At 55.2% G+C, this 57671-nt stretch carries 40 protein-coding genes (1 of these 40 cut by a window edge); 18 read left to right on the top strand and 22 right to left on the bottom strand.

Translation table 11 applies throughout. The features are described 5' to 3' along the window. Nucleotides 1–67: 67 nt before the first annotated feature. From ABV298_RS26655 to ABV298_RS26645, 3 genes are read right to left on the bottom strand one after another with little or no spacing between them, the layout of a single operon-like run. Nucleotides 68–601, bottom strand: a complete 534-nt coding sequence (locus ABV298_RS26655) for a DinB family protein (RefSeq protein WP_353719180.1) — start codon at nt 599–601, stop codon at nt 68–70. A 52-nt stretch (nt 602–653) separates the two neighbouring features. Next, nucleotides 654–914, bottom strand: a complete 261-nt coding sequence (locus ABV298_RS26650; protein ID WP_353719179.1) for a hypothetical protein — start codon at nt 912–914, stop codon at nt 654–656. Beyond that, complete coding sequence (locus ABV298_RS26645; protein WP_353719178.1) at nt 829–1788, bottom strand: alkene reductase; 960 nt, start codon at nt 1786–1788, stop codon at nt 829–831. Before ABV298_RS26645 ends, ABV298_RS26650 begins: the two co-directional genes overlap by 86 nt. Before the next feature lie 85 nt (nt 1789–1873). Here ABV298_RS26645 and ABV298_RS26640 point away from each other — a divergent pair, with 85 nt between their 5' ends. Continuing rightward, nucleotides 1874–2737 carry an AraC family transcriptional regulator gene (locus tag ABV298_RS26640; RefSeq protein WP_353719177.1) on the top strand — a complete coding sequence of 288 codons (864 nt, stop codon included), beginning with the start codon at nt 1874–1876 and terminating at the stop codon, nt 2735–2737. Here ABV298_RS26640 and ABV298_RS26635 read toward each other — a convergent pair. Together ABV298_RS26635 and ABV298_RS26630 are read right to left on the bottom strand one after the other, a co-directional pair. Beyond that, a complete protein-coding gene (locus ABV298_RS26635) occupies nt 2734–3954 on the bottom strand; it encodes an ATP-binding protein (RefSeq protein WP_353719176.1) in 1221 nt (406 codons plus the stop codon). The genes ABV298_RS26640 and ABV298_RS26635 overlap by 4 nt on opposite strands. Continuing rightward, the gene (locus ABV298_RS26630) at nt 3884–6712 is read right to left on the bottom strand and encodes a two-component regulator propeller domain-containing protein (protein ID WP_353719175.1); all 2829 of its coding nucleotides are present in this window, start codon (nt 6710–6712) and stop codon (nt 3884–3886) included. Before ABV298_RS26630 ends, ABV298_RS26635 begins: the two co-directional genes overlap by 71 nt. Nucleotides 6713–7201: 489 nt before the next feature. Here ABV298_RS26630 and ABV298_RS26625 point away from each other — a divergent pair, with 489 nt between their 5' ends. From ABV298_RS26625 to ABV298_RS26605, 5 genes are all read left to right on the top strand, one after another. Further along, entirely contained in the window at nt 7202–8863 is a 1662-nt protein-coding gene (locus ABV298_RS26625) for a right-handed parallel beta-helix repeat-containing protein (protein WP_353719174.1), read from the top strand. Further along, nucleotides 8808–10496 carry a T9SS type A sorting domain-containing protein gene (locus ABV298_RS26620; protein ID WP_353719173.1) on the top strand — a complete coding sequence of 563 codons (1689 nt, stop codon included), beginning with the start codon at nt 8808–8810 and terminating at the stop codon, nt 10494–10496. Before ABV298_RS26625 ends, ABV298_RS26620 begins: the two co-directional genes overlap by 56 nt. A 122-nt stretch (nt 10497–10618) precedes the next feature. Then, nucleotides 10619–11254 (top strand): NUDIX hydrolase, encoded by a 636-nt coding sequence (locus ABV298_RS26615; protein WP_353719172.1) that lies wholly within the window; start codon nt 10619–10621, stop codon nt 11252–11254. Nucleotides 11255–11416: 162 nt separating this feature from the next. Next, the gene (locus ABV298_RS26610) at nt 11417–12007 is read left to right on the top strand and encodes a hypothetical protein (protein WP_353719171.1); all 591 of its coding nucleotides are present in this window, start codon (nt 11417–11419) and stop codon (nt 12005–12007) included. Nucleotides 12008–12169: 162 nt separating this feature from the next. After that, nucleotides 12170–13900 (top strand): alpha-L-fucosidase, encoded by a 1731-nt coding sequence (locus ABV298_RS26605; RefSeq protein ID WP_353719170.1) that lies wholly within the window; start codon nt 12170–12172, stop codon nt 13898–13900. A gap of 97 nt (nt 13901–13997) precedes the next feature. On the opposite strand, the gene ABV298_RS26600 is transcribed toward ABV298_RS26605, so the two are convergent. The 12 genes from ABV298_RS26600 to ABV298_RS26545 form a co-directional block, all read right to left on the bottom strand. Continuing rightward, a complete protein-coding gene (locus ABV298_RS26600) occupies nt 13998–15440 on the bottom strand; it encodes a PKD domain-containing protein (RefSeq protein WP_353719169.1) in 1443 nt (480 codons plus the stop codon). Next, on the bottom strand, nt 15430–16869 hold the full coding sequence (locus ABV298_RS26595; protein WP_353719168.1) for a PQQ-dependent sugar dehydrogenase: 1440 nt from the start codon (nt 16867–16869) through the stop codon (nt 15430–15432). Before ABV298_RS26595 ends, ABV298_RS26600 begins: the two co-directional genes overlap by 11 nt. 685 nt (nt 16870–17554) lie before the next feature. Further along, nucleotides 17555–18157 (bottom strand): DinB family protein, encoded by a 603-nt coding sequence (locus ABV298_RS26590; protein ID WP_353719167.1) that lies wholly within the window; start codon nt 18155–18157, stop codon nt 17555–17557. A 189-nt stretch (nt 18158–18346) separates the two neighbouring features. Beyond that, complete coding sequence (locus ABV298_RS26585; protein WP_353719166.1) at nt 18347–19657, bottom strand: hypothetical protein; 1311 nt, start codon at nt 19655–19657, stop codon at nt 18347–18349. A 168-nt stretch (nt 19658–19825) separates the two neighbouring features. Continuing rightward, complete coding sequence (locus ABV298_RS26580; RefSeq protein WP_353719165.1) at nt 19826–21379, bottom strand: glycoside hydrolase; 1554 nt, start codon at nt 21377–21379, stop codon at nt 19826–19828. Between the two features lie 75 nt (nt 21380–21454). Then, on the bottom strand, nt 21455–23134 hold the full coding sequence (locus tag ABV298_RS26575; protein ID WP_353719164.1) for a RagB/SusD family nutrient uptake outer membrane protein: 1680 nt from the start codon (nt 23132–23134) through the stop codon (nt 21455–21457). A gap of 17 nt (nt 23135–23151) precedes the next feature. Continuing rightward, entirely contained in the window at nt 23152–26331 is a 3180-nt protein-coding gene (locus ABV298_RS26570) for a TonB-dependent receptor (RefSeq protein WP_353719163.1), read from the bottom strand. Between the two features lie 258 nt (nt 26332–26589). Beyond that, a complete protein-coding gene (locus tag ABV298_RS26565) occupies nt 26590–30795 on the bottom strand; it encodes a two-component regulator propeller domain-containing protein (RefSeq protein ID WP_353719162.1) in 4206 nt (1401 codons plus the stop codon). A gap of 216 nt (nt 30796–31011) precedes the next feature. Further along, on the bottom strand, nt 31012–32844 hold the full coding sequence (gene treZ, locus ABV298_RS26560) for a malto-oligosyltrehalose trehalohydrolase (protein WP_353719161.1): 1833 nt from the start codon (nt 32842–32844) through the stop codon (nt 31012–31014). Nucleotides 32845–32964: 120 nt separating this feature from the next. Continuing rightward, nucleotides 32965–34728: an FAD-dependent oxidoreductase gene (locus tag ABV298_RS26555; RefSeq protein ID WP_353719160.1), complete on the bottom strand. Its 1764-nt coding sequence runs from the start codon at nt 34726–34728 to the stop codon at nt 32965–32967. A gap of 10 nt (nt 34729–34738) precedes the next feature. Then, a complete protein-coding gene (locus ABV298_RS26550; RefSeq protein WP_353719159.1) occupies nt 34739–35923 on the bottom strand; it encodes an FAD-dependent oxidoreductase in 1185 nt (394 codons plus the stop codon). A gap of 36 nt (nt 35924–35959) precedes the next feature. Beyond that, nucleotides 35960–36805: a heme-binding protein gene (locus ABV298_RS26545; RefSeq protein ID WP_353719158.1), complete on the bottom strand. Its 846-nt coding sequence runs from the start codon at nt 36803–36805 to the stop codon at nt 35960–35962. Between the two features lie 307 nt (nt 36806–37112). Here ABV298_RS26545 and ABV298_RS26540 point away from each other — a divergent pair, with 307 nt between their 5' ends. The 5 genes from ABV298_RS26540 (at nt 37113) to ABV298_RS26520 (ending at nt 43793) form a co-directional block, all read left to right on the top strand. Beyond that, complete coding sequence (locus ABV298_RS26540; protein WP_353719157.1) at nt 37113–37811, top strand: GntR family transcriptional regulator; 699 nt, start codon at nt 37113–37115, stop codon at nt 37809–37811. Between the two features lie 158 nt (nt 37812–37969). Continuing rightward, nucleotides 37970–39166, top strand: a complete 1197-nt coding sequence (locus ABV298_RS26535; RefSeq protein WP_353719156.1) for a sialidase family protein — start codon at nt 37970–37972, stop codon at nt 39164–39166. Nucleotides 39167–39187: 21 nt separating this feature from the next. After that, on the top strand, nt 39188–40123 hold the full coding sequence (locus ABV298_RS26530) for a dihydrodipicolinate synthase family protein (RefSeq protein ID WP_353719155.1): 936 nt from the start codon (nt 39188–39190) through the stop codon (nt 40121–40123). A 99-nt stretch (nt 40124–40222) separates the two neighbouring features. Beyond that, nucleotides 40223–42700, top strand: coding sequence for a sodium/solute symporter (locus ABV298_RS26525; RefSeq protein WP_353719154.1), 2478 nt, complete (start codon nt 40223–40225; stop codon nt 42698–42700). Nucleotides 42701–42821: 121 nt separating this feature from the next. Further along, nucleotides 42822–43793 (top strand): c-type cytochrome, encoded by a 972-nt coding sequence (locus tag ABV298_RS26520; RefSeq protein ID WP_353719153.1) that lies wholly within the window; start codon nt 42822–42824, stop codon nt 43791–43793. Nucleotides 43794–43960: 167 nt separating this feature from the next. Here ABV298_RS26520 and ABV298_RS26515 read toward each other — a convergent pair whose 3' ends face one another. From ABV298_RS26515 to ABV298_RS26505, 3 genes are all read right to left on the bottom strand, one after another. Further along, nucleotides 43961–44320 carry a hypothetical protein gene (locus ABV298_RS26515; protein ID WP_353719152.1) on the bottom strand — a complete coding sequence of 120 codons (360 nt, stop codon included), beginning with the start codon at nt 44318–44320 and terminating at the stop codon, nt 43961–43963. A gap of 15 nt (nt 44321–44335) precedes the next feature. Further along, nucleotides 44336–44905, bottom strand: coding sequence for a Crp/Fnr family transcriptional regulator (locus ABV298_RS26510; protein ID WP_353719151.1), 570 nt, complete (start codon nt 44903–44905; stop codon nt 44336–44338). A 72-nt stretch (nt 44906–44977) separates the two neighbouring features. After that, complete coding sequence (locus tag ABV298_RS26505; RefSeq protein ID WP_353719150.1) at nt 44978–46282, bottom strand: Gfo/Idh/MocA family oxidoreductase; 1305 nt, start codon at nt 46280–46282, stop codon at nt 44978–44980. 345 nt (nt 46283–46627) lie between these two features. On the opposite strand from ABV298_RS26505, the gene ABV298_RS26500 reads away from it, so the two are divergent. The 7 genes from ABV298_RS26500 (at nt 46628) to ABV298_RS26470 (ending at nt 56946) form a co-directional block, all read left to right on the top strand. Further along, nucleotides 46628–47170: an RNA polymerase sigma-70 factor gene (locus ABV298_RS26500; RefSeq protein ID WP_353719149.1), complete on the top strand. Its 543-nt coding sequence runs from the start codon at nt 46628–46630 to the stop codon at nt 47168–47170. Between the two features lie 294 nt (nt 47171–47464). Continuing rightward, the gene (locus ABV298_RS26495) at nt 47465–48505 is read left to right on the top strand and encodes a FecR family protein (RefSeq protein WP_353719148.1); all 1041 of its coding nucleotides are present in this window, start codon (nt 47465–47467) and stop codon (nt 48503–48505) included. 132 nt (nt 48506–48637) lie between these two features. Continuing rightward, nucleotides 48638–49981, top strand: coding sequence for a TonB-dependent receptor plug domain-containing protein (locus ABV298_RS26490; protein ID WP_353719147.1), 1344 nt, complete (start codon nt 48638–48640; stop codon nt 49979–49981). After that, the gene (locus ABV298_RS26485; RefSeq protein WP_353723256.1) at nt 49875–51944 is read left to right on the top strand and encodes a SusC/RagA family TonB-linked outer membrane protein; all 2070 of its coding nucleotides are present in this window, start codon (nt 49875–49877) and stop codon (nt 51942–51944) included. The genes ABV298_RS26490 and ABV298_RS26485 overlap by 107 nt, the downstream gene beginning before the upstream one ends. Nucleotides 51945–51965: 21 nt before the next feature. Continuing rightward, nucleotides 51966–53612 (top strand): RagB/SusD family nutrient uptake outer membrane protein, encoded by a 1647-nt coding sequence (locus tag ABV298_RS26480; protein ID WP_353719146.1) that lies wholly within the window; start codon nt 51966–51968, stop codon nt 53610–53612. Between the two features lie 9 nt (nt 53613–53621). Then, the gene (locus tag ABV298_RS26475; RefSeq protein WP_353719145.1) at nt 53622–55307 is read left to right on the top strand and encodes a glycoside hydrolase family 28 protein; all 1686 of its coding nucleotides are present in this window, start codon (nt 53622–53624) and stop codon (nt 55305–55307) included. Then, complete coding sequence (locus ABV298_RS26470) at nt 55294–56946, top strand: glycoside hydrolase 43 family protein (protein ID WP_353719144.1); 1653 nt, start codon at nt 55294–55296, stop codon at nt 56944–56946. The genes ABV298_RS26475 and ABV298_RS26470 overlap by 14 nt, the downstream gene beginning before the upstream one ends. Before the next feature lie 13 nt (nt 56947–56959). On the opposite strand, the gene ABV298_RS26465 is transcribed toward ABV298_RS26470, so the two are convergent. Both ABV298_RS26465 and ABV298_RS26460 read right to left on the bottom strand, forming a co-directional pair. Then, nucleotides 56960–57376 (bottom strand): hypothetical protein, encoded by a 417-nt coding sequence (locus ABV298_RS26465; RefSeq protein ID WP_353719143.1) that lies wholly within the window; start codon nt 57374–57376, stop codon nt 56960–56962. 76 nt (nt 57377–57452) lie between these two features. Beyond that, nucleotides 57453–57671 carry the 3' portion of a LytTR family DNA-binding domain-containing protein gene (locus tag ABV298_RS26460; protein WP_353719142.1) on the bottom strand. The gene runs 546 nt beyond the window's last position, so only the last 219 of its 765 coding nucleotides appear in the window; the start codon falls outside the window, past its right edge — the gene reads right to left on this strand; it ends in the stop codon at nt 57453–57455.

Genomic DNA, 57671 nt, shown 5'->3' with positions numbered 1-57671 from the left:
TTCCGGGTTGTAGGAGCTTGCCGCATTCGCATGAATACGGCCGGTGACCCTTAATTCCTGTTCCAAATCAGCTTTCCGGCCCGCACTTGCCGAAGGTACGTTCCAGAAACGCCTCTATCCTCGCCTTTTGCCGTAAATGATGCCTGAAATGCATTTCCGAAAACTGAAACCATTCCTCGGCGCTCAGGTAATACAGGCCGGGATGCTTCGCTTTCCCGTGGAAAAGGCTCGTCGCGATCAGGCGGTCGGTTTCGGTAACGAGCGCTTTCAGGTGCAGAAGGCGGTCCACGAGCAATTGTTTGCTGGTCGGCTGGCGGACGTGCGCATTCGACGGCGGGCCTTCGAGGATCGCGTCGGGAAACGCGTTATTGTGCAGCATCGCCCTGGCCTCGGAAGTACAATCCTCCATCGCATGGTCGTTCGACGCCAGGCAAATTTTGATCTGGTTAAAATAAAACTCCGCCTCGTCGAGAATGTGCATATACACCTGGCCGAGTGACCACGCGCCCGGTGCGGGCTGGGCAAGCAACCTGGCTATATCGTATCCTTCCAATGCCCGAAGCCAGATGTCGATGGTGTCCTGATAATCCTTGACCCTCATATCGCATTTTTCCTACAAACCTAACGCGATGGCAGGTGAAAATTCGCGGGGTTTAACGACAATCAACGGTGGTATTTGCGCCAAATGTGCTGCCGCATGCGGGTCCGGCCGCCGGGTAGTCGATATATCCCTCGTCTCCGCCCTGGTAATATGTTTCGGGATCGCCATTTGCCAAAGGAATGTTCAACCTGAACCGCTCGGTCAGATCGGGGTTGGCAATGTATGGTTTACCGAACGCTATGAGATCGGCCAGGCCGGTTTGCAAAGCCATTTCGGCCGTTTCGGCGGTATAGCCGCCCGCCAGGATGACCAACCCGTCGAAACGCCGGCGAAGGTCGCGGATATAAGCCTCGGGTATCCTGCCCTTTCCAACCGGGCCCTGATCGGATAAATGAATATACAAAACCCCCCAGTTCCCGAAGGGTATCGACCAGATAGCGGTGGGTTTCGACCTCCTCCGCATAATCGGGCAGGTCGTTCAGTTTCACAAACGGCGAAAGTCGTATGCCCGTACGCTCCTTCCCGATCGCCGCCGCCACGCCCTCCATAATTTCGAGCAGGAAACGGCTGCGGTTGGCGATGTTTCCGCCATAAATATCGGTACGGCGGTTGGTGTGCGGATGCAGGAATTGCTCGGGCAAAAAGCCATGCGCCCCATGGATTTCGACCCCGTCGAAACCAGCGTCCATCGCACGGACAGCCGCCTGAATGTGTTCATCAATCAGTCTGCGGATATCCGCAACCGTGGCCTCAACCGGCTCGCTCATAGGTAAATGGATATCCCCTTTCGTCCTGACGAACCCCTCCGCCCTCACCGCCGAAGGGGCGATCAGCGGCATTTGCGCCTCGTTATTGGCGTAATGCCCGATACGCCCCGCGTGCACCAGCTGCATAAAGATCCGGCCGCCGCGGGCGTGCACCGCCCCGGCAACGTTTTTCCAGCCGTCGGCCTGTGCCTGGTTGTAAATTCCCGGGGTGCCGGCGTACCCGATACCGTTCGGCGCCACGGCTGTATTGTCCGTGATGATCAGTCCGGCACCGGCCCTCTGGCCGTAGTAAATGCCCGCCGACTCGCCCGGCACGCCGTTAAATGCCCTCCGGCGGTTCATAGGGGCCATTACGACACGGTTGGCCAATCTCAGATTGTTCGTCAGCAATGGCCTCAGCAATTTTTTCTCTGTATTCATAACCTCTTTTTTGAACACAAAACTACCCGCCGGGCCGGCCGCCGGACAGTGAGATTGCGTGGTTTTTTCGGTATTTTTACAGGTTATGAAACCAAAGACATTGCATCAGCCCTTCGAAGTGCACGTAGCTGATATGGACTGCTGGAACGAGCGGCCGTTAATCTACCACTTTTTCGAGATCGTCCGGATCATGGATGGAACCGGCACACGGGAAACCAACCGGAACCGCTTTCCCTACCGTCCGGGAAGCATATTCCTTTTCACGCCGCTGGATTGCCGCGGGTTTCATGCCGAGACGCCCACGCGGTTCTGTTCGATCAGGTTTTCCGAGGTGTTTTTGTCCGAATTTAAAAGCGAACAGGACAAGGAGCGAATCACCAACTGGTTGAAACAGCTGGAAACGATATTTGCACATCATAACCGTTTCGAAGAGCTGTTGATCCGCAACGAAAACGACTGCCGGATGATTGCGTCGCTGATCCAGCACCTGATCACCGAATACGAGCAGCGGCAAGCCCATCATAAAGAGAACCTGCGGCACCTGGTAACCCTGATGCTCAACGTGATCGCACGTAATGTGGAGGTCGGCGGCCCGGCGGAAAGCAACGGGACCCGGGAAGGGCTGATCAACCGGGTATTGCTGCACATTCAGCGAAACCTCGCCAATCCGGAAAAGCTCCGCGTCGAATACCTGGCCCGGCACTTTCATATATCTCCCAGTTATGTGGGCGAGTATTTCCGGAAATATACCGGGGAAAGCCTGCAAAGCTACATTGCCACGTCGCGGATCAGACTGGTGGCCCAAAGGCTTACGCAAAGCAACCTCACCGTCGGTGAAATAGCCGCTGAACTCGGCTACACAGACGAGAGCCATCTCAGCCGCCAGTTCCGCAAGCATCACGGCACCAGCCCTATGGCATTCCGAAAAGGTCTTGCGCAAGTGGCTTAATGAATGCCGCTCGCCGCAAATTCGCGGGGCGTCATATTATACAAGTCACGGAAGCATTTGGCGAAATAGGACAGGTTATCAAATCCCACGGCATAGGCCGCCTCCGAGACCTGAACACCACCGGCAAGCAGCGCCGAAGCCTTTTTCAGCCGGTAGTTTCGGATCACCTCCACGGCCGAAAGGCCGGTCAGCGTTTTGAGTTTCCGGTTCAAACCGCTGTTGCTCATGCCCATTTCGCGGGTTAGCTCTGTCACGCCGAAATCGGGGCTTTCGAGCCGGGCGTCGAGAACGTCGTACAGCCTGGTCATAAAGGGGTCTGTTATTTCGCCCGGTTCCGGTGGTAATGCGGCCGTTGTCCCGAACTCCGCCCGCAGACGCTCGTACATGTGCGCCTGCCTGTCGAGCAGATTACGGATGCGCAGGCGCAGCTCGGGCATGTGAAAAGGTTTGGTAATGTAGTCGTCGGCGCCGAGTTCCAGGCCCTCCACCCGGCTTTCCAGCGCCGACTTCGCCGTAAGTAACACCACCGGGATGTGGCTCGTTTCCAGGCCGGATTTAATCTTTTTGCAAAAAGTATAACCGTCCATGACCGGCATCATCACATCGCTGATGATCATGTCGGGCATAAGTTCGGCGGCGAGGCGGAGTCCTTCCTCCCCGTTGGCCGCCTTGTAAAACCGGTAACTCGCTTCGAGGCTGTCCGAGATAAAACCGGCCAATCCTTCGTTATCTTCTACGAGCAAAATCTTAGGCAAATGTTCCGAAACCGGTTCGGAATACCCGTTTCCGGCGACGGCATTCGTTTCGCCGGCAGATGGATCTTTACCCTGAACCTCTCCCCGGCGGTAAGGCAGCAGCACGGTAAAGACGGTGTCGTAGCCGTCCACACCGCTTGCAACCGAAACGCTTCCGCCCTGCAATTCCACCAGCTCTTTCACAATCGCCAGGCCGATACCCGTACCTTCCTGATAGCCGGCCGGCTTTCCAGCCTGGTAGAAACGGTCGAAAATGCGATCAAGCTGCATTTCGGGAATCCGTTCGCCGGTATTGGAGATCGTAATCGATACGCCCTCCTGCTCTCCGGGTTTTAGAGCAACCAGTATCCGCCCCCCTGTGTTTGCGTACTTCACGGCATTGGAAAGTAGGTTACCGACTATCCGTTCCAGTTGTTCGTGGTCGAACCAGTAAGGGTTTTTTCCAAGATAATTTTGAAACACGAGCCTCAGTTCCCGCGCTTCCGCCGCAAGCTGGAATGACTGGGCGAGCGTTGCTACAAAATCGGCGGGGTCCCCCCCAAGCCGCGTCCACCCGGGCGGTACCGGCTTCCAATTTCGACAGATCGAGCAGCTGATTAATCAGTCCCAGCAATTGCCGGGCATTGCGCCGGATCAGCGAGAGGCGCCTGGTATCCATCTCCTCCCTCCGCTCTTCCAGCATTTGGTCGGCCGGGCCCAGGATCAGCGTAAGAGGCGTCCTGAACTCGTGGGTGATGTTGGAAAAAAAACGGGTTTTCATTTCGTCCAGCTCCCGCAACTGTTGTGCCTCCTGCACTTTCAAATCGACTTCCTTTTGTTTAAAAAGAATAGATTGCTGCATTCTGACGCGATGCACATACATTCGGAGCAAACCATACACCACGCCTGCCGAGAGGAGCGAATACACCACGTAAGCCCACCAGGTTTGCCACCAGGGCGGACGTATCCGAATATGCAGCTGCCGGATATTGGTGCTCCACACACCGAGGGTATTCGACGCATTCAGCCACAGCAGATAGTTTCCCGGCCTCAGGTCGGTGTATTTGGTGACGGGTGTTTCCGTTTCAATCCAGTGTCCGTCCACACCTTCAAGCTGGTAACGGTAGCGGATCTTGTCGCTGCGGTTGTATTGCATGGCAGCGAATTCAATCGTGAGAAAGTTCTGCCAATGGGCGAGGTTCAGGTTTTGCATGGCGGCCACCGGCGGCTCGCCTGCGGAAAGCCTGGGCTCCACGGGGGTATTGTTGATGGATATACCGGTAATATGCACCGGCGGCTGATAGCGGTCCTCGTTCGGCAGCCGCGAGTCGAACGAGGTGATGCCCTCCATTCCGCCCAGGAAAATGCGGCCGTCAGGCAGCGCCAGCGCGTGGAAACGGTTGAACTCGTCGGCCATAAGGCCGTCCTCGCGCGTGTAGGTGCGCGCGTGCAATGTTTTTCGGTCTACTTGGCTCAATCCCTGGTTGGTAGCTACCCATACATAGCCGTTCCCGTCGGGGATGGCGGCGTAAACGACATCGTTGGGAAGGCCGTTCCGCTTCGAAAGCTGACGGCAATGCCCCGTGCGTTTGTCGAAACGGCAAAGTCCTCCGCCAAATGTACCTACCCACAGCAGGTTTTCGTCCAGCGGATCGGCGAAAAGGCAGTACAGGTTGTCCGCGCTCAGCGAACCGGCGGGCTCACCCTTCCCGAACCGCCGGATTTGTCCCGAAAACTTGTCTATCCGGTACAACCCGCGCAGCGTGGTGGCAACCCAGATAAACCGCCGGTCGGCCACGATCTGATGAATACCCGATTCTACGGCAGGGCGTAGGGGATGCGGGAAACGTGCCCAGGTGCCGTTTTTGTAAGAGAATAACAGGCTGTCGTGCATCGCCCACATGCGCCCGTCGGGGTCCCGGGCTAGGCTGATGGACATATCCGAGCGCCGGATATCCCTGATTTCAACCGGAAAGGGGATGTTCTTTATCGCGCGTGAGGTAAGGTCCAGTTCAAAAACCGGCGTCCGTCCGGCACTGAACCACATTTTCTGCGGGCTTTCGAATGCATAGCGGAAATTATAGGAAAACAGATCGGCAGGCAGCTTGTCGATTTCTTTTTGCGGCACATTCAGGAAATGCCTCAGCAAATCGGCAATGAAGCCGTTCACATAAGGCTTTGTATTAAAATAGCCTGCCCGAAGGTTATATTTCCGGATTCCCTGTCCATTGGTACCGGCCCAGAGCACATCGGAACGGTCTATATAAAGGCTTTTGAACTCCTGCACATCCGCCGCGACGGGGAATACGGTGAGGCTGTCATTTGTACCATACCGGTAAAAGCCGTTCATTCTGAAAAAGTATGCGTTGCCCTTGCTGTCGGTCACGATGGGGTGCCGGTATTGGGCTTTGGTGTCGAAAATCAGCGGGTGCTGAATGCAGTTGCCCGACGCCGGGTCGAGCAATGCCATACCGGTGTCGAAAAGCAGCAGCAACTTGCCGTTTTTCAGCTGTTCCAATGCGCGCACCCTGGTGTCGATCGCCGCAAAGGCCGGTGAGGCCGACTGGTATTTGACGAAATCCGCGGCGTTTCGCCGCAGCACAAAAATGCCCTGGTTGGTCCCGGCCCAGATGTTCCCGGCCCGGTCTTCGCTCACAAACCGGACATGGGTCCGGCGTATGCCGCTTGAATTGCCCCCCGCGGAGCCATAGTGCCGGATTACCGCCTCGCCGGGCCGGATACAAGCCAGTCCAGGGTCATCGGACATCAGCCAGAGTCGCCGCTGGCTGTCCGCGAACATGTCGCGCAGGAAACGGTTGCCAAAATGCTTCCGGTAGAACGCCTGCTTCGAAAAGTTGAAGAATGTTTCACCGAGCGGGTCGAAAAGATCAATTTGCCCCTGGTCGGTGGTAATCCAGATTTTCCCGTCCGCAGCCAGTTGCAGATTTTCAAGGCCCAGGGAGGAAAGCGATATTCCAGGCTTGTCCGACGGTTGGAATACCCTGAAATGCCGGCCGTCGTAGCGACACAGTCCGTCGCGGGTAGCAAGCCACATAAAACCCCTTGCATCCTGGACAATGGCCGGCACAAAACCCTGGGGAAGCCCCTGTTTGGCAGCGATCGTTTCGGGCACCGGAAATCCTGCCGACTGTGCGTGCGCGGCGCTACACAGCCACGTACCGGCAACCAGCCAATGCAGGATGAACAGGATTACCGGGCGGTTCATGTAGAATTTCTTCAAATGGCTGTGGTTTTAAGCTAATTTACGACAAAACCGCTTTTGGTGACGAAAATTGAACAGTATCTGGTTAAAAATTGACAATCTCAGGCCCGCCCGGCGTCCATATTGCAGGTCTTATCCGAAAACTCATCATTCCGGCCTGAGCTATGAACACCAAACTTTTACGATCCCTTTTCACACTGTTTTGCGCACTGCTGGTTGCAACAGCCGCCCGCTCGGCGGTGATTTACAGCCATAATTTCAATAACCGGAATTTCGCCGCACCGACTGCCATCAACTCCAATATGACAGCCGTGTGGAGCGGGATCGGGGATCAACCCTACTCCCGCGACCAGGAAGGCCCGGGCATTGCGCTCTTCGCCCGTAACCATGTTTACGTGCTGACCATCACCGTGAAGGAACGCTTCCAGGCAGAGATCACCAGCATTACTTTCAGGCATTTCTCCGGCGAGACCTCCACAATGCAAATCAAGGTCAACGACGTCAATTATGGCAATTCATTCGGTTCAGGACTTCCAGATGGTGTCCGTCAACCGAACGAAAACCGTATCCAACCTGCGCAATACGTTCGTCGTCAAAGTGGCCGTTTCCAATTCGGGAACAGTCAACAGCTATTCGCAGCTCGACGATTTCGTGATCAACGGAAACGTCACCAGCTACGACCCCGCCACGGAGGCGCAGCCCGACGGGAATGGTATCCTGTACGTCGACGTCGATGCGAATGCGGGCGGCGACGGGAGCAGCTGGGACCATGCGCTCAACAAACTGCATTATGCAACACGCGCCGCCACAATGAAACCCGCCATTAAGCAGGTATGGGTTGCCGACGGCACCTACGAGCCGGAAGCCGCCGGGACGCCATTTCAGTTGACCGACGGCGTAGCCTATTATGGCGGTTTCGAGGGTTATGAAAGCGATCAGCGCGAACGGGTGCCGGGTTATAGCCCGACCTTGCTCAAAGGAATAGGCGGTAATGTGCTGTCGGCTTCGGACGTCGGGGCCACCACCCGGTTTGACGGCTTTACGGTCGTCGGCGGAACGGGCCTTACCGTTAGCGGCGAACAACGGGGCGGGGCTTTTTACCTGAACAATTCTACCCCGGTGATCGTCAATTGCATTTTCAATGAAAACCAGACCGACGCCTCCGCGGCTACCGGCAAAGGTGGCGCCATTTACCTGCTGAATTCGGGCCCGACCATTTTACAATGCCTTTTCACAGGCAATTCGGCCAAAGGCACATCCTCGGGCCTGGGCGGGGCCATTTACATCGACAACGCTTCTCCCGCCATCCGGAATTGCACATTTGCCGCGAACGCGGTCGGGGGTGGTTCCGCGCCGGGTAACGGGGGCGCAATTTACGTAGCCGGCGGATCTTCGCCTGTCATCGAGAACTGCATTGTCTGGAACAACGCCGACCCGGCATCGCCCGGCGCTGTCAGCGCCATCAACGGGCCCGGGACGCCGGTTGTATCCTATTCGCTCATTCAGGGAGGTTTTACCGGCGGGACCAACATCCTCGACGCCGACCCGCAATTCGTGGAACCGGAGGCGGGCAATTTCCGCCAGCGCAAAGGCAGCCCCGCCACCGACGCCGGCAATCCGGCCACCGACCTCTCCCTCCTCCCTCAAAACACCGACAACACGCCCCTGACGCTAGACGGTGCCCGCCGGCTCACAAGCGTGAGCATCGACCTCGGGCCATTTGAGGTAACGCCGAGCTCGATCTGGTATGTCAATGCCGCAAACACCGCGCCCGCACCCACCGGCGCGAGTTGGGAGAATGCGTTTTCCGATATCAACGACGCATTGACGCTGGCGTCGGAAGGTGACCAGGTATGGGTGGCACGCGGGCTGTACGAAATCAGTGGTTCTTACACAATGGTTCATGGCGTGAAGTACTACGGCAGTTTTGCGGGAACCGAAACGTCGCCCGACCAACGCCCGTTCCCTATCGGGCATGGCGATCCCGCTACCTCTTCTGTTCTGATAGGCTCGTCATCTCCGATCATCGACAATAATGCCAATGGGCTGACGCGCGAGGACGTGTTCGACGGCTTCCAGTGTCGGAGGTGCGTACGGAAGCGAGGGCGGGGCCATGCGCAATATCCAGGTTTCTCCCACCATCGCCAATTGTGCATTCCTCTTCAATGAAGTATTCGAAACCGGGGGTGCAATGTACAACTACGAAGCGTCCCCGCTGATTATCAACACGATTTTCAGGGAAAACAGTGTATCGTTCGGGGCCGGAGGGGCAATCAGCAACCGGTCCAACTCCAGTACAGTACTGGTCAACTGCCTGCTGGCGGGAAACACCTCGGACCAGCTCGCCGGCGCGATATATAACGAAAACGCGCAAATTACGCTTCTCAACTGCACAATATCCGGCAATACACAGCAATCACAGGGCACAATCGATACCCACGGGGGATCGGTCACCATCCGAAACACCATCATTTACGGTAACAATGGCGGCATTACCAGCGAGGATGCCGACGTCGCCGTCACATACAGCCTGGTGGAGGGCCGCACCGCAAGCGATACCGACCACAACCTGGACGGCACTACCAACCCGCAATTCACCGGGGACGAAAACTGGACGCTCCTGCCCTGCTCCCCGGCCGTCAACCGGGGGGCCAGCGAAGCCCTGCCGGATATTCCCGCGATCGCCACCGACCTCGCCGCCAACCCGCGTATCTATAATGTCCAAACCGATATGGGTGCTTATGAAATGCAGGCAGTCCCCGGTCCGGGCACATTACCTTCCGGCGGCGAATCGGCCACGTTGCCTGTATACGCAGGCGCGACGTCCATTACCGACAACTGCAAAACATTCGCCCTCATAGAACCCACCGGTGCCCCCGGCGCATTAGGCAATGTGACCGTAAAAACGTTTCTGGCGGCGGGAAACACGGTTTCGGAAGGTCAAAAAGTATTTGTGAAAAGACACTACGACATCACGCCCACCGGCACCGATGGTCCGGCCAAAGTGACTTTGTATTTTTCAAAACAGGACTTCGAGGACTATAATCAGGCCTATGGCAATGCCAACAATGCCTCTCTTCCCGCCAATCTGAAAGTGGTGCAATATCACGGAACCAGCCCGTACGGGTTCCCCGGCACCTACTCGGGGCCGACGCAGCTGATCACGAACGTAACGGTGACTGAAAGTGCGGACCACAATTCGTACGAGGTTTCATTCCAGGTGAGCGGGTTCAGCGGATTCTTTATTTCAGGACAGTCGGAAGCCGCCTTGCCGGTTACGCTCGTTTCTTTCAGGGCTGAGAAACGCGAGCATCAGGCTTATCTGCAATGGCAAACCAGCTCGGAAATCAACAGCCGCGGGTTCGAAATCGAGCGCAGCGGCGATGGCAGGCGATGGCATCATCTGGGCGATGTAATGGCCAAAGGCGGCGAATCCGTCGTGACCGATTACTCCTACACCGACCCTTCGCCCGTAACCGGTACGAACATGTACCGGCTCAAAATGACCGATGCGGACGGATCGTTCGCTTACAGCCGCATTGCCGTGCTGGATTTCAGGGACGAAACAGCCGCTTTGTACCCGAATCCCGCTGTCGGCACATCTGAAGTGCATCTGAAGGGTATTCCCGAAAACGAAATATCGAAAGTGGCCCTGTTCAATGCATCCGGCCAAATGCTGGCGAACCCGGTATGGAGGCGAGGTACAATGGACGTATCGCGGCTCACAGCCGGCACCTACATGGTGGAGATAGCCCGCACGAATGGTGATAAGATGCGTTTCAGGTTTGTTGTTGTGAAATAGCGCTCCCAAAAAAGTCGGCCTGCTCCCGGCGGATTTCGCGGGCCGGCTGCTATCTTTCGGCGGGAGACCGGCGGCATGGCATCCATTTCGCGGCTCCCGCTCACTTTATTTACTATTCCCGCATGTCTCCCAATCCCTGGCTTGCTGCCGTCAAACGCATTCTGGCCCTGTCACAAACCGGCCTTGCATTTCAACCGGGTGATTACGACCGCGAACGGTACGAAGAAATCCGGCGGATATGCCTGGACCTGCTGGCCGATATGAGCCACGCGCCGGTTGAACAAATTATCGAACTTTTGCCGCACGAAGTCGGCTACGTGACGCCCAAAGTGGATATCCGTGCCGTGATTTTCCGCGGAACGGACGAAATCCTGATGGTCCGAGAAAAGATGGACCACGACCGCTGGACACTTCCCGGCGGCTGGGCCGACGTGGGATATACGCCCCTCGAAGTAGCGGTAAAGGAAACCTTCGAAGAAACCGGTCTGAACGTGGAAGCGGTGCGCCTGCTGGCCGTTTTCGACAAACGCAAGCACGACCATCCCGAGGAACCGTGGTATGTCTACAAATTCTTCATTCTCTGCCGGGTTACAGGCGGCGAAATCCTGGCGCACACCACCGAAACCTCGGGTATCGGCTGGGTGAAATTTGAAGAGCTCCCTGCCCTGGATCTCTCGGTGAACCGGGTTACCTATTCGCAACTCAGCCGGTTGCTGCCATTCGCCGCCGATGCTACACTGCCCGTTTTGTGTGATTAAAGACGCATCAGTGCCGAAGTGCGCCGGTTACCGAATCCGGGTTAGCCCGGTGCCGCTGCTTTTATAGACATCCGCTGTGAAAAGGTACCGGCATTCAAATGGCGGTGTAACAGATAAATGCTATTTTGCCGCCCATTTAAACACATATTTACCATAACCACTATGAAACGTTTCCTCTTTTCTCTTGCAGCCACACTGTTTCTATTCGCGGGCGCATCCAACACCTATGCACAGGGCCTTTCGGTTGAAAGCCTGCTCGACAAGGCCGTATCATTGACACAAAAAGGGGACAAATCCGGTACCGCCGATGCACTCACCCAGGGAGCTTCGGCATTGGAAAAAGAGGCAAAGAGCTCGAACGGCAGCCTGAAAGACAAACTATTGGGTAAAGCGGGCGACCTGAAAGCGCTCATCCTGCTGGCGTCGTCGGGTAAGCTGTCGGGCGGCACGCTGGGCAAGGTGGTTAACGCCGTAAAAATGCTGATCGGCGCCAACCGTATCAGCGGTTTGCTCGGAAAAGGCGAATCCGGCTTGCTGGGCAACGCTTCCAGCCTGACGAGCAGCCTGGGATTGATCAAGGCCGGAAGCTCGGTTCTCGGCAGTTCCAACCAGTCGAAACTGAACGGGTTGCTCGGGGAGGCCACCAAAACTGTTTCAGGCCTCGATAAAAAAGGTCCGGCCGCCAAACTGGCCGCTGCCGCGTCGTCGAAGCAACTCGGGGGCATCGTCAGTCTGGTAAGCTCGGCATTGTAATCTTTCCGCCAGTCAAAAGAAGCGTGGGCCAGATTTGCCCCACGCTTCTTTTTTTGCCAATATAGCGCCGGAACGCCCGGTTGTCGCAGGGAGGATTTCGACTTACAAGACAACACTTACGGGCACGATGCAGGTTTAAAGTATAAGTTGAACGGGATAAAAATGAAGAAAACAATACTCGCATTACTCCTTGCCGCCGTCGCCATACCCGGGTTTTCCCAAACTGAAATACCGAAAGCCCGGCGCCTGAAATGGTGGCAGGATGCCAAAATGGGCCTTTTCATTCACTGGGGACCGGTTTCGCGCATCGGCAGGGAAATCAGCTGGTCGCGGGAAGGGTACGGGAAATCGCGATACGACTCCCTGTACCTGGGCTTCAACCCTACCCGCTTCGACGCCAGGGAATGGGTCGCGCTCGCGAAAGCTTCTGGGATGAAGTACATGGTGCTAACTGCCAAGCATCACGACGGTTTCTCACTTTTTGACACTAAAACCAACGATTACAGCATCATGCACACGCCATTCGGCCGCGATGTGTGCAAAGAGCTCGCGCAGGCCGCGCATGAGGCCGATATGCCCATCGGCTGGTACTTTTCAGTTGCCGACTGGAAGGATCCCGACTGCCGCAATCCCCGAACAAACGGTATTTTCGCTGAACGCGTACTGGAACAGGTGCGCGAATTGCTGACGAATTATGGCAAAATCAGCCTGCTCTGGATCGATTACGAAGGCTGGCCTACGCCGGTCGCACCTAAAAAGGTATACGACCTGGCACGCAATCTTCAACCCGAAATCATCATCAATAACCGCCTCGAACCGTTTACGCCCGACGAGTCGCACGCATATGTGGGTAAATACGCCGACTATGCCACGCCAGAAGGCTTCGTGGCGGGATACGGAAAAGTCCCCTGGGAAACCTGCACCAATATGGGGCATCAATGGGCCTGGAAATTCGGCGACGAACCGCGCAGCCTGAAAGAATCGGTGCATACGCTGCTGCGCTGTGTGGGCGGAAACGGCAATTTGCTTTTCAATATCGGCCCCGACAGTACCGGCGTCTTCCCGGCGGATTTCGCGGCAAGGGCGCGCGAAATGGGGAAATGGATCGCGCGGAACCAGGCCGCCATCTACAATACCAAAGGTGGCGTTTTCTCCCCCTCCGTCGATTATGTGAGTTCCTACCGCGGCAAACAGGTGTTCGTACATTTGCTCGATGCCGAAAAAAACACGCTCGCATTGCCCGCGATACCCGCCAAAATTAAAAGCGCCAGGCTGTCCGACGGCACGCCGGTTCGGTTTACCCAAAGCAGCAAAGGCATTACTCTTACATTCCCCGCAGACAAAATCGACCCGATCGCCACCATCGCCGTGCTGACGCTGGATAAGAACGCGGCCGGTATCCCGCCGGCTGTTCCGCTCCCGCGCAGCGGCTCGCTCGCCTACGCACGCAAGGCTACGGCTTCCAGTGCGGTTGGCCAGTTCTATCATGACGCGGCGGCGGCTTTCGACGACAATCCGAGAACGGCATGGAAGATCGGACGCCGGAAAGACGTCGACTTCTCCGAATATTACGGCAAAAACCTTCATTACCAGTCACCCGAGATCATGGCATTGTACGAGCCCACGGGCTGGCTGGAAGTGGACCTGGGTAAGCCGGCGACGGTGGGACGCATCAAACTCGGCGAATCGAGGTACGGGCAATCGGAAATCAGAAAGTTCGAAGTACTTTATCAGAAAGGAGACCAGTGGGTTTCGCTGGCGCAGGATACGGCGATGGGCGATTGGGAAAAGATCGTCACGCCTGTGAAAGCGCAGAAATTCAGACTGGCCATCCAGGATTACCACGGCTATTTCGGTGTGAACGAGTTTCAGCTGTTCCCTCCCGCCCCATAGCCCTGCCACTTTCCCGCTGCTGCGATTTACGAAAACCGGGTACCCGCGCGTTCGGGGAAATCGCCCCTGCTTATATTTCTGTTCGATGTTCTAAGGATTAAGGTTTGTTTTTAAACTTGATTCTGGAAAACGACATCAGCGGTTCGATGGGTTTGGCCTCCATATTTCTGAATACGAAATAAACGTCCTGTTTGCCGCTTGCGGGTTGCAGGGCAATGCGGACGGCCGGTTGTGCGAAGCGGCTGCGCGGCGCCGGTTTTGCCGTTTGCGCAGCAGGGGCTGACCCCGGTCCGGCCGCCTCCTTTTTGGCGCCATTTTCCAGTTCTGCCATCATTTTGGTAACATCCACCGGCTTGGCAACGGACAGTTTTTGCTGCCCTATCAAGATGCCGTCGGGTGAACCGAGGCGGATTTCGATGGTTCCCCCAACGCTGCCTTCACGCTGTTGAGCCGCTGCATTCAGTTCGACGGAATCGATACCGGTGAGGTCGATGGACGGGAACGCGATGTAGCTGTTCCCGAATGCAACTACCGCAAAACCTTGTCCGGCTACGCCCAATGCCTTGGTTTCAACACCTTTGGTAATGGGTGCTTCGGCGGCGTTGAGTTCGGGGCTGCGGAGGACAATCATTTCCTCGGTGGTTTGCGCCGGTACCGGCCTGGCAATACCCACCGGACGGTCGGTATAGGCGGCGCGGATAATCACGGAGCCTTTGCCATTATCCGCTTTCGGGATTTGCGGAGTATATTTCCCTTTCAAAGGCAGTGTAGAGAGCGTCTTTTCGGTGCTGTTCAGGATGTATTTAACAATTACCTCCACATCGGCGACGGGGAGCGCCGGGTGCGCCGCCATTGCCACTTCGCCCCAAACGCCCGAGCCGCCTTCGCGTACTTTCTTCACAAGTTTGTCCAGGGCACCCGGATCGGCCCTGTATTTGTTGGAAATATCCGCAAACGAAGGCCCTACCGATTTGGTATTCGGCTGGTGGCACACTTTACAATCGCTTTTGCTCATCAACACCTGTGCAACCGCAAATTGTGTGGTCGCATCGACGCTGCGCTGGCTCTGAGCCACTTCTGCATAATCGAAGCCTTCTGCGGTATAGTCGATGCTCACGGCAACCTGGCTGGCCTTGATTTTACCGTCGGCGGTGGTGCCGTCCTCCTTATCGGAAACGCCTACCGCGTAGCCGACAGGCTTATTTGGAAAGAAAAACGTGCTGTTACCGTCCAGTTCGATCGCGACTTTCGGCGGCTCGTTGCCCGCGATGATCCGTACCGACCGGCTATTGCTCGCACCTTTGGAATCGGTCACCGTGAGTGTGGCCGTGTATACCCCAGGTTTGTCGAATTTCACCTTCGGATTTTCGGTGGTAAATACCTTCGGAGCAATGCCGGGGCTGGTCACTTTCCAGTTGTATTTCAATGCGTCATTATCGAAATCCTTCGTTCCCCTGGAAGACAAAACGGCTTCGAACGGCACAGTACCGCCTTTCTTCTCTGCGGATACCGCCACCACCGGTTTGCGGTTACCCCCCATTGTATTCGATGCGCACGAGCCGCGAGTTGTCGCTTTTCCGGAACCAGTTACTTCCGTATTCGAGGATATATAAATCGCCGTCCGGCCCGAATTTGATATCGATCGGCTGCACGGGGTGATAGCCGGGCAGGACACGTTCCATCGACTCGTAATCGCCCTGCGCATTCATGGTAATAGCCATAATCCAGCCACGCGAAAAATCGGCGGCGATCCATTTGCCTTCGTAGTACGCCGGCCATGGACGTTTGGGCGCCTTAAAATCGGAACGGTGGTAAATGGGGCCTCCCGTGGCGCTGCGCGAACCCGAGCCTACGAGAGGGAATTTTTCAGACACGCCGTAGGGATAATAAATGAAGCTCGGTGCGGTGGGGGGAAGCTCCCGTAAACCCGTATTGTTAGGCGAGGTGTTGATCAGGTTTTTCGGATCCTTTTTTTCGCCGGGTTTATTATTGGCGTAGTCGAAAACCGGAAATGCCTGATCGTCCCCCACAAACCACGGCCAGCCGAAATTGCCCGGCTTGCGGGCCTGGTTCAGCTCGTCATAACCACGCGGCCCGATCTCGGAATCCTCGTTGGCGTCCGGCCCTACTTCGCCCCAATAAACGTAGTCTGTCTTGCTGTCGACCGAAATGCGCCACGGGTTGCGGTGGCCCATCGAGTATATTTCCGGGCGGGTTTTGGCGGTGCCTTTCGGGAAGAGGTTGCCTTCCGGAATGGTGTATGTCCCGTCCGGTTCCGGATGGATGCGAAGGATTTTACCTCTCAAATCATTGGTATTACCCGCATGCCCCTGGTCGTCCCAGCTCTCGCGCCCCGGACGCTCGTCGGTTTGCGCGGCTTTATCGTTGCCGGTATTGTTGCCGACCGTCAGAAAGAGATTACCGTTTTTATCCCAGGTCATACCGCCACCGGTGTGGCAGCATACTTCACGCTGGGTGGTCACTTCCAGGACTATCTTTTTCGAACTTTCCACAAGCTGATCGTCCACCAGGTCCCACCGCGCGAGAATATGCTTTTTCTCGGTAGGATGGGCATAATAGAGGTATATCCAATGGTTTTTGGCAAAATTCGGGTCGAGGGTAATGCCCATTAAACCTTCTTCCGCTTCCCGCGAGATGCCCTCCTTGCTGACATACTTCGTGTTAACCGGAATGGTCGCTATCAGCGCGGTCGTTCTGGTCGACGGGTTATACTTTTTCAAAGCACCCTTTCGCTCGATGATGTAGGACGAGCCGTCGGGCAGCACTTCGAATGCCATGGGTTCATCGAGATTATCGGCCAGGACTACCGGGGTAAAGCGACTTTCATCCGGTTTGGTAACAGTGTCCTGCATGGTAAATGCAGCCAGGGCGGCAACCGTGACCAGTTGGGCAGACCATCGCATCGACGAGACCAGTTTTTTGCGCGGGTTCGGAAAAGATTTAGGCATAGATATAAACACCAAAGTGAACCATTTATATATTATTTCATTTGACTGTTTTAAGGTTGGATTTTAACAAAACAATCCGCATTGCCTTTCTTTGACAGACAGTATTTGCGTCGAAAAACCACCGCCTGCGTACCGTTCGTCAGTCGGACCACCTGCTGCCTGGCGAAATATTTACCTACTCCAAAGGCTCCTTGCCGAAACCAGGCAATTACACCCGCAATAAAGCAATAATATTGCCACAAAATTCACCCCTGCCCGATCGCCGATAAGACAAAAGCCGCAATTTTCGTCCAAATATCGCATACCAACGCTTTCGAAGCGGCACCGCCGGCCCCCCCGGCAACACCCGGCTCATTGACTATCGATGACTCGAACAGCTCCACCCTCCCTTTCATCCTAAGGGACGATAACGAAGTCAGTGGATCGTCTTTACTTGTAGCTGATGCCAATCGCGTAGCGATGTAATATTTGATAGCGAGGTAATAGGGAGGCATTAAAATCCCGTCAGGGATGTAACGACAACAATGAGAGAAATGCCGTCCGTTGTCGTTACATGCCCAGAGGCATTAGCAGGGGGAAAGGGCACAAGACTGCTACCGATATTTCATGCCTAACGGCATTGCACGCTATATACCTTTCTTCCTTTCCCGTTCATCCTTCCTCCCCTTTTTCCCTTTCCTCCCTTTCACCGCGGATACGACGGACGACTTTTTACTTTTAAGATCTGCCGCAAATGCCGGTCCGTGTGCCCCCAATGGTAGATGAGCACCTGATGCATATTTCGTGGTTCCGGTGTGCCGGTGAGTTCGAAAATAGCCCGCATATCGGCGTCGCTATTGCGCACGAACGTCAGATTTTGCTCCCTTCCGCGCAGGAAGAACGTCAGGTTGTCCTTTCCTTTGATAAAACCTGTCGGTGCCGCGATTTCCGCTGCTTTGTGAGGGTTTGGCTCCATGATGAATTCCTGGTAATAGCTGTCGGGACGCGTGGTTTTGAGTAATTCCGGTTGCGGTTTGTTTCTTGCTCCGATACTGAGCTCCCTGGACCAAACGATTTCCCAGAGCGCCAGGTGCTCGACAATTTCAGCAATGGACCAACGGTCGGGCGCTTCGCGGAATGACCATTGCTCGGGTGTGAGATTTTCTGTTTCCCGTACCACCGCGTCGCGTGTGCGGATTAACTGGCCGATGGTCGACTGCTTGTCCGCCGCAGTCCAGAGCTTTTCCTGGCCGAAGCATCGTAAGGCCGCACAGAGCCAAACTACCGTAAAAAATGTAATGATTTTCATAGCCTTTGTTTTGTGAATAATCTGTGCCGGAACGCTGAACGTCATTTTTTTGGAGAGCACTCGTCCATTGCCCGGATTTCGGCTGCAATTGTATTCCATTTTGCCTGATTCGGCAATTATGATTATCCAAAGGTGAAAATCAGGACATATTATATAGCTTCAATTATTTAACGGAGTCAACGAAAAACGCTACCGGCTCAGGTGAGGCGGCAGGATATTCCTCAGCGTCGGATTATCGAGAAGGCCGCGCAAACGGACCGAATCGGGATACGGTATTTCAAACCGGGGTTGCACGAGCACGGACGCGTCGCCGGTTTTGAGGTATTTGCGCACGTTCGATTCCTGTTTCAACGAAAGTTCATAACTGCGGTAAACAGCGCGCATGTCGTTGCTCAGACGGATAACGTGCCCCATCATCAATAAGAAGAAAAATACCATTCCCAACCAGGCGATGCGCCGGGTCATGATGTTTATCTGGATAAACCGCGCCGCAAACCACGCATTGCCGATCAGACCCGGCGTGAATAATTCGGTGTAACGGGACGATACGCCATTCATTTCCTGCCCCCGCCCGTACGCGATCGCGATCGCCTGTACAAGTGACCACATCACGCAGCCGGCCATGAACATGTCGGCGGGTGTAAGGCGGCGCACACGCAAGAGCCAGGGCACCATTCCCAATGCGGGAATCCACAATGCCGCGGCGGCGGCCCAGCTCTTCGAAAAAGGCCACGCGAGGATATATTGCATTGCCCTCCACATTTCCGGAATGCTGCGTGAACGGTAAATCTGGTTAGCCTCGATTTGCGGCATGATCGAATACCCCACCACCGAAAGGCCCGCGAGCAAAACGGCCAGGACCATATGCCGGCGGTCGACCCGACGCCGCTGTATTCCCTGCAACGCATACACCCCCGCGGCGGCAAGCGGTGTGAGAATGCCGGAAGCCATCGTAAGCACGCTCAACCACGACAATACCAGCACACCTGCCATGGCAAAGAGACTGCCGGGATAGACAACCGCCAGAATGATGGCGAAAACGGTAAAAATGATCAAAAAGTAAAACTGGCTCTGGAAACCGACCAGCAGGTTTTCATAGGCAAACGGAAGCGAAAACTGCGCTATTATGACGACCAGCACCAGCCAGCGCGGACCGTACATTGCCTTTTGCCGCATTAAAAACAGCAGGATAACGAGCGGGATGCAGGCCGCTACCAGAATATTCACCCGTGCCTCGACGAGATTGTCCCAAATACCGGTGAAGTTAAAAACCACGAGGGACAGCAGCCGGGTAGGAAAAATCCGGTGCTCGTTATGCGGCTGCCATAGGTTGTGCGGTTCGAGTCGGCCTTCGATCCACGGCCGGAGCAGGAAGTCGCCCTCGGCATCCCACTGGTCCCAGTATGGCAGCGGAATGGCGAAGGTTTCCACAAAATATAAACGCGCCGCTGCGATAATCAGCAGCGTTGCAAGCAAGGCAAGGATATTTCTAAGAGACATAAAAAGTTTCACGGACCGGTTGCTATACTGGAAAATCCGTGCCAGCAACGCCACGAGAGCCAGTTATCTGGCGGTCGTGATTTTCCGGCCCGCGGACGTACCGTCGGCATTCCGGACGTCAATATGGTAAACTCCCGGCATAAGTTCATCCACAGCGATACGGTTACGCTATATTTTGTGAACGAAGGTAACGATGCTTCGTCCCTTTACCGGAAACCTGCCACCTGCGGCGCCCGCCTTCACGGGCGCAAGGTCGCTCTGCGCGGAGGTTTCATAAGCCCTTGCCGCACCCGTTTTCAGCCCCGATGCGAGCGAAAATTGCACCTCCCGGTCCTGGTTATCGCTGTTCACGATCACGGTCACCAGTTCGTTGTTTGTATTTCGATAGGAAGAAACCAGCAGCGCATCGGTACCCAGGCTGCTCGAAGCCTCTACGCGCCTGGCGCCGGGGCGCACGAAGCGGCTGAAATTACCGAATGCCCAGAGCATTTTGGAAGACCGAAAATTACCATCGGTTTTATTTTTATCGATGTAAACCAGTCCGTCTTTGTACTCATAGGGCGAAACCGACAGCCACCAATGCCAGGCCGACGCATTCGCATTCACGAGATCGTTATGAATCACCCTGGCGACGTACAGCCCCGAATTGATACCCAAATCCCGGCCTTCCCCCTTTATTTCACCCTCATTATCACCCAGAATGCAGTATTCCGACTGCCAGTATTCAAGCCCCGGCACGGCCGCCAGCGTGCCGGCAAGCTGCCTGCGTTTCTCGACGGCGGTTTTATAGGGAGAAGTCGTGAAATAGCTGTGCCCGGAAATCGCCGGAAGCACATTGGGCAGGTTGCCGACGTAATCGGGGCTGTTTTTATCGAAGAACGCGGTAATCTGACTGGCGCGTCCCGGGCGGTTGTGCTCCGAGTAGAGATATTCGATTTGCCCGGCTTCCGCTATATTGATCAGGGTCGGAAGGTTCTTTTTTAAAAGCGAAGCGCTGAGCGAGCGGGTAATTGCGGCGATCTGGTTATTGAAATAAGGCGTCCCCTCCTGTCCGCCATCGCTCCAGTCCCATTGCGGCTCGTTTACCGGGCTTACGTACCGAAACGTAATGCCGGTCTTCTTACGCACCCCGTCGATCACATCGGCCAGGTAGCCGGTAAACTTATCGATCTGCCGCGAGGCAAGGTTAGGTTGGCCGTTGGTAGTGAAGCCTTTTCCGTTGGTCGTGAACTGCACCGGAGGGGTATTCGGAAAAATCAGGAACTCGTCGACGCCCCGTTCTTTGGCCGCATTCAGAAACCACATCTGGCCCGCCTGCTTATTCCAGTCGTAGCCGCCATCCTGCGCGAAAAAGGATTCGGCACGCCGCCATTCGTCGCGAATACCGCTGGCATCGCCCTGTTCGGCGGTGCCGCCACCGGCATTGAACCGCCAGAGGGAGAGGCCGATGCCCTCCGGGCGACCGTCGGCAAGGGTATCCCGGCTGAAAAGCAGGTCGGCGATGGCGTTCTTTTTGGCCAGCGGCCAGTTGCCTGCAAACTGGCAGGCCCAGGCATCGGAGCCGCCGAAATGGCGGATCGTCTGGTAAGTTCTGGATGGATCGATACGGATAGTTACCACTTCGGCCGCCTGGCCGGCAGCAGGTTCGCTGCCATGGCAGCCTATGGATGCAGCCATGAGGAGTCCAAGAAACAGCGTCCCCGGGTTTTGAGAAATTTGCATGGAACAGGTAGGTCGGAGAATAGATAAAAAACAACTCCCGGTGATGGTGGCACCGGGAGCGAAAAAGGAATTTGGTCAATAGCCCGGGTTTTGTTCGAGCTGGTTGTTCGAGGCCTGGATCTCGGTACGCGGGATCGGCAGCCAGTATTGCTTGTCGGCGAAGCTGCGGCCCGTCAGCGCCTCTTTCCGGGTGTAGGTGAACGTGTTGCCGCTCTTCCCTACTTCCACGCCGTAAGCGGGCACATTTTCAGTCGTATTCGCGATTTTCCAGCGGCGTACATCATAAAAACGATGCTCCTCGAAAGCCAGCTCGATACGGCGCTCGTTGCGGATACGTTCTCGCATCTGCGCTTGTGTGAGCCCTGCGGGCAATGCGGGCATGTTCACGCCTGTGCGCTGGCGAACCGCGTTCACCGCGGCATAAACGCCCGCATCGGGCCCGGCCGCTTCATTTTGCGCCTCCGCGTAATTCAGCAGGATTTCGGCGTAGCGGAAATAAATCCAGGTTTGCGTACCGGCCACGTCCCACGGGTTGTCGATCGGCAGATTGTCGTTCATGAATTTTTTCAGGTAATAGCCTGTCTTCGACGTATTCCAGTTCGAAGGGCCGTCTTTACTGTCCTTGCCACCCGGTGTGAACGTTTCCACAGTGCTTCCACGGTAAGAGGCGCCATTGTAGAGGATAGTGGCATAAAAACGCGGGTCACGGTTTTTGTACGGGTTTTTCGGATCGTAACTGGTATTGGTGTCGGTAATGCGGGTGCCGTCCATCATTTCGTAATCGTCCACCAGGTTCTGCACCGGCACGTTACCGCCCCATGCATTATAGCCATTGGGCCCGTTCGCTATTTCAAGGCATACGTGGCGTGCGCCTACCGCGTACAGGCGACTGAAAATCACTTCCGGATTATCGGTAGTCGTGAAAAGGTTGCCGTAACCGCCGGTATAGAGACTGTATTTGTTCAGGTCCATCACGGCTTTGGCCGCCGCGGCCGCTTGCTGCCACGTCCCTGCGTTGTAAAGCGGGCTTGCCGCGTAAAGAGCGAGCCGCGATTTCAACGCCAGTGCCGCACCTTTCGTTGCCCGGCCGAGTTTCCACGTGTTGTTGTCGTTCGAGGCCGGCAGCAACGCCGCCGCTTCGTCGAGCTGTGCTATGGTATAGTCAAGTCCGGCTTTGATATCCGTCCGCCGGAAGAGTTCCGGGTTGGTCAGATCGTCGTTGATTTGGTATACTTTATCGCCCAGCAATACCACCCTGCCATAATTGCGGATCAGATCGTGGTAGCGGAATGCGCGGATGAACTGCAATTCGCCCTTCAGACGGCTTCTGCGGCCGGCGCTCATCGGCACCTGATCGATATTGGCCAGCGCGTAATTGATTTCGCGGATGCTGCGGTAGCTCCGGCCCCAGAATGTACCCGCGATGCCGGTGTTCTCCGGTGCGATCTGCCCGCGCTGGATGAGCCAGGTATTATCGTCGTTATTATAAATCGATTCATCGGTCACCGACGACCACATCGCGTATTCGAAGCCGCGGCCGAAGCCGGGCAGGGTACCCTCCGCTTCCTTGTCGGCCAGTCGCACGCCCATGTAGCGGTTCGTTACATAGGCTTCAAAAAGTACCGAGTCGGAGAGAATGGACGCATCGGAAACACGGTCCGTCGGCACCACGTCCAGGAAATTCTGGTCACAGGCAAACAGCGAGAACAGCATCGCCGTTGCCAGAACGGGTAGTTTTAAGCTTTTTATATTCATGTCGATCATGATTTCAATTAAAATTTGAGATTGAGGCCGAGGTTCAGAATACGCTGCTGCGGATAAAACTGGCCGCTCGTACTGTTACCTTCCGGGTCATAGTCCTTCACGCCGGTAATGGTGAACAGGTTGAACGCGCTCGCATAAATGCGCAGCGACGAAATTTTAAGCTTCGCCAATGCGTCTTTTGGCAGCGTATAACCCAGCTCCACGTTTTTCAACCGGAGGAACGACGAGTTGTTCAGCCAGAAGTTATTGGCGTACAAGCCGCCGTTGATCGACGAGGAAGCGCGGGTGTCGACACGCGGGAATGTGCCCTCCGGGTTTGAAGGACTCCAGCGGTTATCGGCCCAGCTGCTGTAAAAGTTCCCTACCTGCCCCGATTCCGGCAGCACGTACTGGCTCACCATACCTTGCCCGGCAAATACCACGGCAAGGTCGAATGCGTCGTAACCCGCATTGAACGTCAGGCCGTAGGTCAGCAACGGCACATTGCCATATTTGCTGCGCACCTGATCGTCGGCGGTGATTTTGCCGTCCTTGTTGTAATCTTCGAGGATCAGATCACCCGGCTGCGCGCCTTGTACGTGCGGGTAGGCGTCCAGATCGGCCTGCGTACGGAAGATCCCGAGGGTATTGTAAAGCAGGTTGGTATAAAGCGGCCCGCCGGTCTGACGCTGGTATTCAAGCGCTCCCGGTGCCTCGTCGATAAAAATAACTTTGCTTTTCGCGTAGGTAATATTTCCCGAAATGTTGTAGCGGAACCTGCCGGGGTGGTTATAGCCCAATGTCGCCTCTACCCCGCTGTTATTTACTTTACCCAGGTTTTCGTCAGGTACCAGCGGCGTGTTGTCGTTGGTTTTAAATGGGTTCACGATGCCGGAAGTGTTCGGAATGGAAGCATTTCTCGCAGCCAGGATATCGGACCTCTTCTGTTTGAAATAAATCACCTCGATATTGAAGTTTTTCAGGAACACCGCATTCAAGCCGATATCCAGTTTTTTCGAAGTTTCCCAGGTAATGTTCGGGTTCGCGAGCTTGGTCAGGTCGATTCCCGGCGAGATCACGTTGTTGCCCAGTACGTACTGGTTCACGAAGGAATAGTTGTTGTAAAACTGGAACTGGCCCACATTGTCATTACCCAATGTTCCGTAGGAAGCGCGGAATTTCAGATCGTCGATGAAACTCACGCTGTTTTTGAACCAATCCTCTTCCGAAATGCGGTAGCCTGCCGAAACCGACGGGAAGAAACCGTACTGCTTGCCTTTGGGAAAAATCGACGATCCGTCGACGCGCGCCTGGACCTCGGCGAGGTATTTCTCGTTGTAATTGTATGCCAGACGGCCAATGTAGCTGCGACGCGTAAAGTTGTAGCTGCTGCCGGAGTTGTTCTTGTCCGTAGCCGCGGCGCCGCCCTGTGAAAGTTCGGGTGTGGAGGCCGTCGGGAAATTGATCCGCGAGGCTCCGAATTTGGCTTCGTTACGCTTGTTCTGCTCGTAAGCGACGAACGCATTGATATTGTGTTTGCCGAACGTTTTGAGGTAGTTCAAACGCAGGTTTTGGGTGATGTTGGTAATGTTCTCCTGCGACTGGTTCAATGAAGCCGCCCCCGCCGAACCGCCCGTTACTACGCCTGTGTAGGCGCCGGTGTTCTTATCGTAGTTGTAAAGCGTGTAGGGAATGCTGAACGTCTTCGAAAAGTTGAACGACTTATCCACCGAATAAAAACCATCCACGGAAAGCCCGTCGGCAAACGGCAGGTTGTAGCTCGCCCGCAGAATGCCGTTGAATACGGACATGGGGTTGCTGACAGTCCCGCCCATATCCGTGCCGAGCACAACCGGGTTCTGGTTTTCCACGCCGGTGGAGTAATAGCCGTTGGGGTACCGGGCGATCACCGTCGGGTATGCGCGGTAGATCGAACGAAACGTGTTTCCCGCGGAAGAAATCGGGAAAGCGCGGTTCTCCTGCCGTCCCGAAAGGCCAAGGCTCACCTTGAAATCCTTCGTCACATTCGCGTCGATATTGGAGCGGAAGTTGTATTGCTTGTATTTGGTGGCGCCGTTCTTGTACAATCCATCCTGGTAAATCGTCCCGAGCGAGGCATAATATTTCACATTATCGGTACCGCCATTGATGGCGAGGCTGTGCTGGTTTTGCAACGCGAAATTTTTGAGAGTCTCCTTTTGCCAGTCCGTATTGGGATAATTAAGGGGATCGGAACCGTTGCGGAACTTCTCGATCTCATCCGCACTGTAATGCTGGTTCATCCCGCCCGCCGGGTTGTTATAATAGTCGATTTCGTTCATGATCGTCGCGTAAGTAGCCGCATCCGCCAGCCTGGGCAGGCGCGTGGGCGACGAAAAGCCCTGGTTGAAGCTGTAAGAAATCACCGGTTTGCCGGTAGTGCCGCGTTTGGTCGTTACCAGGATTACCCCGTTCGCCGCGCGGCTGCCGTAAACCGCCGCCGAAGCGTCTTTCAGGATCGAAATGCTCTCGATATCGTTCGGGTCGAGGCGGTCGAGGCCACCCACCTGTCCGGGAATACCGTCCACGACGATCAGCACATCATTATTACCTGTCGTTGCAAACCCCCGCACGGTATAGCTCGAACCATCGTACCCCGGCTCGCCGCCGCGGTTATTGGCGACGAAACCGGAAAAACGGCCCGCGAGCGAGTTGGAAAGGTTTGGTTGCGGGCTTTTCACGATATCGGCCCCTTTCACCTCCGAAACGGAGCCCGTCAGGGTAGCCTTCTTTTGCGTACCGTAACCTACCACCACGATTTCGTCGAGCGTTTTGTCGTTGGGGGCCAGTTTCACGTCGAGCTGGGAGCGGTTACCGATCGCAATTTCCTGGTTCAGGTAGCCGATGTAGGTAAAAACGAGCGTGCCGTTGCCGTCCGGCACATTCAGCGAGTACCTGCCATCCACATCGGTGGTCGTTCCGGTGGAAGTACCTTTAAGGATCACGCTGGCACCGGGCAGGCCTTCGCCGTTTTCGGCGGTCACGGTCCCTTTCACGGTAAATGTATTTTGAGCAAATACTGAAAAGGAGGTCAGTGCGAGGAGCAGCAGAAGGCACGTCGCCTGCAAGGCGGAACGGGCACCTGAAGTGGGACTGCCGGCGGTTTGCACGGTCGCCCCGAGGACTGGCCTGTCGCCTGGCCCGTCACCTCTGTAAAAAGTTTTTTTCATACAGCTGTAAAAGTTGGATAATTGGATGCCGGATCAGCTTATAACAGCGGCGGGCCGGGTGTCCGGACATCTTGAAATAGTCATAAGCCCGGGTGCCGGACGCCACGTTTTATAAATCGATCAATCAAAAGTAGGACTATTTCAACCCGACCGAGGGGGGGACATTTTCGCATTAAAGAGGGGGTGAATTCACAAAAAATGCCCGATTTTGTTAGAATCAGGCATCAAAAGCCAGGGATACTCCAATATTCGGCGCTACTACACCGACTTTCCCCTGAAAATATCCTTGTCAATGGTGATCCGCTCGTGGAATGGCTTTCTGAATTTCTTCACATAATCGGAAGGCTTCATCCCGAACAGTTTCTGGAAATGCTCGCGGAAATAACGGATGTCGTTTATACCGACGCTGAATGCCGTCTCGCTGATCGTAATATCGGTAGTAATAAGCAGCTGCGCCGCCTTGCGCAAGCGTATAAAACGTACAAAACTCGTCGCCGACTGCCCGGAAATGGATTTGATGCGGTTATAAAGCGCGGAATGGCTCATTCCGATCTCGGAAGCCAGCACTTTCACATTGAATGCGGGGTCGGTAATGTGGTTTTCGACAATGCGGATGCAACTGTCGAGAAACTCCTTGTATTCGGCGGAAATCTTGAAATCGCTCGTCCGCAATGTGATTTCGTTGTAAAAATAGCGTTGCAAATCGTTGCGGTTGCGGAGAATGGACGCCACACGCGCCACAAGAATGTCTTTGTCGAACGGTTTGCCGATGTAATCGTCGGCCCCGCCCTCGATCCCTTTCAGGCGAACGTCCTGCGATGTGCTCGCGGTAAGCAGGATCACCGGTATGTGACTCAAAGCCATATCCAGCTTCATTTGCCGGCAGAGCTCGATGCCCGACGTGCCGCCCATCATCACGTCGCTGATCACAATGTCAGGCAGATGCCTGCGCACGAGTTCCAGTCCATCCTCCCCGCTCCCGGCTTCGAACATTTTGTATTTTCCCGAGAAAATAGCCCCGAGATATTGCCTGATCTCCGGGTCGTCGTCTACGACCAGCATCGTATGGCTCTCCGACGAAGGCGCCTTCATGTCAAGCAGTCCGGCCTGCCAGCCAGGTACGACGGCCGCATTACCCGGCATGACGGCCTCGGATAGCTCTTCCAGCAATACCGAGCCGCGCGTTTCGCTGTCCTTTGCGTTGGACGCGAGTTCGGGATGGTTTTTCCAGAGCATCACATGGAAGGTCGTTCCCCGGTCCAGCTCCGATTCGTATTTCAGTTCTCCGAAATGCTGTTCGACAAACGTTTTAGCCAGGTATAATCCAATTCCAAAACCGCCCTTCGCCGCGAAACGGCGGTCGGCATACTGGTGAAACACTTTGAAAATGTCCTCACCCGCATCGGCCGGAATACCCCGACCGGTGTCGCTCACTACAATCCCGGCCCTGGCATCCAGGTCGAGCACATTCACACGCACCGTGCCATGCTCGGGCGTGAATTTCAAGGCATTGGAAATCAGGTTGAATATGGCTATCTCGATCTTTTCCCAATCACAGACCACTTCCACCTCGGAATCGGGCAGGGCCAGTTCATAACGGATATGTTTCTGCTCTGCCTGGTGCAAAAAGCATTGAAACACTTCGGTAACAAGCTGAGGCAGATTGTGCACAGCGGGTTTGAGCTGATCGGTCTGCTGATCGGCCTTGCGGAACAGCAGCAGCTGGTCCACCAGGCTGAGCAGCCTTTTCGCATTCCTGTAAATGATATGGGTGCTTCCGTCGGCGTTCCCGGCCTGTATCATTTCCCGGATCGGGTTGATGATCAACGTCAGAGGCGTCCGGAATTCGTGCGACACGTTGGTAAAAAACGAAAGCTTCTTCTCGTTCAGCTCCATTTGCTGGCGGGTTTCCAAATGCGCCAGCTGGACCTCGTATTTCATCTTTTCCTGCCCGAGTTTGTATTGCTGATAGTAATAGAGCACCAGCCCGACGGTCAGGAGATACAACATGTACGCCCACCAGCTCTGGTACCACGGCGGCATTACCCGGATCGGCAGCGAGGCGTAATCGTCGAACCAGACGCCGTCCTGATTTGCTACTTTTACTTTAAACTCATAATTCCCGGATGGCAGATAACGGTAACTCGCCGAACGCTCGTTCCCGACATAATTCCAGTCCTTATCGAGCCCTTCGAGCATATAGGCATAGCGCGTAAGTTCGGGGTAGGCGTAGTTCAATGCGGTGTAATCGATGGTGAACACGGGCTGGTCGGGTTTAATGGAAAACCGCCTGGCTTTGCCCAGGTATTCATAAAGCGAAACAGACCGGTTGCCCTCCCGGTCCTTACCGAATATCCGCATCCCGCTGATCATCACCTTGGGCTGGTACCGCGACGCGCTTACCTGACCCGGATCGAAAAGGTTCCAGCCTTCGGTTCCCCCGAAGCTCATCATGCCGCTTTTCGCGTTGAAAAGGGCGGAGCCGGGATTGAACTGCCCTCCCTGCAAACCGTGGCTGGTATCGAAGTTCTCGATCAGGCCGGTTTGCGAATCGATCCGGGAAAGCCCCTTATTGGTGCTCACCCAAACCTTGCCGGTGCCTTCCGGCTGGATCGCGTTGATCACATTACTCGCCAGTCCGCGCTTCTCGTCGAAGAAACGCACGTTTTTCGCCCGCGTATCGAACAGCAGCAGGCCGTTTCCTTCCGAACCGATCCATAGCCGGTCGAGCGGGTCCATATACAACGAAAATATAATGCGGTTGGACAGGTAAGGTTCCTTTCCCGGCGCATTGAACCATGAAACGAACTGCATGGTGCGCGTATTCAGGTAATTCAGCCCTCCGCCGTAGGTCCCGATCCAAAGGTTGCCATACTTGTCCTCGGCGATCGCACGGACGTCGTTGGCATTGATGGAACTGTTGGAAGGGACAAAATTGCGAAACTTACCTGTCCGTTCGTCGAGCAGGCCGATACCTCCCCCGTTCGTACCTACCCAGATATTCTTCCGTTTGTCCTGGTAAATAACACGCACATCATTCCTGCCCAGCGAACGAGGGTCCGACGGCTCGTGCGCGTAGCGTTTGAAACTGTCCGTCGCGGGATCGTACCGGACGAGCCCTTTGGAATAAGTCCCGAACCACAGACGGTCCTGCCGGTCGCGGTGAGCGGCGATGACGGCCCCGTCGGGAAGCTGCCCTGCCCGTGGTCCCGCGGCATAATGCTTTAAAATCTCGCCCGAAGCGGTCGTTTTGTAAATCCCCTCGCCATCCGTACCGATCCAGAGGTTTCCGTCCCTGTCGGCGCACATGCCGTAATATCTGAGATAGCTCTCGGCGCGCGCATCGATGGTTTTCTGTTCGAATTTCCGGAACTTCTCGGGAATGGCGCTGATCAGGTAGGCGCCCTCGCCGTAGGTTCCCAGCCATATGTTCCGGTCGATGTCGATATACAGCGATTGCACCGAACGCTGGGTGATGCCTTTGCTGTCCTTATCCCTGACTTGCTCGAAAACGAGCGCATCGGGCGTACGCGAGGCCATTTGAGACAACCTCAACCGGTAAAGACCGCCGTCCTGCACGCCTATGAGCAGGTTTTCCTGATGGTCCTCGATCACGGAGAGGTAGATGTCGCTGTTATGAAAGGTATCGATATGCAGATCGTAAAACCGTCCTTCCTTTCTTTTGTAAAGGATCAAACCGCGCGACGATGCAATCCATACGTTTCGCAGGTGGTCTTCGTAAATGGCGTTGATCCGTGCGGAAGGCACCCCGTCCGGACCGATGCCGGCTCTGACCAGTTTTCCGGCAGCACCGGGTTTCCAGACCTCCACCCCGCTGTCGCGCGAGCCCAGCCAGAGCATTCCCTGTGAATCTTCGAAAACATTCAGAACGGAATTGGTGAAAAGTCCCGGTAACGTTTGCTGGTTGTAGAAGGTAAACCGGTGGTTCCGGGTGTCGAACGATGCGAAGCCGGAACCGTTCAGCGCCAGCCAAAGGCGGTCGCGCGAGCCCTGGCTGATGTCGCTCACGTCGTCCCCGGCCCCGCTTTTGTTCTGTGAAGGTTTATACCGGTTGAAACGCTGTGCAGCGGGCACAAACTCGCCGATCCCGTCCCGGGAAGATACCCATATCGTACCGTTTGCGTCACAAATAATGGATTTCACATAGTTTCCCGGCAAACTATGCGGATCGCCCTGATCGTATTTGAAATTTTTGAATGCGGTGCCGTCGAACCGGCTCACGCCATCGCCTGTGGCGAACCACATCAGACCATCCTTGTCCTGCGTAATGCTGTTCACCACTCCGAAAGACAACCCGTCGCGGATCGAATAGCGCAGCACGCGGCCGGTTGCCTCGCCCGCGGCGTGGCCGCGCATGGCCACTAAGCTTGCCACGAGCAGAAAAGCCGGCCAAAGCCTCTCAAACCCGCATTTCCTCACCCGCATAAGCCACTTTTCCGCCATTTTTTTGAAAGAAGTTCTCTTCTGACCGCCCGGATCAGGCCGAACGGAACTTCAAATATAGCAGAAACCGCGCCTACTGTCTGAACGAAACCTTCAACTTCTGCGTCGCGACGGCTGCTACCGCCCGCAAAGCGACAGCAAGGCTGCAAACGCGCTTTTGATCGACAGAAGTAACGGTATCGGTCTCCCGATATTCCGGCCGGGCGCCTTGCGTTTTTACGATGCGATCGAATCCAATATTACCACGCCCTGTTTCCCGACAACCACCTTCGGCGCTCCTTCCAAACGGTTGCTTCCTTCGCCGGGTTTTAATTCACCGCCCCACTCCGCATCGCCGGAATCCAGCACTTTTACCCACTCCTTTCCATTTTCAGGCAGGGGCACTTCCACACCTTCATCGCCCAGGTTGAACACACATGCAAGTTCCCGCGTCTGATCGGCGCTCCTGCGGTACAGTACCAGGCAACGCGTTCCGATTACATCGACAGCGACATCGTTTTTTGCGAATTGGCGCAACGCGGGGTGGGTTTTTCGCAGGATAATCAGCGACTGGTGCCAGCGGAGCAAAATGGCTTGCGCGGCTTCGCCGGTCTCCGACCAGTCCAGTTTCGACTGACGGAAAGTGTCCTCATCCTGCGGGTTGGGCGGGTCTTTTTCCCAATTGTAATTCTCGAACTCCTTCCTTCGCCCTTCCACGACTTTCCGGATCAGCTCCTCATCCGAGTGGCTTACGAAGTAGAAAAACGGTGTTTTTGCACCATATTCCTCCCCCATGAAAAGCATAGGCAGGTACGGCGCCAGCAGTATGGCGGCGGCAGCTATCTTCTGTCTTTCAAAACTCACCAGCATACTGAGCCTTTCGCCACCTACCCGGTTGCCGACCTGATCGTGGTTCTGATTGAATACCACGAATTTATCGCCTGGAATACCGGCGGACGATGCGCCGTGCCTGCGCTTGCGGAACCTGACGTATTCCCCGCTGTGGACAAAACCATCGGTGTAAGCCTTGGCCCATTGCCGGATACTGCCGAAGTCTTCGTACCGGTCGCGGCCGCGCTCGTCGAGCAAAACGTACAATGCGTGGTGAAAATCGTCCAGCCATTGCGCCTGAAAACCCCAGCCGCCGTTTTCAGGCGATTTTACGACCCTGGGACTATTCAGGTCGCATTCGGCGATAAGGTAAAAATTGCGGCCGAGGCGCTGCCGGAGTTCACCGAGCTTTTCCGAAACAAGTTCCCAGAAATGTACGGCGCCGTTATCGAACATCATATGCACCGCATCCACGCGCAGGCCATCGATATGGTAATGCTCGTACCAATGCAGGATCGCGTTGCAGAAATAGTTGCGGACGCCATCCGACCAGGTACCGTCCAGGTTGATCGCATTGCCCCACGGGGTAGCGTATTGGTCTGTGAAATAGGGCCCGAATTGCGGCAGATAGTTACCTTCCGGGCCTACGTGGTTGAACACCACGTCAAGGAAAACGGCCAGTCCCTTCGCATGTGCGGCATCCACCAATGCTTTAAGGCCGTCCGGACCGCCGTAGCTGTTTTGCACGGCGTAGGGAAACACCATATCGTAACCCCAGTTCCGCCCTCCGGGAAACTGGCACACGGGCATGAGTTCGATCGCATTCACGCCGAGCCCGGCGAGGTAATCGAGTTTTGAAATAATACCTTCAAATGTACCTTCCTGCGTGAAGGTACCTGTGTGGATCTCGTAGAAGATGAGATCTTTCAACGGCAGGCCGTGCCAGGCATTGTCAGTCCACTTGAAAGCGTTGTGGTCGACAACCTCGGAATCGCCGTGGACTCCGTCGGGTTGGAAATGGGATGCCGGGTCGGGGTAGCCGCTCCCGTCATCGGGGATAAACCGGTATCGGGCGCCTGGTCCGACGTCCCGGAGCTCCGTTTCGAAATACCCTTCTTCGTTTTTTTGCATCGCCACCGGCGCGCGACCGGCCAGCGCGAGCCGCATCGTTTCTTTTTCGGGGGCCCAAACCGAGAATTTGCAATGTCCTGTGGAGTAGTTTGCACCTGTAATGCGCATGTGAAATGGGAACTTGGGTGAGTTGATTCCCAGCCTGCGCCAATAAAATTATGCCGCAGATTTGTCCCTGCAAAAAAGAAGCCCGCCGGGGGCTCCTTTTCCAACAACAATATGCGGAGCTTACCAACCCATATAATACGTATCGCTCAGCCATTTCGGGCGCGTCAGGCCGAAATGCTCTTCCAGCATTTTCTCGGCTTCGCAGACCGCGCCTTCCACCCATCCCTGCTGATCGGAATACGCCTCACCGACAACGTGGATATTCTCGCCGGCGTCGGGCTTGCGCATATAAGGCATGACGTCCTTCACCGACACGCCCGCTTTCCAGGCATGGTAACCCGCCCCGAACGGATCGTCGGTCCAGTCGCGGAAGTAGGTCACGTAGGGTTCGGGGATGACCACCCGGTCGCCGTGGAGTTCCCTCAGTTGCGACATGATTTCGTTCACCATCAGTTGCGTGGCCTGTTCGCGTTCAAGTGCCTTCAGCTCCGCGAGTGAAGCCGATTCGGTCGCTCTGACTTTAAACAAAACCGTATCATCCGACAATGCCTTCCAGAACGTCTCGGTTTCCATGTCGCCATAGCTGCCAAGCAGCATCGAGTTGTTGTTCCGCGGGTCGGTGCCGAAATAATAGCATTGGCGCATCGGCAAGTCGGTGATCGAATGCCCCGAATCGATACCGAGCTTTTTCCACCACGGCTCGGTGAAGCCCATCAGGATTTTGAATGCCGGTTCCATGATCACGGAGCGTATATTGCCGTCGAGCCGGGTATTTTCGCTGGAATTGAAAAAGAAATTTTGCTGATCGAGCAATTCGAGCGATTTGCGCGGCATTCCGAGGATAACGTGGTTGGCATAGGCGTGCCAGATTACATTGCCGGGAATGTTCAGGAATGTGAGCTCGTACCGGTACGTATCGCGAAACCCGTGCCCTTTCGAAAACGTCAGGAGCTTGTTTTCCGACCAGATACAGGCACCTTCCACGCCCATGTACTGGTTAGCCAGCGCATATGCGATGCTGTCATAGCCTTCCCCGATGGTTTTATAGGTCACATCTGCGGAAAAATCCCCCACCATATAGGGAAACGCCTCCGCCGCATTCCAGTTGATCGTATTAGAATAGTAGCCCCCGGCATTCGCCACAAACTGGTATCCCTCTTCCGACACCTGGTCTTTGATCAGGTTCCAGAATCCCAGGTCGTTCACCTTTCTGCCATCGTAAGGCGAACCGGGAAAATGATAGGTCAGATTGGGCTTCACATCGTCCCAGTCGCGGCTGGTAAGCATGAAAGCAAAGTCGTATTCCGTCGGGCCTTTCGACACCTTGCCGGCATATTTGCCCGCAAACCACGGATCGGCCATGAGCACGTCGTAAATGATTTTGTTGAAAAGCTGGTCCGAGCTGAAACCGATGTCGTCGTCGTTGAGGTAATAGCGGGTGACGAGCTTCCGGCCTTCCTGCTGCGCCACGTTCCAGGCGTTCTGCCTGAAATGCTCCTTGCGCAGATAGAAAAGCAGATCGGCCGGGTTACCCATCGGGAATGGCACAGGCGTCATGCGGTCTTTGAGCACCGGGGTGCGTTTGGAAAGGTCCTTTTCGCTCAATGGATAGCCTTCGATGAGCGTCGTCACGATTTCCTGGGAAGTCAGGTAACGCATTCCACCGAGCTCGCCCCAGAAATCCATTCCCGGCAGGACCACCGATTCCAGCCGGCCACCGATGCGCTCGCTCATATCGAATACCTGTACCTGCCCGCCGGTGAATTTGCCCGTGTCGGTAAGGCGATAAGCACTGTAAAGGCCCGAGGTACCCGCGCCGATAATCGCGACCTCCATTTGAAGGCCGGGCTGCATTCCATTGTTAAGTGGCGTGTTTTTGTTCATGTCGATGGATTTAGATTGCCTTGAAATAATTGTATCCCAGCCTGAACGGTGAAATGTCGAACGTCGAATGACCGTCCAGTGCGAGCTCGGTCAGTATTTTGCCGAGAAACGGTGTGAATTTCGCCGCCCAGCCTGTGGCGTAAACCACGATATGCTCATGATCGGGCACATAAGGCGGCGCAAAATCGATCAGAAGTTCCTTATTGGGGATCTTGCTGAGTGCGATCAGGCAGGTGGAAGTAAAACAGGGCGCCGGGTCCAGGCCAGTCATGTGCGAGCGCACCCATTCGGACGTGTACGCGAGTTCCTGCGGGTTGGGCACCAGTGTGCGTTGCCCCGGCTCGGTAAGCGGCTCGATCACGAAATCGGGCGCCACGCGGATGTATTCGGGATGGTCCCAAACCACGCCGGGAAAGCCGTAGAACTGGTTGCCGTTCGATCCGATCGCATTCTGGAACACGAACCACGTCGGGTACCGGATCGATGGGTCGGTCTTTTTGAAATAGGCCGACGACATATTCCAATAGGTAGCCTCGATCGTAAAGCCGAGCAGGTTGATCACGCTGTCGACATAAGGGCCGGGCACCAGCACCAGCTTTTCACCCGAAAAAACACCTTTTGGCGTGGTAACGGTAAACAACCCGCCGTCCCGCCCGATCGCCGTCACGGGCGACTCTTCCCGCAAAGTGGTGTAAGCGCTTTGCTCGCAGGCCTGGTACAATGTTTCAATGGTGGCACGGAAATCGATGCTCGCCCCGTCGGCCTGGAATAGCCCGGTATACGTGTCGGGCAGGTTACGGAAATGGTATTGTGCCTCGATTTCCCTGGCCGTCAGGTTCGTATAAGGTACATTCAGGGCTTTGAGCGCCTGCTCCGCTTCGGCGATATTGCCCTCCGTCGAATGCACGGACGGGTCCCCGAACCAGAGTGTTCCCACCTTGTCGAGCAAAGTTTTGGGCGTCAGCGATTGCAGCTCGTCCCAGTACGGCTGGGCGTCCAGTGCCATCTGCACCATATAGTCCTCGGGGTACGGAATGCGGTACTGCCGCGAGACGCCCGCCGAGCTTCCGAGCTGGTTTTTGAAATTGAACTGCTCCAAAACCAGCGTTTTGGCTTTTCGCTTGCCTGCATGGTAGCCGGTAGAGAGGCCAATCGCCCCTCCGCCGACCACGATCACATCGAAATGGTCTGTCATAAATATCGTTTTTATTGTGAAGGCGCCGGGATAGCGTCATTGTTTGACCATCGTGTTGATGTTCACATGCGGCCACTGGATCAGTCTCGACGGATCGTGGAATTGCTGTATGAACTCGATGATGGAAGTCTGCGAATATTGAAGTTGCAGGAATGAACCGCCTGTATTCGGGTTTTGCACGGTTTCGATCCAGAATGTGGCTTCGAAACTCGTTGTGTTGGCGTTCCGGACGATGAAGGGAATGTTGGTAATGCCGCCTTTGTTGGCCGTGTTTACCGTGATGGCGGTCGTAGAGGTGATCGTCTGACCGGCGATCGCTTCCTGCAAGGTCGCGTTCGGGTTGACCTTGTTGAAACCCGGCTGCGGAGTCAGGTAGGGGTCGGTGTAGCCGAGCGGCTTGGAACCCGGCCCGGTAATGGGCAATGTGCTGATCTCGGGGATATCCGGCGCCCCGCCCGTTACCGACGAGCCGCCCAGCGCCAGCAGGGAATCGCCGTGGGGTACGGAGGCCTGGCGCGCAATGCTGAACGCATCCGGACAATCCTGCAACAAAAGCCAGGTCCCGTTTTCGGCATGCAGCAAACTTCCGTCGATATTGCTGTGGATGGCCAGGCTGTACAGCAGGGTCGGTACCTGCTGCACGATGTGAGTCCCGCGGTTGGGCGTGGGGGTGCTCAACGGCGTGATGGTGAGCGTTTCGGTGTAAGGCTGCACGAGGAGGATGAAGCCGCCGTTCTGGTTGGGTACGGCGACGAGGTTCCATCCCTTGTTCCCTACCCAGGTACCGATCAGGTCGGTAAGCGGGCCGAACATGGAGGTTGTTTCCGTGGGGGCGCCGCCCAAACGCGTCGTTTGAAGGGCATTGCCTGCGACTTTTAACATGGTGTATGATGGTTTAAATGGAAAATGAATGCGGCTCCGAACGACATGGTTGTGCCCCGCCTTCACCCCAACCACCTCCACCGGGTTCAACAGTCCATTATTAATAGAATTAATTTTACAATTTTTCTCAAATTATATTAGATAAATTCTATAAGAACTAATATTACTTGTAAACTTATTTAACGGTAAAAATCCGGTGGTTCGAACAAAAGGGTTATCCAGCCGTCCTGCAAATTTTCTGCGCATTATGTTCTACAAAAGGAATTATTAGCTTTGCATCAGGCCGCAATGGGCGGCCAACGGCATTATGAACGATTTGAAAAAGGACATCCGGCCTGTGGAGGCTTCCACGATGGCCGATATGGTGGAATCCAGGCTGCGCGAGTATCTGAAACGAAAATCATTCGTGCCGGGCGACGCGTTGCCCAAAGAACAGGAACTGGCCGATGCGCTGGGAGTTAGCCGCAATGTCGTCCGCGAGGCGCTCAGCCGGCTGCGTATGCTCGGCATGATCGACACCCGTAAAAAACGCGGAATGGTACTCGCACAGCCCGATATTCTGGGCTCGCTCGAAAGGGTGCTCGACCCGCTGATCCTGGGCAAAAACACATTAAGGGATATTTTCGAACTCCGCCTTGTCCTTGAAATGGGCCTGGCCGACCTCATTTACCTGCGCAAGACCTCCGGCGATATTACCGACCTGGAGGCCATCGTGGAGCAGGAAATGAACAAGCAACAAAAAGCTTTCCGGGTAGAGCACGAGGTCGCTTTTCATGGCAAGCTTTACCAAATGACCGGCAACGATACCTACATGCGCTTCCAGAAAATGCTGCTGCCCGTTTTTGAATACGTGCTCGACTACGAGATCGGAAAGGACGGGGAAACGGAAGCGGGGCAGGTCACTCATCACGACCTGGTGGAGATATTGAAAACCGGCGACGCGGAGGATTTCAGGCACGGCATGAAAGCCCATCTGAAACCCCATTTCGACCGGCTGAAAGCCTGAAATTATCCTCCATGCTCCGGCGCTCCGCCTGTTGCCCTTCCTTTTTTGTTGTTCTTTAAATAAATGTTTGGATGTTTAGTATAAATCCCTTTACATTTATCTTTTTATGTAGTACATAACTACTAATAGACATAGCGCCTGCATATTGCCGAACCGCCATGAAGAAAACATACGCGATAGCCCTTTTGTGCTGCACATGGCAGTTCCTGCCGTCCGGGTCGAAAGCGTGGCAGCCGCCCGCTACTATGGCCCGGGATGTTCCCGAAACCCGAGCGTTATTTGTAGCGGGGGAAAATGGCTATAAAAGTTATCGCATTCCTTCGCTCATCAGGGCAAAAAACGGGGCATTGATCGCCTTTTGCGAAGGCCGGAAGGACGGTGCAGCCGATGCCGGGGATATCGATCTGCTGATGAAACGCTCTACCGACAACGGAAAAACCTGGGGCCCGCAAACGGTAGTGTGGGACGACGGGGCCAATACCTGCGGCAACCCTTGCCCCGTACTCGACGAGCAAACCGGCGAAATTCTGCTTCTGCTCACCCATAACCGCGGCGACGTGTCGGAAAGCGACATTATTACCAAAAAATCCACGTCGACCCGGACCGTATGGCTATCCGGCAGTTCGGACAACGGTATTACCTGGTCAAAACCGGTTGAAATAACACAAACCACCAAAAAACCGGAATGGGGCTGGTATGCGACCGGACCGGGTATCGGGATACAAATCAAAAACGGCCCTCACAAAGGACGCCTGGTAATCCCCTGCGATTTCAGTTACGACGATCCGAACGGCAAAGTACGCAACGGGCCGTTCGAATACGGTGCGCATGCGATTTACAGCGACGATCATGGCAAAACATGGCAGCTAGGCGGTTCCATCACACCGAAAATGAACGAATGCCAGGTAGTTGAAATAGCCGACGGCAACGGCACGCTCCTGATGAACATGCGCTCGTATTTTGGTCGCGGCCGCCGGGCACAGTCGGTCAGCTACGACGGCGGTGTGAGCTGGACGGCGCCCGAGGACGTTCCCGAACTGGTGGAACCGGTATGTCAGGCGTCGGTTATCCGGTACGAATGGCCGGATGCGAAAAAAGCGGGCGCGATATTGTTTCTGAATCCCGCAAGCACCGGCAAGCGCCATAACCTGACCATACGGGCGAGCTTCGACGAAGGCAAAACCTGGCCGGTCATCAAAACCATTTGCCCAGGCCCGTCCGCCTATTCGAGCATGGCCGTATTGCCCGACGGCCAAATCCTGTGCCTTTACGAAGCCGGCAAAACCGGTGCCTATGAGCAGATCGTCTTGCAAACGATCGCGCCCGGGTGGCTTTTCGGCGACCGCAAACCCTGAATTTCCAGTTTAAGCGTTAATATGAACACCATTCAGCACACCGACGGCCTCATTGCCGCACTTTTTACGCCCTTCCATTCGGACGGCTCGGTCCACTACGAGCTGTTGCCGCCACTGGCGGAGCATTTGATCAGCAGCCGCATATCGGGCATTTTCATCTGCGGTAGCAATGGCGAAGGCCCTAACCTCACGCTCGAAGAGCGCATGCGGATTGCCGAAACGGTGATCGACGCGGGGAAAGGGCGGTTGCGCAACATCGTGCATGTAGGGCACGCCAGCATTGCGGAAGCACGCAAGCTCGCGCGCCACGCACAGGAAGCGGGTGCCGACGCCATTTCGTCGGTAGCGGCATTTTATTTCAAGCCCACATCGGTCCAAAACCTGGCCGATTGCATGACCGATATTGCAGCCGGGGCGCCCCAGCTGCCGTTCTACTACTATCATATTCCGTCGCTTACCGGTTTTTCGGTGGATGTGCTGGATTTGATGGGCATTGCAAAAAAGCAGATTCCAAACTTCGCAGGCATAAAATATACGGCGGCCACGCTTTGGGAATACCAGGAATGCCTGAACTTCGACCAGGGCAGATATGACGTTTTGTACGGTTTCGATGAAAACCATTTGCCGGCACTGGCAATGGGGGCGAAAGGGGCGATCGGCAGTACGTTCAACTTCGCGGCACCTTTTTACCTGAAAGTGCGGGAGTATTTCGAAGCGGGCGATATGGAAAGAGCGCGAAGACAAATGCTTTTCTGCGTCGAAATGGTGCGGATCGTCGTGCAGTATCCCCCTATCCCCGCGCAAAAAGCCGTGATGAAAATGCTCGGTTTCGACATGGGCCCCTGTCGCCTGCCGCTTACTGCCCTGCCCGACGATCAATATGAAGCGTTGCGACGCCAACTGGCGGGCATCGGCTTTTTTGATCAGCTAAACGCCGAGCGTTCCATTACCGAATGATCCGCCGTGAGTGAATGAGCCGCCGTGGAATGAGAAATACCTGAATGACTGATACCTGATGGTCCGTTTCTTCTTTGTCTTGACTTTTTTCTGCAAACTATGGTCGCCAGTGCCGAACGCGCCGGTCCTTCGCTATTGCAGTGGAAAAACCTGCCGCCGCTTCCCGACGCCGTCGGCTTAGCCGGGGCTTATGCGGGTGTCGGCAACGACGCACTGGTTGTGGCGGGCGGTGCCAATTTTCCGGGTAATGCCGGGCCGTGGGGTACGGCGCCCAAAACGTGGCATGACGATATTTTTGTACTCGAAAATCCATCGGGGCGCTGGAAAAAAGCGGGCAAGCTGCCCCATGCGATGGGTTATGGCATTTCGCTCACGACTCCCGAAGGCGTTTTCTGCATGGGCGGTGCCGACGGTACGAGGCATTACAGCGAAGCATTCATTCTAAACTGGCGAAACGGACGCATTGACGTCACTCGTTTGCCTGCTTTGCCCATCCCGCTTGCCTATGCTTCCGGGGCGCTGCTGGACGACAAAATATACATTGCGGGCGGCACCGTGGCACCGTCCGATACCAATGCGTCCAACCGTTTCTGGGAGTTTGATCTGCGCAAAAAACAATGGAACGAACTACCGCCCATACCCGGAGATGGCCGCATGCTAGGCGTTGCCGGCGCGCAGGATGGCCGTTTCTTTCTGTTCAGCGGAGTCGGGTTACATTATAATGTTACCACCGGAGCCGCCCGGCGCACCTATTTGAAAGAGTGCCTTGCCTATAATCCCGTTTCCAAAAGCTGGAAACGCATTGCCGGCCTACCCAACGCGGTAGCGGCCGCCCCCTCGCCTGCGTATGCGGCCGGGCAGTCGCACCTGCTCGTGATAGGTGGTGACGATGGTACTTATGCAAACCGGGTGATGGAGCTGAAAGAAAACCATCCCGGTTTCCGCAGGGAGATCTTGGCATACCACACCATTACCGACACCTGGGCACCGCTTGGCATATATCCCGAAGGTAAAGCGGCGGTTACCACGCCGCTCGTAACGTGGAACGGTCTGCCGGTGATTCCCTCAGGGGAGGTACAGCCAGGTATCCGTACGCCGCGCGTGACGGAAGGCAGCCCGGTATCGAGCACCGGCACATTCAATGGGGCCGACTGGACGGTAGTATCGGTTTACTTCCTGCTTGTACTCGGCATCAGTATTTATGTTTCCCGCAAGATGGGCGCCAGCACCGACGATTTCTTTCTCGGAGGACAGAATATCCCCTGGTGGGCAGCCGGGTTAAGTATTTTCGGCAGCAAACTGAGCGCGCTCACATTCATCGCCATTCCTGCGAAAACCTATGCCACCGACTGGACCTACATTTTCGCCAATGCGATGATCGTCGTCGTGGCGCCGGTCGTGATCTGGTTTTTCCTGCCCTATTTTCGTAAACTGAACATCACCAGTGTATATGAATACCTTGCATTTCGGTTCAATAAAACGGTCAAACTGGTTGGCAGCTTCACATTTGTCGTTTTTCAGGTCGGAAGGCTGGGCATTGTTATCTATCTGCCCGCGCTGGTGCTGAGCACGGTCACCGGTATGAACCTGATGCTCTGCATTATGCTCACCAGCCTGATTACCACCGCCTATACCATTTCCGGGGGGATCGAAGCGGTCGTATGGACCGAGGTAATGCAGGTAGGCGTACTACTTGGCGGCGCATTTCTGAGCCTGTTCTTCATCGCCGACGCGGTTGGCGGATTCGGTTCGTTCTTTGAACAGGCAAGCCGGGCAGACAAATTCCACATGGTCAACAGCGGCTGGGCCATTACCGAGCCGGTGCTTTGGGTGGTGCTGGTGGGGAATTTCCTGACGCAGATCGTGACTTACACGTCCGACCAGGTGGTGGTGCAGCGTTACCTTACCACACCCACCGAAGCCGAAGCGCGGCGCTCGATCTGGACCAATGCGTTTCTGGTAATTCCCGCAACATTGATATTTTTCCTTGTCGGGACCGCATTATGGGTGTATTTCAAACAATCGCCCCAGCTGTTGAACACCATGGCCCGGACGGACGACATTTTTCCCTGGTTTATCTCCACCCGACTGCCCGCCGGCCTGCGCGGACTTGTGATAGCGGGGCTGTTCGCTGCGACGATGTCTACCATCAGTTCTTCCATGAATTCCATTGCCACGGTGGTCACGACCGATTTCTTCGGCCATTTCGCACCCGGGTCTACGGATTTGCAACGGTTCCGCTTCGCACGCTACATCACCCTCGCGTTAGGCGCGGCCGGAATCGGCATTGCGATCTGGCTCGTTTTTATGGAAAACAATAGTATCTGGGACGAATACCTGAAACTGATCGGCATATTCGGCGGTTGCTTGGCGGGAATGTTTGTAGCCGGGATATTTTTCCCTTCGATCAACAGCACGGGTATCCTGGCCGGTTTTTTCCTGAGCGCGGTACTACTCTATTTTGTTCAGGCCAACGGGTGGGTGCATTTCTTTCTGTACCCCGGCGTGGGCATATTTGGCTGCGTGGTCTTCGGATGGCTCGTCAGCAAGGCCGTACCGGTTACTCGATCCGCCTGATTTTTGTGATTTGGATCAAATCGTTTTGGCCGTAACGCTTCTATTTTTGAACCGCAATCCAATCCCCGGCGGGAAATGGGGCGCTACGTACGAAACAGGTATTCCTTAAATCTAATCAGCCATGAAAATTCTAAGGTGGGCAGGATATGCGCTTGCCACAATCGCACTACTCGTTTGCTTCGCAGCCACTTACGTAAAACTGGCGTTACCCGACACCGGCAAGGCACCGGACATCAAAATTGAAAAGACAGCCGCGCGGGTGGAACGGGGCCGTTACCTGGCAAACCATGTCACGGTTTGTATGGACTGCCACAGCAGCCGCGACTGGTCGAGGTTCGCGGGGCCGATGATGACCACCGGCCAGGGCGCAGGCGGAGAGCGTTTTGACCAGCAGATGGGGTTTCCCGGCACATTTTATGCGCCGAACATTACGCCGTACGCATTGGCCGGCTGGACCGACGGCGAACTTTTCCGCGCCATCACCACGGGCGTCAGCAAGAACGGCAAGGCGCTTTTCCCGGTCATGGGCTACCACCGCTTCGGGCGGATGGATCAGGAGGATATTTTCTCGATTATCGCGTATATCCGCACGTTACCGCCCGTGGAGAAAGATGTACCGGAATCCCGGGCCGATTTCCCGGTTAATTTTATCATCAACACCATGCCCGCCAAAGCCGAATTGTCGCCCCGGCCCGACACGGCGGACGTAGTGGCTTACGGCAAATACCTGGTCAATGCGACCGGCTGCGTTGACTGCCACAGCAAAACCGACAAAGGCAGCGTGATTCCGGGCACGGAGCTTGGGGGAGGAATGGCGTTTAAGAGTCCGGCCGGCGTAGTGGTTTCGCCCAACATTACCATGCACAAGCAAACCGGTATCGGCAACTGGACGGCATCGGATTTTGTGAACCGCTTCAAGGCATTCGCGGCTCAGGGCTACGTGGCATCGCCAGTGCCCGCTTCCCAACCCAACACCCCGATGCCATGGACCATGTACGCGGGAATGAAAGAATCTGACCTGAACGCTATTTATGCTTACCTCCAAACGGTTAAACCTATCGAAAACCACGTAGATCGCTACCAGATGCACTAAGTAACAGACGCTCCGGCGCTGCCCGGCGTTGAACATCGCCGGCGGCTGAAACTCAGACAGAGACCGCGTAGCGCCCGGAGATAAGGTTCTCGGCCTCCCTGAGTGTATTCACCACCGTTGTAGGGACCACGGTTCCCGGCCTGTTCAGCAATGTCAGGGAGGCCATTTTAGAGAAAAAGTCGGGGGGAAACAATGCTGATATTGCACGACAAACCGGCGCGACGACATTCGGGAAAGAAGTCGTTGCAGATATACTCCATCGTTCCGGCCCAGGAGCCTTCGATTTCCTTTGTATCGTGCACATGAAAGCGGCAGCCACGCGCTTTGCCGGTCGTTTGATGCCATTGCTTCATTTCTTCCAAAGCGGTGACGATTTCAGCATCGGTGGAATAGCCGATCCATTTCATCAGCAGGTAATTCCGGGACGAGTTGTAGCTCAATACGGCGTGGATGCGGCCTTCGGCGTTGTGGAATTTCCGGATCTGGACAACGGACGCAACGGCGGGTTCTGTATTCGGGGTTTTCATAGGGAGGATGGCATGTTAGTCGTTCAGAATACGGCTCCGGTAGCGGCTGAGCGTTTCGCGGGTAATGCCCAGGTAGCTGGCGATGTATTGCAGAGGTATCCTGCTAAAAAGCACCGGGTGTTCTTCCAGAATGTTACGAAAACGCACATCCGGCGAATCTTTGAGCAGCGACGTTTCGCGGTAATCGGTTTTCATGAGCTGTTCTACCACCAGCAGGTTCCAGAAACGTTGCCAGCCCGGGCAGGTCTTGTACAGATAATGAGAATCTTCCTTTGTCCAAACAAGCAGCTGCGTTTCCTGCAACGCCTGAATGCTGACGCGCGACGGCTGCCCGAAGAAAAAACCGTCGTAGGAGCATGCCACGGAGTTTTCAAATAAAAAATCCTTGCAAATTTCCTTGTCGGGCGTTTCTATATAAAGCCGCATCGTCCCTTTCTCGACGAGCGCTATTTCCTGCGAAGCGATGCCCTGCCGCACAAAATGCTCGTTTTTCCGAAGCGTTTTCAGGCACATGCGCTCTTTCATCATCGCCAGCTCCTGCTCGGAGGGGTCGACGAGTTTGGTCAGATTGGAAAGTACTCTCATGTGGTTTAGAGGATGGACACCTTCAAAAATACCATTTCCTCCCCTATTTACTCACTTCAAATTCCTGAACGGCTATGTCCCCGGCATTTTGTAACCGTTATGGTAGGCATTGCCGATCAGCTTGTTAGCTTCCGGGTTATCGTCGAATTCGCCCTTCTGCGCATTCCAGCGGAGTGCGCTCCCGGTCCGGTAAGCGATATTACCCATTTGCGAAAGGATCGCCGCCTCCGCCCCTACGCGTATCGGAGCGTGGAGGTCTTCCATACGACGCGACCGGATTACCTCCACAAAGTTGCGGGCGTGCTCGTCGACGCCGTTGTCGGACGATTGCCGGAGAGGGACCGCTTCCATGCGGTTTTCATAAGGTACCACCTCCCAGCCCTTCCGGTCGACGATAAGCGTGCCGTTTTCACCGAGGAACGCGATGCCGTGCTGCCGGTTGTAAATGCCCGCGCCGTAGCCGATCACATGTTCCCATTGAATGTTAAAATCGCCATATTCAAAAAGGGCGGTAAGCGTGTCCGGTGTTTCGGCGCCGGGATTCCGAAGCATGGCACCACTGGCGCTCACGCTTCGGGGAGCGGCCGTTGCCTTCATTCCCAGCAATGCATAATCGAGCAAATGCACGCCCCAGTCGGTCATGATGCCACCCGCATAATCCCAAAACCAGCGAAACGAGCCATGGAAGCGGTTCGGATTGAAAGGCCGTTTGGCAGCCGGCCCGAGCCACATATCGTAATCGACCCCGGCCGGAGCCGTGCCGTCGGGCTGTTGCAGGATCGGATTTCCGTAATTAAAATATCCCCAAACTTTTACAAGCCCTACTTTACCCAGCTTGCCCGAATACACAAAATCTACCGCATCGCGAAAATGCCGCTGGCTGCGCTGCCACTGGCCTACCTGTACCACCCGGTTATGGCGCTCCTGTGCGGCCACCATCGCGCGGCATTCGGCAATGGAATTACCGATGGGCTTCTCAACGTACACATCCTTGCCCGCTTCACACGCTTCGGCCATCATCAGGCAATGCCAGTGGTCGGGAGTACCGATCACTACGGCGTCTACATCCTTGTTTTCTAGAATCTTACGGTAATCGCCGTACGTTTTCACCCGGATGCCCTTTGCCGCCAGTTCGGCCGCACGCTTGTCGAGCACATTGCGGTCGACATCGCAAAGCGCGACGCATTCGACGCCGGGATTTTTGATCACGGCGTTAATGTCGGCCCAGCCCATGCTGTTGATCCCGATCGCCGCGACGCGAATCTTGTCGGCCGCCGAACGAACCGGCCGGCGTGCATACGCAAAACCGGCGGCATCCGGTAAAACCACCGCACCCGCGGCAGCCGACGCAATGAATTTTCTTCTGGAAATAGTCATGACAGATCAAGGTAATGAATAGCCCAAATCAAAGCACTGTCCGGCCGACTTTTACCGGTGTTTTCTCACAAACTATTCTTGCAATATTTCAAATGTCAATCTGACAAATCTGGCCGGGTAATTTTGCGTTGCCGGGAAAAAGTATGGCTTTCCCTATAAAAACACGAACTGACAACGTTCCCGGCAACGTCTGCGTAAAAAAATCGGGCTTTTGCATTGGTCGCGATCAAAAATGAATTCAAATTAAGTCCGGACAGGGACCCGCAAATACGCGCATCCTGGAAAAATCCAATTCGATCGATCATCCTGACATCCGCCAAACCGACCGGCGAGCCGCCCATGAACATGAAATCCCTATCGGACGTACAACTCCTCGAAGCCCTGCGGGACGACGACGGAATGGCTTTCCGGGAGGTTTACCAGCGTTACTGGAAGAAAATGTACCTGCTCGCACTTCGCAAAATCGACGACCGCGAGACCGTGGAAAGTATCGTTCAGGATGTATTCCTGCGCTTGTGGGAACGTCGCGGCGAGTTGCAGATCGAAAACCTGGAAGCTTACCTTGTGACGTCGGTTAAATACATTTGCATCAATCATTTCAAATCGGCCCTGGTGCATGAAAAATACCTGGCCCACGCGTTCGCGGAGCATTCGGATTCCATCTGCACGACCGAAGAACAGCTGAATGCAAGCGAGCTCATGCACAATATCGAGGCACGGCTGCGGCAATTTCCTGAAAAGTCACAGACTATTTTTCGCCTCCACCGCCTCGAAAACCGCACTACCAAAGAAATAGCGTCCCAAATCCGAATGCCCCAACGCACGGTGGAACATCACCTGAGCCTTGTTGTGAAGGCGCTGCGTTCTTATCTGGAAAGTTATTTGTAGGGGAAGGGAGAAAGGGAAGTTTAGCGGCAATGCCGTTAGGCATGAAATATCGGTAGCAACCTTGTGCCCTTCCCCCACTAATGCCCCTGGGCATGTAACGACCAGGTTGATAAGGCCTTCCCTGCGAACGGCGGGCGTCCAGGCAGGGTCGCCACGCTCTTCGTTGAACAAAAGAAAGATTATCTTACACAAATCACCACTTCCACATAATTTATCCAATAATATTTAAAAATTTTTGCGGATCGCGGCGCCTGCATTTGACTACTGATTAAAAGCAAGCCGCCACCAGGGCCGATGAACCGGGAACAATTCGCAGCATTATTGGAAAAATATCGGAAAGGCCGATGTACCGAGCAGGAAAAACAGCTGGTCGAGCATTGGTTTGCGCTGCTCGAAAACGAGAATGCCGATCAAATCTCCGACGACTCGCTGGACAACGTCGGGCAACGGATTTGGGCCGGAATGCAGGAGAAAGCCTGTCTCCCCGATCTGCCCACGCGCACCAGTCCATTTCGATCCGCCTACCTCCGGTGGGCGGCCATAGCGGCCGCGTTGGTGCTGGTGGCCTTTTTCTTCATCGGAAAGCGCACAAACCGTCACGTTCCGCTCGTGGCATATGCCTGGGAAGAAAAACGGAACGACGGCGGTAATGTACTGCCAGTTACGCTCGAAGACGGCAGTGTGGTAGAGCTTCGTCCCGGCAGCTCGCTGCGTTATCCGGCCCGCTTCGAAAAGGGCAAAAGGGAAGTCATACTGAAAGGAAACGGCTTTTTCAGCATTCGCAGGAACCGTCAAAAGCCGTTCTACGTGCACTCGGGAGAGGTTACTACCAAAGTTCTGGGAACGAGTTTTCGCGTCAGTACGGCGGCGGAAGGCCGGCAAACGACGGTGGAAGTGGTAACGGGCCTGGTGTCGGTGTACAGCGAACGGAGCGGCGAAGAGGCCGTGGATATGCTGATCACTCCCAACCACACCGCCACATTCGATCGCACCGCGGGGAAGTTCGCCGCGGGACTGGCCGAACACCCCCGACTGCTCGATGCGGATATCTCGTTCCGGTTCCGCAATGCGCCGCTTTCGCAGGTGATGCAACACCTGCGCGACGCCTGGGGCGTGGACGTGCAGGTGGAGAACCAGCCTGTATTGAACTGCCCGCTGACCGCCGACCTGAGCGGGCAACCGCTTTTCACCCAGCTCGACATTATTTGCGCCGCCCTGGGCGGGTCATACAAGATCCGGGGCCCGGCCATCCGCATTTCCGGACCGGGTTGCAAGCCCCGCGGGACACAGGCATTTCAAACGCGTAAACCCAACTGCCAACCTATGAAGACATAGCCGTAACGAAAAACGCTGGCCATGCAGCGAACATGGGCCAGCGTCAGATTAGTCCTGCGGAACCGACAGCGAATCGGTTCGGGCCGGAGCTTTCATTTTATCAAATGTCCATTCAATAAAACATTTAAAGGTATGAAAAAAACAGAACCTTTACTTTCAAGCCTTTCCAATTGCCGGGGTACCGATATGCCCCGTAAATTGCTGTTCGGGGCGATAGTCGGTATCCTGATGGCTTGCCAAACGGTACTGGCCGGTAACCAGCAGGAGCTGATGGCGAGGCTCGTGACGTTGAAATTCCAGAACCAGCGCTTCGAAAAGGTTATCAGCAGCATCGAGAAACAAACCAAAGCCCGGATCGTGTACAGCTCCGAGCGTGTGAACGTGGACAGGACCGTGAATGTGGAGGTGAATAAAATGCGCCTGGACGCGGTTCTGGACGAAATTCTTTCGCCGCTCAACCTGACTTACCGCGTCGTAGGCGGGCAGATCGTCCTCGAAAACCTGACTCGGGAGCAATCGGGCGTTCCGGCAAAACCCGAAACCGCCGACCGGACCGTCACCGGGGTAGTCGTCGACGAGAAGAATGCGGCGCTTCCGGGCGTAAGCGTGATCCTGAAAGGCACCAACCGGGGTACCACCACCGACGGCCAGGGCAAATTCAGCCTGCTCGTACCCGACGACCCGGCCGCGTTGCTGACGTTTTCGTTTGTCGGTTATCAAAGCCAGGACGTAGCGCTGGGCGCGCAAACCATATTCAATATCGCGCTGAAACCCGATGTGGGTGCATTGGACGAAGTGGTTGTGATCGGCTACGGAGCGGTCCGCAAACGCGACCTGACCGGCTCGGTGGTTCAGCTCAAAAGCGAACAACTTAAGGAAGTGCCTTCCAACAACGTGCTCGATGCCGTACAGGGCAAAATCGCCGGAGCCGACATTACCCGCAGCAGCGGCCAGGCCGGTGCCGGTGTAAACATTACCATCCGCGGGAACCGTTCGATAGGCGGCAACAACTCTCCGCTCATTATTGTCGACGGCGTGCAGTACGGCGACCTGGCGGATATCAATTCGAATGATATCGAATCCATGGAAGTTTTGAAAGATGCATCCTCCATCGCGATCTACGGCTCTCGCGGTGCCAACGGGGTTATTCTGATCACCACTAAAAAAGGGAAAAGCGGACGTCCGGACATTTCCTTCAATTCCTACGCGGGCCTTTCACAAGTGACCATGTACCCGCGCGCGATGAACATCACCGAGTTCCGCGATTTCAAGCGGGAAGCATGGCGTGCCGCTGGCGTATGGAACAGCCCGGCCGACGACCCCGCGATTTTTACCAATGTGGCCGAATACGACGCGCTGCAAAAAAGGCATCTGGACCGATTACCAGAAAGAACTCATTCACCCGGGTTTCCAGCAAAACTACCAGCTGGGTTTCCGCGGTGGGTCCGAAAAACTCAAATCCTACGTTTCTGTTGATTATTTCAATGAAAAAGGGATTTTAAAGCTCGACGAAATGAAGCGCTACACCGCGCGCCTGAACGTGGACTACACCCTGACCGATTGGATGAAGATCGGTTTGCAGAGCCAGCTGACGTATTATAACCAGAGCATCCGCCGCGACCCGCTGAACCAGGCCAATAAGATCAGTCCGCTGGGCTCCTTGTACGACGAACAAGGCAATTTCAATTTCATTATGCTCGACGGGCAGACGGCCAACCCGCTTTCGGACGAGCAGCCGGGTGTTTTCAACAACAATATCCTCACCACCCGCACGCTTACCAACGGCTATATCGAAATCACACCGCTGAAAGGGCTGACATTCCGCAGCACGATCGGCGCCAACCTGTCGAATTCCCGTAACGGGGCCTATTCTTCGCCCAAATCCATCGACCGCTCGCTCACCGGCAAATCGCTCGCCACCTATAATGTATCGAACGGCCGCACCATCAACTGGGAGAATGTTTTAACCTACCAGAAAACATTTGAACAACACAGCTTTACATTCACCGGGATCGGCAGTTCGTTGGCAACCACTTCGGACAATGCTTCGGCGTCGGGCGTCAACCAGCTCATTCCCTCACAGTTGTTCTATTCGCTGGGCAGTGCTACCGAGGAAATCAAAATCAATTCGGCGTATTCCAAAAACAACCTGGTATCGTTCGCAGCCCGGGTGAATTACGGTTTCAAAGACCGCTATTTGCTGACATTGACGGCCCGCAAGGACGGTTCGTCGAAACTTGCGCCGGGCAATAAATGGACATTCTTCCCCTCAGCCGCATTCGCCTGGCGGATCATCGACGAGGGCTTTATGAAGAACGTCAGGAAACTCAGCGACCTGAAACTGCGTGTGAGCTACGGTATCGCCGGGAACGACCCATCGGGGCCTTATGCGACACAGACTACCCTCACCCGCATCGCTTTCGGGTTCGACGAGGTGGCCTATCCGGCCTACACTTTCTCGCGCAATGTCGGCAATACCGCCCTGGGCTGGGAGCTTTCGGCCACGCAAAACCTGGGCCTCGATTTCGGATTGTTCGACGGTCGTATCAACGGTTCGATCGATTATTACGACACGCGAACGTCAGACCTGCTGCTCGACCGGGGCCTGCCGCCAACCACAGGTGTTACCACCGTAAAGCAAAATATCGGTAAAACCCGCAACCGGGGCGTCGAGGTCGTGCTGGGAAGCACCAATGTCCGCACCCGCGACTTTACCTGGAATTCAAGCCTCACATTCACAAAAAACAAGGAAGAAATCACCGAACTCGTCACCGAAGGCAACGATATTGGCAACGGCTGGTTTATCGGTAGCCCGATCAGCGTGTTCTACGACTACGAGAAGCTCGGTATCTGGCAAACTTCCGAAGCCGAAGCCGCCAAGGCCATGTCGCCCACGCAGCTGCCGGGTGAAATCAAGGTAAAAGACCAGAATGGCGACGGCAAGATCGACGCCGTAAACGACCGCGTGATCCTCGGAACACCTCGCCCGAAATGGAGCGGCGGCCTGGACAACACCATTAAATACAAGGGTTTCGACCTGAATGTGATGATCTATGCCCGCATCGGCGCTATGATCAACTCCGACCGTTATGCTCGTTTCGATCAGCAAGGAGTAGGAAACAGCACCGCCGGTCTGGATTACTGGACACCGGAGAATCCTACCAACGAATACCCGCGTCCCAACAAGAATGCAGGATTGAAATACCTCTCGACCCTGGGTTACCGCAACGCATCTTTCGCCCGCATACGTAACGTGACGCTCGCGTACAACCTCCCGGTAAGCAAGTTCAACTGGAAGATTATCCGCGGCCTGCGCATTTACGCCACTGCCAAGAACCTCGCCACATTCACCAGGCTCGATTATGACCCCGAGCGCGGCGGATCGGAGAATTTCCCGATGACGAAATTGTTTGTTTTTGGCCTGAACGTGAACCTGTAACCCTTAAAACCAGTCAAGACAATGAGATCACAACTATTGAAAACAGGGTTAATGGCGGTTTCCCTGCTGGGGCTGTTTTCCTGTGAGAATGTTCTGGAAGAATACAATCCTTCGGGGCTGACCGCCGAAACGGTATTTACGACGCCCGAAGGCTTTGAAACGCTCGTCAACGCCGCCTATTCCTACCAGCGCTGGTGGTATGGCAAGGAAGAAGGCTACAATATCGCCGAAACCGGCACCGACATCTGGACCAGCGGCGCAGGCGAGGTATACCGCGATTTGACCCAATACTTAAACTTACAAGGCAGCAATGCGGCCCTTACCAACGAATGGCGGGAATTATATGCGGCGATTAATCTCTGCAATGGCGGTATCAACCGTATCGAAGGCGCCGGACTTTCGGCGGCATTGCGTCCGGTCCGTGAGGGTGAACTGCGTTTCTTACGTGCATTCTATTACTGGCACATCGTGGAAACCTGGGGAGGCGTACATTTCACGACCACCGAAACCAGCGGAATCCTCACCACCGCCAACAAAACGCCGGTAGAGACATTCTACAACCAGATTTTTGAGGACCTGAAAATCGCGGTCAATAACCTTCCGGCCGCGCAGCCGCAATATGGCCGGGTTACCAAAGGCGCCGCGCAGGCTTTTCTGGCAAGAATGTACCTCACAAGAGGCATGAACAAAGAGGCCCTGGAAATGGCAAAGGCGGTTTTGGACGGAAATTACGGCTACCAGTTGGAAGCCAATTATGCAGATTTATGGAAAATGAGCAATCTGAAATCCAAAGAGGTGGTTTACGCCGTGGATTACTCCGCGAACCTCGCGCTGAACGATCTCGCCAATTCCACTTTCAACCCGTATGGCCACAGCCGCGGAAGCAACAATGCACATTTGCTCTTTTTGATGAAATACGACGACCGCCCCGGCATGACCCGCGACATTGCCAACGGCCGGCCGTTCAACCGCTACATGCCCACGCGTTTCCTGCTCGACCTGTACTCGGCTGACGACGCCCGTTATGAGGGTAGTTTCATGGAATCGTGGTATGCCAATTCGAATACGCTCCCAGCGGGCATTGCCAAAGGGGATACGGCTGTTTACTGTACCAAAAAGGAAATTCCCGACGCGATCGAAGCTTCCAGGAAATACCAGACTTACGACCGCAGCGACATTTACCAGGCCGACGGGACAGTGAAGGACAACCTGCGCTACCCTGCGCTGTCCAAATTCATGGACCCTACCCGCGCCAGCCTGAACGAAGCGCAGAGCGCACGCGACGTGTTCGTGATACGCCTGGCCGAAATATACCTCATCGCCGCCGAAGCGGCCATGCAGCTGGGCGACCTTGCGGCCGCGGCCCAATACGTGAATGTGGTGCGTACCCGCGCCGCAAAACCCGGAAAAGCCGCCGTAATGCAGGTAAAAGCGGCGGACATTACGCTGGACTTTATCCTCGACGAGCGTGCCCGCGAGCTCGCGGGCGAGCAGTTGCGCTGGTTCGACCTGAAACGGACCGGTAAACTGATCGAGCGCGTCAGGAAATTCGCACCCGACAATGCTGTGAATATCCAGGAACACCACACTGTCCGGCCGATTCCTCAAACCCAGCTGGACGCCGTCGTCAACAAGGATGAGTTCAAACAGAATGCCGGTTATCAATAATCCATTTAAATGCCTTCCCGACTGGAAGGCACTTTTGCTATGACTTACAAAACACGCCTGGCAGCATTTGCGCTAGCCGCACTGGGGTGCCTCGATGCATCCGCCCAAAACGCGCCCGCTTACAGCTGGTCGAATCTTCCGAAGGTCCGCCAGCCCATATTCAAAAAAGATACGGTACGCATTACCGCGTTCGGGGCCGTGCCCGACGGCCATACGCTCAATACCAAAGCCATCAACCAGGCCATTGACGCGTGCAGCAGGAATGGCGGCGGCGTGGTGCTGGTTCCGTCCGGGCTTTGGCTCACCGGGCCTATTAAGCTGAAAAGCAATGTAAACCTGCACCTGACTGAGGCTTCCACACTGCTTTTCACAGCCGACAAGTCGCAATACGCGCTTACCGAGGGTTTTTATGAAGGAAAGGCGGCCGCGCGGAACGAATCGCCCATTTCCGGCAAAGACCTTGAAAATGTGGCCATTACCGGCCGCGGCGTGGTGGACGGTAATGGTGACGTCTGGCGTGCGGTCCACAAATCGCAGCTCACCGAGCCGCAATGGAAAGAGAAAATCGCCTCGGGCGGGGTGCTGAAAGACGACGGCAAGACCTGGTACCCGAGCGAGCAGTTCAAAAAAGCCAGTATCGGAAACAAGAGCATGCTGCTTACCGCCGGCAAAAAACCTGCCGACTTTGCCGACATCAAAGATTTCCTTCGGCCCAATCTGGTGGTTTTCAACAATTGCAGGAAAGTCCTGCTTGAAGGCGTGACATTCCAGAATTCGGCCGCATGGTGCCTGCACCCGCTGATGGTCCAGGACCTGACGATCCGCAACGTCCGTGTCAAGAATCCGGAATATGCACATAACGGCGATGGGATGGACATCGAGTCCTGCAAGAATTTCCTGATCGAAGGCTGCGTGCTCGACGTAGGCGACGATGCGATTTGCATTAAATCGGGCAAGGACGAGGAAGGCCGGAAACGCGGCATTCCTACCGAAAACGGCATTATCCGTAACAACCTCGTTTACCAGGGGCACGGCGGGTTTGTGGTAGGTAGCGAAATGAGTGGCGGCGCACGGAATATTTTCGTGGAGCAATGCACGTTCATGGGCACCGACAAAGGATTGCGTTTCAAGTCGGTACGCGGGCGCGGCGGCGTGGTGGAAAAAATTTATGCGCGAAATATCAATATGAAGGACATCCGGCAGGAAGCGATTTTCTTCGATCTCTACTATTTCGTCAAGTTCGCAACCGACGGCGAACGCGATATGCGCCCGGTGGTTAACGAAGGGACGCCGGTTTTCAAAGACATGCATTTCGAAAATATCGTGTGCAACGGCGCTACAAAAGGTGTTTTCGTGCGCGGGTTACCCGAGATGCCGGTACGCAATATAGTAATGGAGAACATGGTGCTATCCGCGGAAACCGGCATGGAACTCACCGACGCCGACCAGATCCGTTTCAAGAACGTGCAACTGATCACCCGGCATTCGAAACCGGTCATTTTCACCGATAACGCAACTAACATCAGTTTCGACAACCTGCAATACAACGACCGGAGCGAAATGCTCATTTCGGTCAATGGCGAACGCAGCCGGAACATCAGCATCTCGCATACCGACGCATCGAAAGCGCAAAAAGTAAAGGAATTTTTAAAGGGAGCACAGGAGGAAAGCCTCGTCATTCATGAAGGTAAATAGTCACTTTTGGGTTGCCGGCACATTGCTGGCGACCTCTGTTTTTGCACAAAACAAACCTGTTTCAAACCAATATCCCGTCTCGCAAACGTGGGTCGCCGATTTGCAGGACGGGCGCTACAAAAACCCGGTGCTGCACGCCGATTACTCCGACCCCGACGCCTGCCGCGTGGGCGAGGACTTTTATATGACCGCTTCCAGCTTCGACGCGGTTCCCGGCCTGCCCGTGCTGCATTCCAGAGACCTTGTCAACTGGACGCTGATCGGCCATGCCCTGCCCCGCCAGGTCCCTGTCGAACATTTTGAAAAAACGCAACATGGAAACGGCGTATGGGCGCCCGCTATTCGTTTTCACAAGGGCGAATTTTACATCTATTATCCCGATCCGGACTTTGGTATTTATGTAGTTAAAGCCAAAAATGCGGCTGGCCCGTGGACAGAGCCTGTGCTTGTAGAAGCCGGCAAGGGGCTGATCGACCCCTGCCCACTGTGGGACGACGACGGCCAGGCGTACCTCGTCCATGGCTGGGCGGGCAGCCGGGCAGGCATCAAAAGTGTAATTACCGTCAGGAAAATGAATGCGGAAGGCACGAAAGTGACCGACGCCGGGGTGCTCGTGTACGATGGCCACAAGATCGACCCGACCGTTGAAGGGCCTAAATTTTACAAGCGAAACGGCTACTACTACATTTTCGCACCTGCCGGAGGTGTAGCCACGGGCTGGCAGATCGCGCTGCGGTCGAAAAACGTGTATGGGCCTTATGAGCGAAAAGTGGTAATGGCCGAAGGAAAATCGGGTGTCAACGGCCCGCACCAGGGAGCCTGGGTAACCACCAGCCCGGTGAACGGGAAATCCGAAGACTGGTTCCTGCATTTTCAGGACAAGAACGAATACGGCCGGGTGGTGCATTTGCAGCCCATGAAATGGGTCGACGATTGGCCGATAATCGGCTCCGACCCCGACGGCGATGGTATCGGCGATCCGGTTTTGACCTATTCCAAACCATTGACCCGCAAAAAGTACCCGCTCGCAACCCCGCCGGAATCCGACGAATTCGACACGGGTGCATTGGGAAAACAATGGCAGTGGCAAGCCAACCCGAAAGGCATATGGGCCATGCCGGCGGCGGGTTTCCTGAGATTGTATTCTTACAAAATCCCGGAGGATGCAAAGAACCTGTGGGATGTCCCCAACTTGCTTCTTCAAAAATTCCCGGCGGAAGAGTTTACGGTCACAACCCGATTAAAATTCACCCCGAATGCCAATCTGACGAACGAAAAGACCGGACTGGTGATCATGGGGCTGAGCTACGCCGGCATTTACCTGCGAAGCGGCAAAAATAAAACCGAGCTGGTTTACGCGACCTGCCTTAAAGCCGCCGACGGAAAACCGGAAGCGGAGCGGATATTGGGAGAATTTGAACCGGAGAGCGACCTGTACCTGCGTGTAAAAGTAAGTAGAGGTGGCAAATGCGAATTCGGGTTCAGCGGGGATGGCAGCCGGTTTAAAACGGTCGGCGAAACGTTTCAGGCGGAGGCGGGGAAATGGATCGGCGCGAAAGTCGGGCTATTCTGCACGCGCGAAACGCAAACAAACGATTCGGGATACGCGGATTACGACTGGTTCAGGGTAACACACTAAAAATCAAACCTATTCAATTAATGTCTTCGCCAAGCCGGCGCGGTTGTTCGGAACCGATACTGTCCAGGTTCAGAACGACCGTCCGCCTGCGCCCTGTGTAATTGTATTTGACCGAAACGCGGTCGCCGGCCTGGGGGACGCGTGGCAGATGTTCGCTGGACACATGCACTTCCGTCACAAAATTGCGGCCTCTGGCCGGCTTCACATGTACTTGGAACGTGTAATAAGCCTCACCCTGAAAACGGGACGCCGGGTGTTCCTCCGCAAGCAATACCACGGCGTCGGCCACCTGCCCCTCTTTGATATCCCGACCGGCCAGCAGCAGCATCACGCGGCGAAACCGCAGCGCGAACCAGAGCCCGCCGAGGATCAGTAACAGGAGTGATAAAATGAGCAACAATTGCCCGATACGTATCGCCAATATCTCCATAGCCAGTAGGATTCGATGGCTTCAAAGAAAGTGGGCAATGTTCCAAAGTACGACAATAGTGATTTAACGGTTCTTTTCACTTATCGAGTGGATGGTTTCCCAGGGGTAATTGCAAAAGCACTTCCTCCTTCTTGCGTCTGGATATTTCTACCCGGCTGCCATCCTGTAGTTCGACAAGGTCGTGGTCGGCCATGAGTTTGGCAATAAATTTGGGGTTGACAAGATGCGACTTATGCGTACGGATAAAACCGAATTCGGTGAGCATTTCTTCATAGTACTTCAGCGTTTTGCTTGC

This window comes from Dyadobacter sp. 676 (assembly GCF_040448675.1).
GTDB lineage: Bacteria > Bacteroidota > Bacteroidia > Cytophagales > Spirosomataceae > Dyadobacter.
Note: the sequence above shows the minus strand (reverse complement) of the source record. Positions and strands in the feature narration are given on the sequence as shown.

What these genes read in the sequence shown, in the direction of transcription:
- ABV298_RS26555 (WP_353719160.1), bottom strand. Translation starts at nt 34,728, where the DNA reads ATGAACAAAAACACGCCACTTAACAATGGAATGCAGCCCGGCCTTCAA.
- ABV298_RS26495 (WP_353719148.1), top strand. Translation starts at nt 47,465, where the DNA reads ATGAACCGGGAACAATTCGCAGCATTATTGGAAAAATATCGGAAAGGC.
- ABV298_RS26610 (WP_353719171.1), top strand. Translation starts at nt 11,417, where the DNA reads ATGAAACGTTTCCTCTTTTCTCTTGCAGCCACACTGTTTCTATTCGCG.
- ABV298_RS26580 (WP_353719165.1), bottom strand. Translation starts at nt 21,379, where the DNA reads ATGCAAATTTCTCAAAACCCGGGGACGCTGTTTCTTGGACTCCTCATG.
- ABV298_RS26490 (WP_353719147.1), top strand. Translation starts at nt 48,638, where the DNA reads ATGAAAAAAACAGAACCTTTACTTTCAAGCCTTTCCAATTGCCGGGGT.
- ABV298_RS26515 (WP_353719152.1), bottom strand. Translation starts at nt 44,320, where the DNA reads ATGAAAACCCCGAATACAGAACCCGCCGTTGCGTCCGTTGTCCAGATC.
- ABV298_RS26475 (WP_353719145.1), top strand. Translation starts at nt 53,622, where the DNA reads ATGCCTTCCCGACTGGAAGGCACTTTTGCTATGACTTACAAAACACGC.
- ABV298_RS26605 (WP_353719170.1), top strand. Translation starts at nt 12,170, where the DNA reads ATGAAGAAAACAATACTCGCATTACTCCTTGCCGCCGTCGCCATACCC.
- ABV298_RS26470 (WP_353719144.1), top strand. Translation starts at nt 55,294, where the DNA reads ATGAAGGTAAATAGTCACTTTTGGGTTGCCGGCACATTGCTGGCGACC.
- ABV298_RS26595 (WP_353719168.1), bottom strand. Translation starts at nt 16,869, where the DNA reads ATGCCTAAATCTTTTCCGAACCCGCGCAAAAAACTGGTCTCGTCGATG.
- ABV298_RS26620 (WP_353719173.1), top strand. Translation starts at nt 8,808, where the DNA reads ATGCGCAATATCCAGGTTTCTCCCACCATCGCCAATTGTGCATTCCTC.
- ABV298_RS26520 (WP_353719153.1), top strand. Translation starts at nt 42,822, where the DNA reads ATGAAAATTCTAAGGTGGGCAGGATATGCGCTTGCCACAATCGCACTA.
- ABV298_RS26500 (WP_353719149.1), top strand. Translation starts at nt 46,628, where the DNA reads ATGAAATCCCTATCGGACGTACAACTCCTCGAAGCCCTGCGGGACGAC.
- ABV298_RS26570 (WP_353719163.1), bottom strand. Translation starts at nt 26,331, where the DNA reads ATGAAAAAAACTTTTTACAGAGGTGACGGGCCAGGCGACAGGCCAGTC.
- ABV298_RS26585 (WP_353719166.1), bottom strand. Translation starts at nt 19,657, where the DNA reads ATGTCTCTTAGAAATATCCTTGCCTTGCTTGCAACGCTGCTGATTATC.
- ABV298_RS26615 (WP_353719172.1), top strand. Translation starts at nt 10,619, where the DNA reads ATGTCTCCCAATCCCTGGCTTGCTGCCGTCAAACGCATTCTGGCCCTG.
- ABV298_RS26530 (WP_353719155.1), top strand. Translation starts at nt 39,188, where the DNA reads ATGAACACCATTCAGCACACCGACGGCCTCATTGCCGCACTTTTTACG.
- ABV298_RS26640 (WP_353719177.1), top strand. Translation starts at nt 1,874, where the DNA reads ATGAAACCAAAGACATTGCATCAGCCCTTCGAAGTGCACGTAGCTGAT.
- ABV298_RS26505 (WP_353719150.1), bottom strand. Translation starts at nt 46,282, where the DNA reads ATGACTATTTCCAGAAGAAAATTCATTGCGTCGGCTGCCGCGGGTGCG.
- ABV298_RS26545 (WP_353719158.1), bottom strand. Translation starts at nt 36,805, where the DNA reads ATGTTAAAAGTCGCAGGCAATGCCCTTCAAACGACGCGTTTGGGCGGC.
- ABV298_RS26480 (WP_353719146.1), top strand. Translation starts at nt 51,966, where the DNA reads ATGAGATCACAACTATTGAAAACAGGGTTAATGGCGGTTTCCCTGCTG.
- ABV298_RS26625 (WP_353719174.1), top strand. Translation starts at nt 7,202, where the DNA reads ATGGCAATTCATTCGGTTCAGGACTTCCAGATGGTGTCCGTCAACCGA.
- ABV298_RS26510 (WP_353719151.1), bottom strand. Translation starts at nt 44,905, where the DNA reads ATGAGAGTACTTTCCAATCTGACCAAACTCGTCGACCCCTCCGAGCAG.
- ABV298_RS26655 (WP_353719180.1), bottom strand. Translation starts at nt 601, where the DNA reads ATGAGGGTCAAGGATTATCAGGACACCATCGACATCTGGCTTCGGGCA.
- ABV298_RS26525 (WP_353719154.1), top strand. Translation starts at nt 40,223, where the DNA reads ATGGTCGCCAGTGCCGAACGCGCCGGTCCTTCGCTATTGCAGTGGAAA.
- treZ (WP_353719161.1), bottom strand. Translation starts at nt 32,844, where the DNA reads ATGCGCATTACAGGTGCAAACTACTCCACAGGACATTGCAAATTCTCG.
- ABV298_RS26565 (WP_353719162.1), bottom strand. Translation starts at nt 30,795, where the DNA reads ATGGCGGAAAAGTGGCTTATGCGGGTGAGGAAATGCGGGTTTGAGAGG.
- ABV298_RS26575 (WP_353719164.1), bottom strand. Translation starts at nt 23,134, where the DNA reads ATGAATATAAAAAGCTTAAAACTACCCGTTCTGGCAACGGCGATGCTG.
- ABV298_RS26645 (WP_353719178.1), bottom strand. Translation starts at nt 1,788, where the DNA reads ATGAATACAGAGAAAAAATTGCTGAGGCCATTGCTGACGAACAATCTG.
- ABV298_RS26600 (WP_353719169.1), bottom strand. Translation starts at nt 15,440, where the DNA reads ATGGGGGGTAACCGCAAACCGGTGGTGGCGGTATCCGCAGAGAAGAAA.
- ABV298_RS26465 (WP_353719143.1), bottom strand. Translation starts at nt 57,376, where the DNA reads ATGGAGATATTGGCGATACGTATCGGGCAATTGTTGCTCATTTTATCA.
- ABV298_RS26590 (WP_353719167.1), bottom strand. Translation starts at nt 18,157, where the DNA reads ATGAAAATCATTACATTTTTTACGGTAGTTTGGCTCTGTGCGGCCTTA.
- ABV298_RS26550 (WP_353719159.1), bottom strand. Translation starts at nt 35,923, where the DNA reads ATGACAGACCATTTCGATGTGATCGTGGTCGGCGGAGGGGCGATTGGC.
- ABV298_RS26540 (WP_353719157.1), top strand. Translation starts at nt 37,113, where the DNA reads ATGAACGATTTGAAAAAGGACATCCGGCCTGTGGAGGCTTCCACGATG.
- ABV298_RS26535 (WP_353719156.1), top strand. Translation starts at nt 37,970, where the DNA reads ATGAAGAAAACATACGCGATAGCCCTTTTGTGCTGCACATGGCAGTTC.